The organism is Streptomyces zinciresistens K42, assembly GCF_000225525.1.
Classification (GTDB): Bacteria; Actinomycetota; Actinomycetes; order Streptomycetales; family Streptomycetaceae; genus Streptomyces; species Streptomyces zinciresistens.
Window position 1 is genome coordinate 1 of record NZ_AGBF01000031.1, and the last position, 56,405, is coordinate 56,405.

The following is a 56,405-nucleotide window of genomic DNA, read 5'->3' on the forward strand; positions in this document are numbered from 1 at the left end:
GATGATCCCCCGGGGGCCGGTGTCGCCGACGACGGCGTACAGGACGCGGTCGCCGTACACGACGGCGGCCACCGAGCCGCCCCGGATCCCGGAGGCGGTGTGGTCCCAGACGCCGCTGGGGCCCGGCACGACGATGTAGGGGAGCGTGTCGGAGCGCAGCGCCCGGCCGTCGGACTGCCGGAACGCGGTGTCCGGCAGGAAGTACGGATCGGTGTTCTCGTTGCACTTCGCGGTGCGCTGCCCGTCGCAGTCGATGTCCATGTCGGCCTTCCAGAACACCGCGTCCGGTGTGCCGCAGACCGGGACGGTGGCCGCCGCGGCCCCCGCGTCGGTGCGGTAGGCGCCCTGGGAGATCCGGGTGCAGGACGCCACCCGGGCGAGCAGCCGGGCCGCGCTCACCGAGCCCTCCGGGGCGGGCACCGGGCGGGGGGCTCCGGAGGCGCTCGCGGGGAGCAGCCCGGCGGCGAGCAGTGCGGCACCGGAGGCCGCGGTCAGGGTCAGCGTTCGGATGCGCACGGTGGGGCCCTTCAGTCCGGGACGGGAGTCCTTGGCGGTGTCCTGCGGAACGACCCCTTCACAAGACCCCGTATCCCCGCGCGCGTCACCTCGGGCCCGGGGGCTGATTGCGGTGCGCGGGCCCCGGGAGAAGACTGGACGGGAGGAGGATTCCGTACGGGGCCCGGCAATCCCGGGAGGTGTCATGTTCGTACGTGCCGTCTACGCGACCGGCGATCCCGCGAAGATCGACACGGCCATCAGGGCGATGAACACCGAAGGACGCGACCTGCTGGAGGACCGGCCCGGCTACCGGGGGGCGAGCGTGTTCGCCGACCGGACGCTCGGAAAGCTCCTGGCGGCGAGCTGGTGGGAGTCGGAGCGGGCCCGCCACACCAGCGACGAGGTGCTGAGGGAGCGGCGCGCGGCCATGCTGGAGCCGTTCGCCGGGACCCTGGCCGTGGAGAACTACGAGACCGCGGTGGTGCACCAGGTGCGCAGACCGCAGGCGGGCGCGGGCCTGCGGCTCACCCGGCTGGAGTTCGACCCCAGGGACGCCGACCTGCTCACCGACACCTTCCGGGCGACGGTGCTGCCCCGGCTCGAAGCGCTTCCCGGGCTGGTGCGGGCGACCCTGCTGGTCGACCGGGAGCGCGGGCGCGGCACGGCCGGAGCGGTCTTCGTGGACGGGACGGCGCTGGCGGCGTCCCGCGCGGGGCAGGCGGCGGTCCGGCACGAGGGGGCCGCGAAGGCCCGGGTGGCCGTGACCGGTCTGGAGGAGTTCGAGGTCGTCTTCACCGACGTGGACCCCGGCTGACCGCTCCTCCCGCGCGAAGGCCCGCCCCCCGCCGGGCGGGCCCGCGCGTCCTACTCGACGGTGGCCGGGTGGCCGCCGATGCGCCGGTCCTCGTTGAGCGCGCTGATGGCCGCGAGGTCCTCGTCGTCCAGGCTGAAGTCGAAGACCTCGATGTTCTCCCTGATCCGCGAGGGCGTCACGGACTTCGGGATCACGACGTTGCCGGTCTGCAGGTGCCAGCGCAGCACCACCTGGGCCGGGCTGCGGCCGTGCTTGCGCCCGATGGCCACGATCGCCGGGACCTCCAGCAGGCCCTGGCCCTGGCCGAGCGGCGACCACGCCTCGGTGGCGATGCCCCGCTCGGCGTGGAACGCGCGCGACGCGTGCTGCTGCAGGTGCGGGTGCAGCTCGATCTGGTTGACCGCCGGGACGACCGAGGTCTCGCCGATCAGCCGCTCCAGGTGCTCCGGCAGGAAGTTGGACACGCCGATCGCGCGTACGCGCCCGTCGGCGAGGAGCTTCTCGAACGCCTTGTAGGTGTCGACGTAGCGGTCGCGTCCGGGCACCGGCCAGTGGATGAGGTACAGGTCGACGTAGTCCAGGCCCAGCTTGCCCAGCGACACGTCGAAGGCGCGCAGGGTCGTGTCGTAGCCCTGGTCGCGGTTCCAGAGCTTGGTGGTGACGAAGATGTCCTCACGGGGGACGCCGGAGGCCGCGACGGCCTTGCCGGTGCCCTCCTCGTTGCCGTAGATCGCCGCTGTGTCGATGCTGCGGTACCCGGCCTGCAACGCCGTCGCGACCGCCTGCTCCGCCTCGTCGTCCGGCACCTGCCAGACGCCGAAGCCCAGCTGGGGCATCTCGACGCCGTTGTTCAGGATGATCGGGGGGACCTTGCTGCTCACGAGCTCTTGATCCTTACGGTTGTCGTCAGGTGGGACTCCCATCGTCAACGATCACGGGGCGTCGTGCATTCCTGACCGGCGAATCCGCGGCGGCCGGCCGGGTCAGGCGCGGTAGAGCGCCTCGACCTCATCGGCGTAGGCGTTCTCGATGGCCTTGCGCTTGAGCTTCAGCGACGGCGTGAGCAGACCGTGCTCCTCGGTGAAGGGCTGGGCGAGGATGCGGAACGTGCGGATCGACTCGGCCTGCGAGACCAGGGTGTTGGCGGCGACGACGGCCCGGCGCACCTCGGTCTCCAGATCGGCGTCGCGCACCAGCTCCGCGGGGGAGAGCCGCGGCTTGTCGCGCATCATCAGCCAGTGCTCGACCGACTCCTGGTCGAGGGTGACCAGGGCGGCGATGTACGGGCGGTCGTTGCCGACGACGATGCACTGGGCGACCAGCGGATGGTCGCGGACGCGCTCCTCCAGCACGCCCGGCGAGACGCTCTTGCCACCGGAGGTCACGAGGATCTCCTTCTTGCGGCCGGTGATCGTGAGGTAGCCGTCCTCGTCCAGCGAGCCGAGGTCGCCGGTGGCGAGCCAGCCGTCGTGCAGGGCCGCGTCCGTCGCCTTCGGGTTGTTCAGATAGCCCTGGAAGACGTTGCCGCCGTTCAGCCAGACCTCGCCGTCGTCGGCGATGTGCACGGTCATGCCCGGGATGGGCTGGCCCACCGTGCCGTAGCGGGTGTGGTAGGGCGGGTTGGCGGTGGCCGCCGCGGTGGACTCGGTGAGGCCGTACCCCTCGTAGACGTGGACGCCTGCGCCCGCGAAGAACAGGCCGAGCCGGCGGTCCATGCCCGAGCCGCCCGTCATCGCCTGCCGGATGCGGCCGCCCATCGCGGCGCGCATCTTGCCGTACACCAGCTTGTCGAAGACCTGGTGCTGCATCCGCAGCCCGGCCGACGGGCCGGGGCCGGTGCCCCACGCCTTGGCCTCCATGGCGTCCGCGTACTTCACCGCGACCTCGACCGCCTTCTCGAAGGCGCCCGCCCGGCCCTCCTTCTCGGCCTTGCGGCGCGAGGCGTTGAACACCTTCTCGAAGATGTACGGCACCGCGAGGAAGAACGTCGGCCGGAACGCGGCGAGGTCCGGCAGCAGGGCCGCGGCGTTCATCTGCGGCTGGTGGCCGAAGCGGACCCTGCCGCGGACCGCGGCCACCTGCACCATCCGCCCGAAGACGTGCGCGAGCGGCAGGAACAGCAGGGTCGCCGCCTCGTCGCCCCTGCGGGAGTGGAACACCGGCTCCCAGCGCTCGATGACGGTGTCCGCCTCGAACATGAAGTTGCCGTGCGAGAGGACGCAGCCCTTGGGGCGGCCGGTGGTGCCGGAGGTGTAGATGACGGTCGCCACCGAGTCCGGGGTGACCGCCTCGCGGTGGCGGTGGACCACCTCGTCGTCCAGGTGGCCGCCCGCCTCGTACAGCTCCTGCACCGCGCCCGAGTCCAGCTGCCACAGCTGGTGCAGCCGGGGGAGGCGGTCGATGACGGTCGCGATCGTCATGGCGTGGTCCTCGTGCTCGACGACCGCCGCCGAGCACTCGGCGTCGTACAGCATCCAGAAGCACTGCTCGGCCGAGGACGTGGGATAGACGGGCACCACCTGGGCGCCGATCGTCCACAGGGCGTAGTCGAAGAGCGTCCACTCGTACCGGGTGCGGGACATCAGCGCGACCCGGTCGCCGAACCGGATGCCCCGCGCGAGCAGCCCCTTGGCCAGCGCCAGCACCTCGTCGCGGAACTCGGCGGCGGTCACGTCGCGCCAGCGGCCGTCCTCGCCCTTGCGGCCGAGGACCACGTACGAGGGGTCCTCCCGGGCGTGCTGGAAGACGGTGTCGGCCAGGCCGCCCACCGGCGGCGCCAACGCCAACGGAGGGTTGGTGAATTCGCGCAAACCCCGCTCCCCGCTCCGAATGCCTCGGCTGACGCTCAGCGCGGCGCGGTGAAAGCTACCCCACCCGTCGTGCGGGCGGGAGGGGTCCGCGAACGCGGCGGCGCTCGGGAACCCACTGATCAGCGAAGGAAAATACGCTCACAAGGGGAAGGGCAGGACAGAAAGCTGACGGTTGAGTAAGTTTCGGGACCGTGATCTCCACCGAATCTGTACGTGCGGACCGCCCCCGCCGGCCGGGCCCCGTCACCGCCGGTGCAGCCGGTCGCCGCCCGCGATGATCGCCGCGGCCAGCGCGTCGGCCGCGCCCTGCGCGCCGGTCCGGCGCGGGCCGTGGACCAGCACGAAGTCGACGCGTCCCAGCTCCGGCAGTCCGGCCCGGTCGGGCACGCGCACCAGGCCGGGCGGGATCAGGCCCCGGGAGTGCGCCATGACGCCGAGTCCGGCCCGCGCCGCCGCGATCAGCCCGTTGAGGCTGCCGCTCGTGCACACGATCCGCCACGCGCGGCCCTGCCGCTCCAGCGCCTCCAGCGCCAGCGCCCGGGTGATGCCCGGCGGGGGATAGACGATCAGCGGCACCGGGCGGTCCGGCTCCGGACGCAGCCGCTCCGCGCCGATCCACACCAGCCGGTCGTGCCAGACCAGCGCGCCGCCGGGCTCCTCGGGCCGCCGCTTGGCCAGCACCAGGTCCAGCTTCCCGGCCGCCAGCTGCTCGTGCAGGGTCCCCGAGAGCTCGACCGTCAGCTCCAGGTCGACCTCCGGGTGCTCGTAGCGGAAGCCCTCCAGGATCTCCGGCAGCCGGGTCAGCACGAAGTCCTCGGACGCCCCGAAGCGCAGCCTGCCGCGCAGCCGGGTCCCCGTGAAGAACGCCGACGCCTGCTCGTGCACCGCGAGGATCCTTCGCGCGAAGCCGAGCATCGCCTCGCCGTCCTCCGTCAGCTCCACCGAGTGGGTGTCGCGGACGAACAGGGGCCTGCCGACGGCGCCCTCCAGCCGCCGGACGTGCTGGCTGACGGTGGACTGGCGCAGGCCGAGGCGCCGGGCGGCCCGGGTGAAGCTCAGGGCCTGGGCCACCGCGAGGAACGTGCGCAGCTGCGACGGGTCGTACACGCCGCCACCCTACCGCCGTCATCGCGGAACGTGATGACAGTCAGAGTGGTGTGCCGGATTCCCGATCGCGGGGCCGCGGAGGACGATGGAGAGGGCACGTCCGTGCCGGGTGTCCGACGTACAGCGACGCGACGAACGACGTAGTGGAGCACAGTGAAACGCCTGCGATGGTTCCGAAGGCCGCCGGCCGACCCGTACATCCTGCTGCTGCTCGGGACGGTCGGCCTCGCCGCCCTGTTCCCGGCCCGCGGCACGGCGGCCGGCGTGGCCTCCGGCGCCTCCACGGCCGCGATCGCCTTCCTGTTCTTCCTCTACGGCGCCCGGCTCTCCACCCGTGAGGCGCTGGACGGGCTCAAGCACTGGCGGCTGCACGCCACCGTCCTCGCCTGCACCTTCGTGGTCTTCCCGCTGCTGGGCCTCGCGGCCGGCGGGCTCGTGCCGGGGCTGCTGACCCAGCCTCTCTACCAGGGGCTGCTCTTCCTCACCCTGGTCCCCTCGACCATCCAGTCCTCGATCGCCTTCACCTCGATGGCCCGGGGCAACGTCCCCGCCGCGATCTGCGCCGGCTCCTTCTCCTCCCTCGTCGGCATCCTCCTCACCCCGCTGCTCGCGGCGGCCGTGCTCGGCGGCGGCTCCGCCGGGTTCTCCGCCGACTCCCTGGTGGGAGTCGTGCTCCAGCTGCTCGTGCCGTTCGCCGCCGGGCAGGTGCTGCGCCGCTGGATCGGCGCCTTCGTCACCCGGCACAAGAGGCTCCTCGGCCTCGTCGACCGCGGCTCCATCCTGCTGGTCGTCTACACCGCGTTCGGCAAGGGCGTGGTGCAGGGCATCTGGCAGCAGGTCAGCGCGGTCCGCCTCGCCGGGCTGCTCCTCGTCGAGGCGGTGCTGCTCGCCGTCATGCTCGCCCTGACCTGGTACGGCGCCAGGGCGCTGCGCTTCGACCGGGCGGACCGCGTCGCGATCCAGTTCGCCGGCTCCAAGAAGTCCCTGGCCGCCGGACTGCCCATGGCGAGCGTCCTGTTCGGCGCGCACGCCGCCCTCGCCGTGCTGCCGCTGATGCTCTTCCACCAGATGCAGCTGATGGTGTGCGCGGTCATCGCCAAGCGCCGCAGCCGCGACCCCGAGGCCCTCGCCCAGGACCGGCTCACCGCGCCGGAGCCGCCCGCAGCGTCACGAACCGCGGTCGGTACAGCGACACGTTCCGGCTGAGCTGGGCCGCGGCACCGTCCGGCGCCAGCCAGTTGACGTCGTAGCTCAGCACCAGGCGCCCCGGGCCGCTCAGCGCGGGGTGGGTCTGCGGGTTGTAGGCGGCGACCCGGGCGCCCGGCGGCAGGGCGGGGCTGAACCCCTTCGCCGGCCCGCGCCACGGGCCCTCGGGCGAACAGGCCCAGTACGACGCCACCGTCGTCAGCCCCGCGGGGCCGGCGGCCATCGTGAACAGCACGTACGTCCCCGCCACCCGCGCCACCGAGAAGGCGCTGCCCACCCCGGTGCGCCGGCCGTCCCCGAGCACGGGCCGGGGCCGGGCGGCAGCCGGGCGCACCCACGCCCGGCCGGACCGGTAGCGCCAGGCGCCGGGTTCCGCGAGCCGGCCCACGGGCACGCGCGCGAGGTACGCCCGCGACACCGGCCGGGAGGCCGCCTGGCCGTCGTCGCCCCCGAAGACGTACGTCCAGCCGCCCCTCTCCACCAGCGTGGTGCCGAACAGCACCCGCCGCGACGGGTCGGGCACCAGCCGCTGGTCGAAGACCGGCACGGCCGACTCCACCCGCAGGTCCGGCAGGGCGAGCGTGGCCACCTCGGTGGCCTCCGGCACCCCGAAGATCCAGGGCGGCTGCCCGGCCGAGCGCACCCACAGCACCACCCGCAGGACCCGCTCCCGCGCACCGGGCGAGCGGGGTTCGACCCGGGCCGCCACCGGCCAGCGCCACCGGTTCGGCCCCGGGTCCGCGAACAGCGGGGCGGGCAGCGTGCGTTCCAGGCGCCCGCCGCGCATGACGACGGCCGAGTTGCGCACCATGGGCGCGCTCGCCTCCCGCCAGGTGGCGGACTCGCCGAACGGGTTGGGCGGGGCGTACACCTGGCCGAGGTAGGTGTCCGAGAACAGCCACAGCAGCCGCCCGTCCGGCAGCCGCACCGAGCGCGTGCCGTCACCGCCGGTCCAGTCGTCGGTGCGCGCGGGGTCGTCGCCGTAGCGGGCGAACTCGGCCGTCAGGCCCTTCGCCGCCGACCAGGAGCCGACCGACCGGGGCCCGCACCCGGCGCCGCCCTCCCGTCCGCCGCCGTCGTCCGGGAGGGCGGTGAGCAGCACGGCCCCGAGAACCAGGGCCAGCAGGACGCCGAGGCCGGTTCCCGTGCGCTGCCGTGCTCGTGTCGCGTCGGGCACCCGGGGGACGTTAGCGTCCCGGGCGCACCCGGTCCATGGGCAGCCACAGGACGGTGCCCGCCGCGGCGGCCGACCCCCGGGACGCGGCGGTCAACTCGCCGTCGCCGAGCGCCCTGTTCCACACCCGCACCTCGTCGACCGCGCCGGTGAGGAAGGCCCGGCCGTCCATGCGCTGCCCGACGTGCACGCCGAAGGGCGTGTTGCGGCTGACCGAACCGGCCACGTCCGGTGCGGAGACCGCCCTGCCGTCGAGGAACAGCGTCAGCCGTCCGCCGCCCCGGCGCAGCGCGAGGTGGTGCCACGCCCCGTCGTTCGCGGCGTCGCCCGCCCACACGGACGCGGTGCGCAGCGTCCCGAACCCCTCGCGCGTGGTGATCAGCCCGCGCACCCGGCCGTTCGCCGGCTCGCCGCGCAGCCACACCTGGGGCTGGCCGGTGCCGATGCCGCCCATCCAGAGGAACGGCTGCTCGCCGCCCGCCGCCGTGTAGCGGAAGAACAGGGACGCGGTGAAGTCGCCGGTGCCGAGCGGCAGGCCGGAGCGGTACGGCAGCCGCACCGCGTCGTCGCGCCCGTCGAACTCCAGGGCCCGGCCGAGGACCCCGCCGGCGGTCCCGGCCCCGCCGAGCACCGTCGCGGGGGGCGCCCCGGGGGCGAGGTCCGCGGTGGTGGGGTCGGGGCCCCCGCGCGGGCCGAGCCAGCCCTCGGTGAAACGGGCGAAGCGGATCTCGTCGCGCGCGTCGGCCGTACCGGCCTCGTACAGCAGGCCCACCGTGCCGGGGGCGGCCTGAACCAGGTCCGAGTAGCCCGCCCAGTCCGTGGTGACGACCTTGCCGCGGTCCACGCCGTCCCAGGTGGCGCCGCCGTCGTAGGAACTGCGCACCATCATGGTCCGGCGGCGGTCCGGGTCGGCGGGGGCGGACAGCAGCAGCCGCTCGCCCAGCCGCAGGGTGGCGCCCTGGACCTGGGGCGTGTACAGGTCCGGCAGGTCCTCGAACGGGCCGGTGAAGCTGTCGCCGCCGTCCCGGCTGTACGTCTGGCCGCGGTGCCCGAGGTCCGTGCCGTCCTGCTCCCGGCCGCTGACGAGGAGCGTGCCGTCCGCCCGCTCGGTGAGGGTCACCTCGGACGGCTTCTGGCGGAAGGTGCCGTCGGCGGAGACCGGCCAGGTGTCGGTGGCGCCGGCCCGCCAGGTGGCGCCCCCGTCGTCGCTGACGACGAGCGCGGCGTGGTTGGCGGTGACCCGGCCCCCCGCCCAGGTCTCGGTGTTGACGCCGAAGACCAGCCGTCCGGCGTGCGGGCCCCGGGTGAGCTGGATGCCGTGCACGGGGCCGGTCGCGTACCAGGAGTTCCACTCCGCCGGCAGTGCCTGGTCGCTCAGGTCCCGGGGCGCGGACCAGGTCAGTCCGTCGTCGTCGCTGTACTGGAGGTAGGGGGTGCGGTCGCAGGGGGCGGCGCAGTTCGCGCTGTCCGTGCGGCCCGTGTTGTAGGTCTCGGCGAGCAGGACGCGGCCGGTGCGGCGGTCCACCATCGGGGCGGGGTTGCCGTGGGTGTCGCCGCCGCCGTCGTTGACGACCCGGAGGGGGCCCCAGGTGCGGCCGCCGTCGGTCGAGCGCTTCAGCACGATGTCGATGTCGGCGGCGTCCCCGCAGTTCAGCACCCGGCCCTCGGCGAAGGCCAGCAGGGTGCCGCTCCGGGTCCGCACGATCGCCGGGATGCGGAAGCAGGCGTACCCGGGGTCCTGGGAGGCCCGGAAGAGGACCTGCTGCGTGAAGGGGGCCGCGCCGCCGGCCGGCCGGGACGGCTCGGGAGGGGAGGCCGCGACCGTGGCGAGGGCCGCGGCGGTGGCGGTGAGGGCGGCCGTGAGGCGTGCGCGAACTCCTGACGGCATGGTGCGTTCCGCCCTTGATCGTCCGATGGGATGTCCGGGCATCCGGACATCCCCGTCCGACATGCGCAGGGCAGACGCTAGGCGGCTCGTCCCGTGCCCGACAAGAACCGCGCTCGTGTCACGGCACGGATGGCCTACCGCCCGTCGTACCGGAGGCCGGGGCACGGCCGTACGTCCGTCCGCCGGCCGCCCCCGCCGCCGGGCCGGTCGGGGAACCGCGGGGCCCCGGCACGGCGCAGGGGGCGCTCCCCGCCGGTCGGGGCCCCGCCGCCGTGTCGCGGGGGAGCCGGTCAGCCTCGGGCGGCCGCGGTCCGCAGAGCGATCCGGTGTTCGCCCGCGTACACGTTCATGGAGGCGCCCCGCAGGAAGCCCACCAGGGTCAGCCCCGTCTCGGCGGCCAGGTCGACCGCCAGCGAGGAGGGCGCCGAGACCGCCGCGAGGACGGGTATCCCCGCCATCACGGCCTTCTGCGCCAGTTCGAAGCTGGCGCGCCCCGAGACCAGCAGCACCGACCGGGACAGCGGCAGGTTCCCGTCCTGCAGGGCGCGGCCGACCAGTTTGTCGACCGCGTTGTGCCGGCCCACGTCCTCCCGGACGTCGACGAGTTCGCCGTCCTCGGTGAACAGGGCCGCCGCGTGCAGACCCCCGGTCCGGTCGAAGACCCGCTGGGCCGCGCGGAGCCGGTCGGGGAGGCTCGCGAGGAGTTCGGGGTCGAGCCGGACCGGGGGAGCGTCGGCGATCGGCCAGCGGGCCGTCGTGCGCACCGCGTCCAGACTCGCCTTGCCGCACAGGCCGCAGGACGAGGTCGTGTACACGTTGCGTTCGAGGGTGATGTCGGGGAGGGCCACGCCCGGCGCGGTCCTCACGTCCACCACGTTGTACGTGTTGGAGCCGTCCACCGTGGCGCCCGCGCAGTAGACGATGTTCTGCAGGTCCGTGCGCTCGGCGAGGACGCCCTCGCTCACCAGGAAGCCCGCGGCCAGGGCGAAGTCGTCGCCCGGGGTCCGCATGGTGATCGCGAGCGGCTTGCCGTTGAGGCGGATCTCCAGGGGTTCCTCGGCGACGAGGGTGTCCGGCCGGGTGGAGACGGCTCCGTCCCGGATCCGGATGACCTTGCGTCGTTCCGTGACTCGTCCCATGTCTCGATCAGTCCCGTCAGTCCCGGTTCTGTACGTGCTGGTAGCCGAAGCGGCCCTTGATGCACAGGTTGCCGTGGGTCACCGGGTTGTCGTGCGGAGAGGTGACCTTCACGATCTCATTGTCCTGCACATGGAGGGTGAGGTTGCAGCCCACTCCGCAGTACGCGCACACGGTGGTCGTCCCGGTCTGCGCGGCCTCGTTCCAGGTACCCGCCGCCCGCATGTCGAACTCGGACTTGAAGGACAGCGCGCCCGTCGGGCACACCTCGATGCAGTTGCCGCAGTACACACACGCCGAGTCGGTCAGCGCCGCGTCGTGCTCCACCGCGATGCGGGCGTCGAAGCCCCGCCCGGCGACCGAGATCGCGAAGCTGTTCTGCCACTGGTCGCCGCAGGCGTCCACGCACTTGTAGCAGAGGATGCACTTGCCGTAGTCGCGCACGTACAGCTCGTTGTCGATCCGCGGCTCCTCCTCCACCCGGGCCGCGTCGGGGCCGAACCGGTCCGGCTTCGCCTCGTACTCCTTGATCCACCGGGCGGCTCCGGGGGTCGTGGACAGGTCCACCGAGGAGGCGAGCAGCTCCAGGACCACCTTGCGGCTGTGCCGGGCCCGCTCGGTGCCGGTGCGCACCCGCATGCCCGGCTCGGCCTCGCGCGAGCAGGCCGGGACCAGTGTCCTGGCCCCCTCCACCTCCACGACACACACCCGGCAGGCGTTCTTGGGCCGCAGCGTGTCGCCCTCGCACAGGGTCGGCACGTCCTTGCCGGCCGCCCGGCAGGCGTCGAGGATCGTCGAGCCCTCCGGGGCCCGTACGGACTCCCCGTCCAGGGTGAACTCCAGCAGCCGGCGCGGAATCCCCAGCGGTGTCACGGTCATTCGTACGCCCCCAGACGGTCGATGGCGGATTCCACGGCGTTCCACGCGGTCTGGCCCAGACCGCAGATCGAGGCGTCCCGCATGGTGCGGCCGACCTCCCTGAGCAGGGCGACGTCCCCGGCGGCCGCCGCGCCGGAGCGCTCGGCGATCCGGTGCAGGGCCTCCTCCTGCCGCACCGTCCCGACCCGGCAGGGCACGCACTGCCCGCAGCTCTCGTCGCGGAAGAACTCCGCGATGCGCAGCAGCAGCCGCGGCAGCGGCACGGTGCCGTCGAAGGCCATCACCACACCCGAGCCGAGCGTGGTGCCCGCCTCGCGCGTGCCCTCGAAGGTGAGCGGGATGTCCAGCTCGTCGGCCCGGACGAAGCCGCCCGCCGCCCCGCCCAGCAGCACCGCCCGCAGACCGGCGCGCACCCCGGCCAGCTCCAGCAGCTCGCCCAGCGTCGCGCCGAACGGCAGCTCGTAGACGCCGGGCCGGGCCACGCTCCCGGAGACGCAGAACAGCTTCGGTCCCGTCGAGGCGCCGGTGCCGATCGCCGCGTACGCCGGCGCTCCCATGGTCAGGATCGGCAGCACGTTGACCAGCGTCTCCACGTTGTTCTCGACCGTGGGCTTGCCGAACAGGCCCTTCTCCACAGGGAAGGGCGGCTTGGAGCGCGGCTCGCCCCGGTAGCCCTCGATGGAGTTGAACAGGGCGGTCTCCTCGCCGCAGATGTACGCCCCGGCGCCCCGGCGGATCTCGATGTCGAAGGCGTAGCCCGTGCCGAGGACGTCCTCGCCGAGGAAGCCGCGCGCGCGGGCCTGCGCGAGGGCGTGCTCCAGGCGCCGCTGGGCGCGCGGGTACTCGCCGCGCAGATACAGGTAGCCCTTGTGCGCGCCGGTCGCGTACGCGGCGACGGTCATCGCCTCGACCAGCGCGTAGGGGTCGCCCTCCATGAGCACGCGGTCCTTGAAGGTGCCCGGCTCGGACTCGTCGGCGTTGCAGACGAGGTAGTGCGGACGGTCCGGCTGGGCCGCCGTGGCCTGCCACTTGCGGCCGGTGGGGAAGGCGGCCCCGCCGCGGCCGGCCAGCCCGGAGTCGGTGACCTCGCGGATGACGCCCGCGGGGCCGAGCGCGAAGGCCCGGCGCAGCGCGGTGTAGCCGCCGTGCGCGCGGTAGTCGTCGAGCGAGGCGGGGTCGACGACGCCCACGCGGCGCAGCAGGGTGAGCGAGGGATCGCCGCACTGCGGCACAGCCGCCGCGGCGGACGGTTCCTCGGGCGCCGAGTCCGGGGCGCTCGCGGCGAGCACCGCGTCGCGCACGGTCGCGGGCGCCGCGACCGCCGTGCGCACCGGATCGCCGGCCTTGACGGCGAGTGCCGCCGGGGCCCGTTCGCACAGGCCCAGACAGGGGCTGCGCTGCACCGAGACCCCGCTGCCGGGGCCGAGCCGCTCCTCGGCGCCCGCGCACAGCCCGCCCGCCCCGGCCGCCGCGCACGCGAGGTCCGTGCACACGTGGAGCACGGTCGCCGGGCGCGGCCGGACGGAGAACAGGGCGTAGAAGGTGGCGACGCCGTACGCCTCCGCCGGCGGCACCGTCAGCCGCCGGCACAGGTAGTCGAGGGCGCCCTCGCTGATCCAGCCGATCCGGTCGTTGATCGCGTGCAGCCCCGGCAGCAGCAGGTCGCGGCGGTCCCGGGCCGCGCGACCGCCGCGCGCCCACCGCAGGTCGGCGTCGGAGCGGTCGGCGCCCTCCCAGGACGACCCGGGCGGTCCGAGCAGGCCGTCGACGGCCGCCCTCTCGTCGTCCGTCGGTTTGCTGTCACCGAAGCGCAGGTCCACTTGACGTCACCTCACGATGGTCGCGACGGGGAGCTTCTCGATGCGGATGGCCGACGCCTTGAACTCCGCCGTCCCCGCGATCGGGCAGTTCGCCTCGATCGTCAGCTGGTTGGTGTCCACCTCGTCGGGGAAGTGCATGGTCATGAAGGCGAGGCCGGGCCGCAGCGCGGTGTCCACCCACACGGGCGCGACGACCGCGCCGCGCCGCGAGGTCACCTGGACCTGCTCACCGACGACGACCCCGTAGCGCTCGGCGTCCTCGGGACTGATCTCGACGTACTCGCCGCGGCGCAGCGGGGAGGCGAAACTCCCGCTCTGCACCCCGGTGTTGTAGGAGTCGAGGCGCCGTCCCGTGGTGAGCCGGACGGGGTAGTGCTCGTCGGTGAGGTCGACCGGGGGGTCGTGCTGGACCAGCCCGAACGGCGCCGGCGCACCTCGCCGTTCCGGGTCGCTCTCCCACAACCTGCCGTGCAGGTAGGTCGGTTCGAGCCCGTCGGTGCTGGGGCACGGCCACTGGATGCCCTGGTGCTCCTCCAGACGGTCGTACGTCATCCCGTAGTGGTCCGGCGAGACGGACCTCAGCTCGTTCCAGACGGCCTCGGAGTCGGCGTACTTCCAGTCGTGGCCGAGCCGGCCCGCGAGGTCGCAGAGGATGTCGATGTCCTCGCGGGCCTCGCCGGGCGGGGTGACGGCCCGGCGCACCCGCTGCACCCGGCGCTCGCTGTTGGTGGTGGTGCCCTCGGTCTCGGCCCATCCGGCGGTCGCGGGGAGGACCACGTCGGCCAGCTCCGCCGTCCGCGTCAGGAAGATGTCCTGCACGACGAGGAAGTCCAGCTCCCCCATGCGGCGCACGGCCTGCTCGCTGTCGGCCTCCGACTGCGCGGGGTTCTCGCCGATGCAGTACACGGCCCTCAGTCCGCCGTCCTCCATCGCCTCGAACATCTCGGTGAGGTTGAGCCCGTAGTGGGGCACGATCACCGTGTCCCACGCCGACTCGAACTTCAGCCGGATGCCGGGGTCGAGGAGGTCCTGGAAGCCCGGCAGCCGGTTGGGGATCGCGCCCATGTCGCCGCCGCCCTGCACGTTGTTCTGCCCGCGCAGCGGCTGGAGTCCGCTGCCCCAGCGGCCCACGTGCCCGGTCAGCAGGGACAGGTTGATGAGCGCGCGCACGTTGTCGGTGCCGTTGTGGTGCTCGGTGATGCCGAGGGTCCAGCACAGCTGGGCCCGCTCGGCGCGGGCGTAGGCGTGGGCCAACTGCCGTACGGCGGCAGCCGGTACGCCCGTCACCTTCTCCGCCAGGGACAGCGTCCAGGGCTCGACGAGCGCCTTGTACTCCGCGAAGCCGCTGGTGGCCCGTGCGATGAACGCCTCGTTCGCCAGGCCCGCGTGGATGATCTCGCGCCCGATCGCGTGCGCCATCGGGATGTCGGTGCCGACGTTCAGCCCCATCCAGCTCTCCGCCCACTCCGCGGTGGAGGTGCGGCGCGGGTCGACGGCGTACATCCGGGCGCCGTTCCTGATGCCCTTCAGCACGTGCTGGAAGAAGATGGGGTGCGCGAAGCGGGCGTTGGAGCCCCACATCACGATGACGTCGGTGTCCTCGATCTCCTCGTAGGAGGAGGTGCCGCCGCCCGAGCCGAACGCCGCCGAGAGCCCGGCGACGCTGGGGGCGTGGCAGGTGCGGTTGCAGGAGTCGACGTTGTTGGTGCCCATGACGACCCGGGCGAACTTCTGCGCCACGTAGTTCATCTCGTTGGTGGCGCGGGCGCAGGAGAACATGCCGAACGCGCCCCGGTTGCGGGCCAGGCCCTCGGCCGCGCGGGTCAGCGCCTCCTCCCAGGAGGCCCGCCGGAACGGCTCGTCGCGCGCGTCGCGCACCAGCGGATGGGTCAGCCGGGTGTAGTTCTTCGGTTGCCGCTTCCTCATTCGACGCTCCTCATGCCGCGCTCCTGAGCGCGAGCAGGTCCGAGATGGCGTGCACGGTGCGCAGGGTGGGCACGTCCACGCCGGTGATCTCCGCCAGTTCGACGACCGCCGCGAGCAGGACGTCGAGTTCGAGCGGCTTGCCGCGCTCCAGGTCCTGGAGCGTGGAGGTGCGGTGGTCGCCGACCCGTTCGGCTCCCGCGAGGCGGCGCTCGATGGAGACGCCGACCTCGCAGCCGAGGGCGGTGGCGACCGCGAGCGTCTCGGTCATCATGATCTCGATGACCCTGCGGGTGCCGCCGTGCAGGCACATCTGCCGCATGGTGGCGCGGGCCAGCGCGCTGATCGGGTTGAAGGAGATGTTGCCGAGCAGCTTCAGCCAGATGTCGTTGCGCAGGTCGACCTCGACCGGGCACTTCAGACCGCCGGCGATCATCGCCTCGCTGAGGTCCCGGCAGCGCCGGGAGACGCTGCGGTCGGGTTCCCCGATGGAGAACCGCGTGCCTTCCAAGTGCCGTACGACACCGGGTCCTTCGAGTTCGGTGGCCGCGTAGACCACGCAGCCGACGGCCCGTTCGGGCGCGATCACCGCACTGACCGCGCCGTTCGGGTCCACGCTCTCGACGCGGTGGCCGTCGTGGGGGCCGCCGTGCCGGTGGAAGTACCACCAGGGGATGCCGTTCTGGGCGGCCACGACCGCCGTGCTCCCGTGCAGCAGCGGCTCGATCAGCGGCCCGCACGCCGCGTACGAGTTGGCCTTCAGGCCCAGGAAGACGAAGTCGACCGGGCCGACGTCGGCGGGGTCGTCGGTGGCGTGGGCGCGGGCGGTGAAGTCGCCGCGCGGACTGAGGACCCGCACCCCGTGCTGCCTCATGGCCGCCAGATGCGGTCCACGGGCGATCAGGTGCACGTCGGCGCCCGCGCGGTGCAGCGCGGCTCCGACGTAGGCGCCGATGGCACCGGCGCCAAGGACTGCAACTCTCACTTCGGAACGCTCCGTTCGGTCGAGGGAGTACCGCGGAGGTGGCTGGGAAGCATTGTTGAGCAGGTCGATTCTGGTCGACTGAATATTGTCTACAGTATGGATAGGGGGTCGGCAAGGGGTCGCGCACGGCGTTCGACCGTTCGTCGCGTCCTGCATACCGCTCACCGCATACGGTCGACCCATTGCCTTCTCAACCTCCTCCGCGGTGCCTACCGTTCGGGATCATGAGTCCCCCCGTCGCACCCGCGGGATGGAGCCGCTGGCTGGTTCCGCCCGCTGCACTCTCGGTCCATCTGTCCATCGGCCAGGCCTACGCCTGGAGCGTGTTCAAGCCACCGCTCGAATCGGCGCTCGGCCTCAGCGGCACCCAGAGCGCGCTGCCGTTCCAGCTCGGCATCGTCATGCTCGGCCTCTCGGCGGCGTTCGGCGGCACCCTGGTGGAGCGCAACGGACCGCGCTGGGCGATGACCGTCGCCCTGATCTGCTTCTCGTCCGGGTTCCTGCTCGCCGCGCTGGGCGCGGCAGTCGAGCAGTACTGGCTGATCGTCTTCGGCTACGGATTCGTCGGCGGCATAGGTCTGGGCATCGGCTACATCTCGCCGGTGTCGACCCTGATCAAGTGGTTCCCCGACCGGCCCGGCATGGCCACCGGCATCGCCATCATGGGCTTCGGCGGCGGCGCCCTCATCGCCTCGCCCTGGTCCGCCCAGATGCTGGAGTCCTTCGGCAGCGACAGCTCCGGGATCGCCCTGGCCTTCCTCGTGCACGGCCTGACCTACGCCGTGTTCATGCTCCTCGGCGTGCTGCTGGTCCGGGTGCCGCGCACCGGGAAACCGGCCGGCGCCGACGGGCCCGCCGTCTTCGAGGGCCCCCAGGTGTCGGCCCGCAGCGCGGTGCGCACCCCGCAGTTCTGGTGCCTGTGGGTCGTGCTCTGCATGAACGTCACGGCGGGCATCGGCATCCTGGAGAAGGCCGCGCCGATGATCACGGACTTCTTCGCCACCACCTCCACCCCGGTCTCGGTGTCGGCCGCGGCCGGCTTCGTCGCCCTGCTGTCGGCCGCCAACATGGCGGGCCGCATCGGCTGGTCCTCGACCTCCGACCTGATCGGCCGCAAGAACATCTACCGCGTCTACCTCGGCGTCGGCGCCCTGATGTACGCCCTGATCGCCCTGGCCGGGGACTCCTCCAAGCCGCTGTTCATCCTCTGCGCCCTGGTGATCCTCTCCTTCTACGGCGGCGGCTTCGCGACCGTCCCGGCCTATCTGAAGGACCTCTTCGGGACCTACCAGGTGGGCGCGATCCACGGCCGGCTGCTCACCGCCTGGTCCACGGCCGGCGTCCTCGGGCCGCTGATCGTGAACTGGATCGCCGACCGGCAGGAGGCGGCGGGCAAGGACGGCGCGTCCCTCTACACGCTCTCCATGTTCATCATGATCGGGCTGCTCGTCGTCGGCTTCGTCGCCAACGAGCTGGTGCGGCCCGTGCACCCGCGTCATCACGTCCCCGCCCCGGCGGCGACGGAGAAGGAGGCCGCCGATGTCCAGCGACAGCGGTAGCAGCAGCAGCCCGCCCGCCCGGCGCGGCCTGATCGCCTTCGCCTGGGTGTGGGTGGGCATCCCGCTCGCCTACGGGCTCTACGAACTCGTCCAGAAGGCGACGCAGCTGTTCACCGGGTAGGTGTCCGGCGGGTGCCGGGCGTCCGGCCGCTGAGGGAAGCTGACAACGCGGGCTCCGGTTTCCTGTGGCATCCCGTGCCGTCGTACCCGTGAGTCACTGATCAGACTGGTGAATCCCGCTACCCGCAGTCCGAGGGGATCACCATCGATGAACGGCTCGCGTATCGCCGCAGTCGGCCACTACCAGCCCGCCAGGGTGCTCACCAACGAGGAACTGGCGGGCATGGTCGACACCAGTGACGCGTGGATCACCTCCCGGGTGGGCATCCGCACGCGGCACATCGCAGGCCCCGACGAGCCGGTCGACGAACTCGCCGGGCACGCAGCCGCCAAGGCGCTCGCCGCGGCGGGCATGCTGCCCGCCGACATCGACCTCGTCCTGGTCGCCACCTCCACCGCGGTCGACCGCTCCCCGAACATGGCCGCGCGGGTGGCGGCCCGGCTGGGCATCCCCTCGCCCGCCGTGATGGACCTCAACGTGGTCTGCGCCGGGTTCACCCACGCGCTGGCCACCGCCGACCACGCCGTGCGCGCGGGAGCCGCGACCCGCGCCCTGGTGATCGGCGCGGACAAGATGTCCGAGGTGACCGACTGGAGCGACCGCACCACCTGCGTCCTGGTGGGCGACGGCGCCGGCGCCGCCGTCGTCGAGGCGTCCGCGGAGCCCGGCATCGGTCCGGTGCTGTGGGGGTCGGTGCCCGAGATGGGGCACGCCGTGCGCATCGAGGGCCAGCCCGCGCGGTTCGCGCAGGAGGGCCAGAGCGTCTACCGCTGGGCGACCACCCGGCTCCCCGCGATCGCGCGCCGGGCCTGCGAACGGGCCGGCCTCGCGCCCGCCGACCTCGCGGGCGTGGTGCTGCACCAGGCCAACCTGCGCATCATCGAGCCGCTCGCCGAGAAGATCGGCGCCGTCAACGCCGTCGTGGCCCGCGATGTCACCGAGTCCGGCAACACCTCCGCGGCCAGCATTCCGCTCGCGTTCTCCAAGCTCGTGGAGCAGGGGCGGATCTCCAGCGGCGACCCCGTGCTGCTCTTCGGCTTCGGCGGCAACCTGTCGTACGCCGGTCAGGTCGTGCGCTGCCCCTGACGCCGGACGCCTGCCTGACGGCGGACGCTGCCTGACGCCTGCCTGACGGCGGACGCTGCCTGACGCCTGCCTGACGGCGGACGCTGCCGGACGCCTGCCTGACGGCGGACGCTGCCTGACGGCGGACGCTGCCGGACGCCGGACGCCTGGCGCGTGACGGTGGACGCCGGATGTCTGACGCCGGGCGGCCTGACGGCGGGCGTCCGGGGTGTGATGTGACCGACTCCCCGGCCCCCTGGCCCCTGTGCGCCGTAGACTGTAGACGAAAGACAATCGATACTGGCTTTCGGTGACGGTCGGCTACGGCACGCGGTCGCCCGGTGTCCGCCCAGGAGGGGAACCGATGTTGTCGACAGGACTGCCGCAGGGTGCGGTACCCAAGCTCGAACGGCCCGGCCCGCTGCGCGACCGTGTCTACGAGGCGCTGCTGGAACTCATCACGACGCGCGCGCTCCAACCCGGTCAGCATCTGGTCGAGAGTGAACTGGCCGGTCATCTCGGGGTGTCGCGCCAGCCCGTGCGCGAGGCGCTCCAGCGGCTGAACACCGAGGGATGGGTCGATCTGCGGCCCGCACAGGGCGCGTTCGTGCACGAGCCGACCGAGGAGGAGGCCGACCAGCTCCTCACCGTCCGCACGCTGCTGGAAGCCGAGGCCGCCCGGCTCGCCGCGGCCCGCGCGGACAGCGCCGGCATCACGACCCTCGAACAGCTGTGCGCGCAGGGCGAGGAGGCCGTCGCCGCGGACGACGTGGACACGGCCGTCGCGCTCAACGCACGGTTCCACGCCAAGATCATGGAGCTGGCAGGCAACACGGTCCTCGCCGAACTCGCCGCCCAGGTCGACCGCCGTGTGCGCTGGTACTACACGCCGGTCGCCCGCCAGCGCGGCCACCAGTCCTGGATCGAGCACCGCGGGATGATCGCCGCCATCACCGCTCGTGACGAGCCGCGCGCCACCCGGCTGATGCGGGACCACACCGAGCACACCCGCCGCTCCTACCACGCCCGCCAGCAGGGCTGACGCGCAGCGCGCCACGGGGCTCGCGCGCGGTGTTCAGGACCGCGACGCGCGACGGCCGCCCCGGAACGGCTCAGGGTGGCGTGGTGCCGGTCGTGTCCGCGCGGGGCGTGGCCAGCTGGGTCCAGGTGCCCATCTCGCGCTGTTCGATCCGGGTGACGCTCGCGGCCAGGGCCTGGTCGCGGGTCTCCCGGTCGGCGTACGGCCGCGCACCCGTGTGGTACAGGCGGCGTTCGGCCTCCACCGCCTCGCGGGCCTCGCTGAAGCGGACGTAGTCCTCCTGCCAGTGGAAGACCGAGCGCAGCCCCGTGATCACGACGACGACGGCGCCCAGCACGGCGGGTATCTCGGCGTTGGTGGCCGTCAGCGCCGCCGTGACCGGGATCGCGGCGGAGGCGAGCAGCAGCAGCGTCTCGGACAGCCGGAAGGCGCGGCGGGCCTTCATGGCGGCGGTGCGGTACCAGTCGTACGAGCCGTTCGCCACGCGCAGGGCATAGCCGGCGCCGGGGTGTGCGCCGGGGTCCGGGTCGGCGGCTCCGGGCTCCGGGGCGGCGACGGTGGCGCCCGGGTCGGCGCCGGTCCGTGGTGCGGGGAGTGGTGGGGGTGTGGCCGCCGGCCGGGGTGTGGTGTCCGGCGGCGGGGCCGCCGCGTCCGGCGGGGGAGTGGCGTCCGGAGACGGACCCGCGTCCCGGGAAGGGCTGGGCGCCGGGGTGTCCGCGCGGGTGCTCCGCGACGGGACCGGCTCACCGGCCGAGGATCCCTGAGCCATCCGTGCTCCCCCCACCGCAGTCCTTCGGGCAGGGAGAGCGTAGCCAACACGGCCCCGTTCCAAGCCCCTTGACGTGAATCCGTGGTCCCGCGAAGGGCGCTGCGGGCCGGCGTGGCGGTGACACGCCCCCTCTTTGTCCTGTGAGTGGGAAAAGTTGAGCACAATCTGTGCGCAACTTCTTCCCACTCCCGGCAACCGCTGCTACGTTCCCCTCGAAAGCAGGTCACCCCGGTGGCCGGAATCAGGCGTGACAGGCCGAACGAGGCGGGGAGGGGCTCGTGAGACGGATGACGGCGCGACCCGCGAACGCCCATCAGGCCAGGCTGCTCAAGCTGTTGCGCGACGGCGGCCCCAACTCCCGTGCCCAGCTCGGCGATCAGATCGACCTCTCACGGTCCAAGCTGGCCGTGGAGGTGGACCGGCTGCTGGAGACGGGCCTGGCGGTGGCCGACGGACTCGCCGCCTCGCGCGGCGGACGCCGTTCGCACAACATCCGGCTCAATCCCGAACTGCGCTTCCTCGGCGTCGACATCGGCGCGACCTCGGTCGACGTCGCCGTCACCAACGCCGAACTGGAGATCCTGGGCCATCTGAACCAGCCCATGGACGTCCGCGAGGGACCGGTCGCGGTCTTCGAGCAGGTCCTCTCCATGGCGGCCAAGTTGAGGGCCACCGGCCTCGCGGAGGGATTCGACGGCGCCGGCATCGGCGTCCCGGGTCCGGTCCGCTTCCCCGAGGGCGTCCCGGTGGCCCCGCCCATCATGCCCGGCTGGGACGGGTTCCCCGTACGGGAGGCCCTCAGCCAGGAACTGGGCTGCCCCGTCATGGTCGACAACGACGTGAACCTCATGGCGATGGGGGAGCGGCACGCGGGCGTCGCACGCTCCGTGGGCGACTTCCTCTGCGTCAAGATCGGCACCGGTATCGGCTGCGGCATCGTCGCGGGCGGAGACGTCCACCGCGGTGTCACCGGCAGCGCGGGCGACATCGGGCACATCCAGGCCGTGCCCGAAGGCCGCCCCTGCGCCTGCGGCAACCGGGGCTGTCTGGAGGCCCACTTCAGCGGGGCGGCCCTCGCCCGGGACGCCGTGGAGGCGGCCGAGCAGGGGCTGTCGGAGGAACTCGCCGCCCGGCTGGCCGCCAACGGCACCCTCACCGCCGTCGACGTCGCCGCGGCCGCCGCCGCGGGCGACGCCACCGCCCTCGCCCTGATCCGGGAGGGCGGCAACCGGGTCGGCCAGGTCATCGCCGCACTCGTCAGCTTCTTCAACCCCGGCCTGGTGGTGATCGGCGGCGGGGTGACCGGCCTCGGCCACACCCTGCTCGCCGCGATCCGCACTCAGGTCTACCGCCAGTCGCTGCCCCTGGCGACCGGCAACCTGCCCATCGTCCTGGGCGAGTTGGGCCCCACCGCCGGAGTCATCGGCGCCGCCCGCCTGATCAGCGACCACCTGTTCTCACCCGCGTAGGCACCCGCTCCGCCCTTCCACCCGCGCACGTACCCGGTCCGCTCCCCGTCCGCACAGACATCCGCTCGACCTGGTCGGCCCGCACCGCCCGCCGCTCCGCCCCGGCCTGAAATCGGCCCAAGCGCATCCGCGTTCCGCTCCTCCCGGCAGTCGAGACGGGTCCTCGCGCACCGCCCGCTGCCCCGACCCGCCCTGCCTCGCCCCGCGCTGCCCTGAAACCGGCCCGCACGCCCGCCAGGGGGACCTCATGGCACCAGAACCACCGCTGCTCAGCATGACCACCATCACCAAGTCGTTCCCGGGTGTCCGTGCCCTCGACGGCGTGGACCTCGACGTCCAGGCCGGTGAGGTGCACTGCCTGCTCGGCCAGAACGGCGCGGGCAAGTCGACCCTCATCAAGGTCCTGGCCGGCGCCCACCAGCCCGACACCGGCAGCATCCGCTGGCGCGGCGAGGAGGTCACCCTCCGCTCGCCGATCACCGCGATGCGCCTGGGCATCGCCACGATCTACCAGGAACTCGACCTGGTCGAGCACCTGTCGGTCGCCGAGAACGTCCACCTCGGCCATGAACCCACGGCCGCCGGATTCGTCGTCCGCGGCAGGGCGGCGCGGGAGGCGACGGCCGCGCTGCTCGCACGGCTCGGGCACCCGGAGATCGCTCCGGGCCGGCTGGTGGGGGAACTGTCCGCCGCACAGCGGCAGATCGTCTCCATGGCACGGGCCCTCTCGCACGACGTACGGCTCATCGTGATGGACGAGCCGTCCGCGGCGCTGGACCCGGACGAGGTCGACAACCTCTTCCGGATCGTCGGGGACCTCACCGCGGCCGGCGTCGCCGTCGTCTACATCTCGCACCGCCTGGAGGAGATCCGCCGGATCGGGGACCGGGTGACCGTGCTCAAGGACGGACGGGCCGTCGCGGGCGGACTCCCGGCGAGGACGACACCGACACGGGACGTCGTGGCGATGATGACGGGCCGCACCGTCGAGTACGTCTTCCCCGAACGGCCCGCGCGGGACCCGGCCGCGGGCGCACCGCTGCTGGAGGTGCGAGGGCTGGCCAGGGACGGGGAGTTCGAGCCCCTGGACCTCACCGTGCGCGCCGGGGAGATCGTCGGGCTCGCGGGACTCGTGGGCTCAGGCCGCTCCGAGATCCTGGAGACGGTCTACGGCGCCCGCAGACCCGATGCGGGCCAAGTCGTCGTGGAGGGACGCCCGTTGAAGCCCGGTAGTGTGCGGGCCGCTGTGCGCGCCGGACTCGGGCTCGCCCCCGAGGAACGCAAGGCACAGGCCCTGCTGATGCTGGAGTCCGTCACCCGAAACGTCTCGGTCTCCTCGATGTCCCGCTTCTCGCGCGGCGGCTGGATCGACCGGGCCGCCGAACTCGCGGCGGCCCGCGCCGCCACCCGCGAACTGTCGCTGCGGCCCGACAGCCCGGCCGCCCCGGTGCGCACCCTCTCCGGCGGCAACCAGCAGAAGGCGGTCCTGGCCCGCTGGCTGCTGCGCGGCTGCCGCGTCCTGCTCCTGGACGAACCCACCCGCGGCGTCGACGTCGGCGCGCGGGCCGAACTGTACGCGGTCGTCAGGCGGTTGGCCGACGAAGGGCGCGCCGTGCTGCTGGTCTCCAGTGAGGTCCCCGAAGTCCTGGGCCTCGCCGACCGCGTCCTGGTGCTGCGCGAGGGCCGGGTCGTCCACACGGCACCCGCGCGCGAACTCGACGAACACCGCGTACTCGACCTCGTCATGGAAGGAAGCCCGGCGTCATGACGCAGCACGCCTCCCCGCCCCGGGACAGCACCGGCAAGGTGCCGTCGGCCGGAGCGCCGCCCGTCCGGCGGAGCCTCATCGCCCACGCGGACGTGCGGATCCTCTCCCTGCTCGGCGTCCTCGCCGCGCTGATCCTGATCGGCGGCATCACCAGGCCGGACGAGTTCCTGGACACCCGCAACCTCCAACTCGTCCTCACCCAGGCATCGGTGATCGGCGTCGTCACCGTCGGCATGACGTTCGTCATCATCTCCGGCGGCATCGATCTGTCCGTCGGCGCGATCGTCGCCCTGGCCTCGGTGTGGGCGACCACGGTCGCCACCCAGGAGTACGGCTTCGCCGGCATCCTCTTCACGGCGGTCATCGTCGGAGTGGGCTGCGGACTGGTCAACGGACTGCTCGTCGCCTACGGGGCGATGGTGCCGTTCATCGCCACGCTCGCCATGCTCGCCTCCGCGCGCGGCCTGGCCCTGCAGATCACCGACGGCAGGACGCAGATCGTCACCCTCCCCTCCGTCCTCGACCTCGGCGAGCGCGACGCGTACGTCCTCGGAGTCCCGCCGCTGGTCATGGTGTTCGCGGTCGTGACGATCATCGGCTGGCTCGTTCTCAACCGCACGACGTTCGGCCGGCGCTCGGTCGCCGTCGGCGGCAACGCGGAGGCGGCCCGCCTCGCCGGCATCGACGTCCGGCGCCAGCGCCTCTACCTCTATCTGCTGTCCGGCCTGTGCTGCGGCATCGCCGCCTTCCTGCTGATCGTCCTGTCGGGCTCCGGCCAGAACACCAACGGCAACCTCTACGAACTCGACGCCATCGCGGCCGCGATCATCGGCGGCACCCTGCTCAGCGGGGGCCGCGGCACCATCGTCGGCTCGGTGCTCGGCGTCCTGATCTTCACCACGATCACCAACATCTTCGCCCTGAACAACCTGCAGAGCGACGTCCAGCAGATCGCCAAGGGCGCGATCATCGTCGCCGCCGTGCTGGTCCAGCGCCGTACCGCGAGCACGACCTGAGGAAAGGGTCCACCGCCATGCCAGAACTCACCAGTCGCAGAGGGCTGCTGTTCGGAACCGCCGCCGTGGGCGCCGGTGCCCTCCTTACGGGTTGCACCAGCAACGAGTCGAGCGACGAGCCGGCCGCGAACGGCCAGCCCGCCGCGGCCGACAAGCCCGGCAAGCCGGTCACCATCGGCTTCGCCGGACCGCAGGCGGACCACGGCTGGCTCAACGCGATCAACGACAACGCCGAGCGCCGCGCGAAGAAGTACTCCGACGTCACCCTGGAGATCACCGAGGGCTCCAACGACACCGCCGCGCAGATCGGCCAGATCGAGACGCTGATCAACAAGAAGGTCGACGTCCTGGTGGTGCTGCCCGCCGACGGCAAGGCGCTCACCCAGGTCGGCCTGAAGGCCATGCGCGCCGGCATCCCGGTCGTCAACCTCGACCGGATCTTCAACACCCCTCAGGCGTACCGCTGTTGGATCGGCGGCGACAACTACGGCATGGGCCTCAACGCCGGCCACTACATCGGCCGGAAGCTCAAGGGGAAGTCCGGCGCCCGGGTCGTGGAACTGGCCGGGCTGGACAACCTGGAGCTGACCAAGCAGCGCACCCAGGGCTTCGACGACGCCCTGAAGAACTACCCGAACATCACGAAGGTGGCCCGCCAGGCCGCCGAGTTCACGGTGGAGTCCGGGCAGGCCAAGATGGCTCAACTGCTCCAGGCCCAGTCGTCGTTCGACGCGCTGTGGAACCACGACGACGACCAGGGCGTGGGCGCCCTGCGCGCCATCGAGCAGGCGGGGCGCGACGGCTTCCTGATGGTCGGCGGCGCGGGCGCGCTCTCCGCCTTCCAGGCCATCAAGAAGGACGACGGCGTCCTGAAGGCCACGGTGCTGTACCCGCCGACCATGGCCGCCTCCGCCATCGACCTGGCCCGTGCGCTGGGCCAGGGCAAGGGCGTCGGCGGCCTGGCCGAGTTCGAGATCCCGGCGTCCCTCACGCTCTACTCGGCGGTCGTCGACAAGGAGAACGTCGACCGCTACATGCCCACCGGCTTCAAGTGAGGCGCCCCCGCCCGACGGCGACGTGGGGGCCGGCGGGCGGGACGGGGAGCGTGCGCGGGACCGGCCCGGGGGAGCCGCTGCCGACCGGCGACCGCCGGTTGGCGGTTGGCGGTCGGCAGCGGGCAGCCGGGGGCGGGGTCCGCTGCGCGGGCGCTGCCGGGTGGCTGGGAGGCGGGGGGTGCGCCGATGCGGCACGCACCTGCGTGGGCGCACCGGTGTGGTGCGCACCTGTGGGGGCGCATCTGCGTGGCGCGCTCCCGCACGAGGGGGCGTACGCCTTGCACCGCCGTTGCCGGGCGTACGCCGTGTGCCCGGACGGGCGTACGCCGTGTGCCCGGCCTGGGGCGTGCGCCCGTGCACCTGCTCAAGGGTCTGCGGGTGTACGCCCGTGCACCCGGCCCGGGGTGTAGGCCGGGTACGCGGTCCGGGGCCCGCGCCGCCCACCTGGCACGAGGCGGGCGTACTGCTCCCGCCGGGACCGTCCGGTGCCGCCGGCAGGCCCCGGCGACGCCCCCGGCCCCACCCCCCACCGCGGCACGACGACTAGGAGGACCATCGGATGGGACAGCCGCAGCAGCCCGACCAGGCGGAGGCGGAGGCCGGGAGCACCGGTTCAGCGAGAACCGGTTCCGGAAGCATCGGTTCAGCGAGTACCGGTTCCGGGAGCACCGGCGCCGGGAAGCCGCCGCTGCGCGTCGGCATGGTCGGCTACGCCTTCATGGGCGCCGCCCACTCGCAGGGCTGGCGGACCGCGGGCCGCGTCTTCGACCTGCCCCGCACCCCGGTCATGGCCGCGATCTGCGGACGCGACGGGGCGGCCGTGCGGGCGGCGGCGGACCGGCACGGCTGGGCCGGCGCCGAGACCGACTGGCGTGCCCTGATCGCCCGGGACGACATCGACCTCGTCGACATCTGCACTCCGGGCGACAGCCACGCCGAGATCGCGCTGGCCGCGCTGGCGGCGGGCAAGCACGTCCTGTGCGAGAAGCCCCTCGCCAACAGTGTGGAGGAGGCCGAGGCGATGACGGTCGCGGCCGAGGAGGCATACGGGCGCGGGCAGTTGGCGATGGTCGGCTTCAACTACCGCCGCCTTCCCGCCGTCGCGCTCGCCCGCGCCATGGTCGCGGAGGGCCGCCTCGGCACCCTGCGCCATGTCCGGGTGACGTACCTTCAGGACTGGCTCGTGGACCCGCACTTCCCGCTCACCTGGCGGCTGCGCAGGGAGGCCGCCGGCTCCGGGTCACTCGGTGACCTGGGCGCCCACATCGTCGACCTGGCCCAGTACCTGGCCGGGGACCGGCTGACCGGGGTGTCCGCGATGACGGAGACCTTCGTCGGCGAACGGCCCCTGCCCGGCCAGTCGGCGCGGGGGCTGTCCGCCGTCCCGGCCGAGGCCGCCACCGGCACGGTCACCGTGGACGACGCCGCGCTGTTCACCGGCCGCCTAGGCCGCGGCGCGCTGGCCTCCTTCGAGGCCACCCGCTACGCCACCGGCCGCAAGAACGCCCTGCGCCTCGAACTCAACGGCGAGCACGGCTCGCTCGCCTTCGACCTGGAACGGCTCAACGAACTCTCCTACCACGACGGCCGGGAGCCGGGCGCGCGCGCGGGCTTCCGCCGCATCCTGGTCACCGAGCCCGACCACCCCTACCTGGACGCCTGGTGGCCGCCCGGCCACGGTCTCGGCTACGAGCACAGCTTCGTCCACCAGGCCCGCGACCTGGTGCACGCCGTCGCGGAGGGCCGGCGTCCCGAGCCCTCCTTCGCCGACGGTCTCCAGGTGCAGCGGGTGCTCGCCGCCGTGGAGGAGAGCGCCGGGAAGAACTCCGTGCACACCCCGATCGCGGTCTGAGGAGGCTGACGCGCAATGCCCCGTACGTTCACGCTGTTCACCGGCCAGTGGGCCGACCTGCCACTGGAGGAAGTCTGCCGCCTGGCACGTGACTTCGGCTACGACGGACTCGAACTCGCCTGCTGGGGAGACCACTTCGAGGTCGACAAGGCGCTCACGGACCCCTCCTACATCGACTCCCGCAAGGCCCTGCTCGACAAGTACGGCCTCAAGTGCTGGGCGATTTCCAACCACTTGGTCGGCCAGGCCGTCTGCGACGCCCTCATCGACGAACGTCACCGCGCCATCCTGCCGGCCGTGATCTGGGGCGACGGGGACCCGGAGGGGGTGCGCCGGCGGTCCGCGGAGCGCATCAAGGACACCGCGCGCGCCGCGGCCGCGTTCGGCGTGGACACGGTGATCGGCTTCACCGGCTCCGCCATCTGGCACCTGGTCGCCATGTTCCCGCCCGCGCCCGAGTCGATGATCGAGCGCGGCTACGAGGACTTCGCCGAGCGCTGGAACCCGATCCTCGACGTCTTCGACGAGCAGGGCGTGCGCTTCGCCCACGAGGTCCACCCGAGCGAGATCGCCTACGACTACTGGACCACCGTCCGCGCCCTCGAAGCGGTCGGCCACCGGCCCGCCTTCGGGCTGAACTTCGACCCGTCCCACTTCGTCTGGCAGGACCTCGACCCGGTCGGCTTCCTGTGGGACTTCCGCGACCGCATCTACCACGTCGACTGCAAGGAGGCCCGCAAGCGCCTCGACGGACGCAACGGCCGTCTCGGCTCCCATCTGCCGTGGGGCGATCCGCGCCGCGGCTGGGACTTCGTGTCGGCCGGGCACGGCGACGTCCCCTGGGAGGACGTCTTCCGGATGCTGCGGTCGATCGGCTACGCCGGCCCGGTCTCCGTCGAGTGGGAGGACGCCGGGATGGACCGGCTCCAGGGCGCCCCCGAGGCCCTGGCCCGGCTGAAGGCATACGACTTCGAGCCGCCCGGCGCGTCCTTCGACGCCGCGTTCAGCAGCTGAGCATCGCTCCTCGGGCTGGTCGGGGACGGGCACCGGACGGCACCGCCGGTCCCCCTCCGGCCTGCCCGGACCCTGCTTTGTCCTGAAGTGGGGGAAAGTTCGGCCGAGTCCGGCGCAAGGGGTGTTCGACCCGGACGGACGCGGTTACCTTCCTTGAAGTGTCCAGGACACAAGCGCCCCGGGGGTGACGGCGCACACCCCGGCGCCCCCACCACACGTCCCGCGCACCCGCCCCGTACGGCCCATTCCGCCCCCGGAGGGACCCCGTGCACCGACGAACCGGACTCCGCCCCAGCCGCACCCCCACACCCCCGGACCCCGCACCCGCCGCCGCCCCGCCCAGCGCCGCCCGTACCCCCGGCGAGCACTCCACCCGTCCGGCCGACATCCGGACCGTCGTCGACGGCGACGGCGGCGGCAAGGGTGAGAGGACCGGCGTCAACGGCGAAAGAGCGGGTGTCAACGGAGTGGGAACCGCAGGCGACTTCGGCGACCGCGACCGCGCTCACACGGCCCTCCGCCGGAGCCCGACCGACGGCGACCCCGGCCCGCAGGACCGCGGCGCCGACACCCGAGCCCCCTTCCACGAGGTCCAGTTGAAGGAACCGCCCTTCCAGGGCCACTGAACGGCGGTGGGCGGGGGACGCCGGACCCCCGCCCACCGTCTCGTCCTCCCCCCGGAGTCCGCGTACGACCAGGAGGCTGCCCATGTCCGCGTCCCTCTCCCGACCGCGTACGGGGGTGTGGCTGATCGGAGCGAGAGGCTCCGTCGCCACCACCGTCGTCACCGGGTGCGCCGCCGTCACCGCGGGACTGCATCCGCCCACCGGCATGGTCACCGAGACCCCGCTGTTCGCGGGCAGCGCGCTGCCCGCACTGTCCGACCTGGTCTTCGGCGGCCACGACACGCTCGACTGCCCGCTGCCCAAACGGGCCGAGGCCCTCACGGCGGGCGGCGTCCTGCCACCGGGTGTCGCGAGCGCCGTCGCCGCCGAACTCGCCGCCGCAGACCGGGAGATCAGGCACGGCGGGCCCACTTCCGGCGACACCCGCGGCGAGGCCGAACTGGTCACGGACTTCGCCGACGACATCCGCGACTTCACCCACCGCCACCGGCTGGAGCGGACGGTGGTGATCAACGTCGCCTCCACCGAACCCGCCTCCGGGGGACCGGGCGCCCCGCTCCCCGCCAGTACGCTGTACGCCCTCGCCGCCCTGCGCGCCGGCTGCCCCTACGTCAACTTCACCCCCTCCGAGGGCATGCACCACCCCGCCGCCGCCCGTGCCGCCGAGCGGACCTCCCTGCCCCATGCCGGACGCGACGGCAAGACCGGGCAGACCCTGCTGCGGGCCGTGCTCGGCCCGATGTTCGCGCAGCGGGCGCTGACCGTACGGGCCTGGTCCGGCACCAACCTGCTCGGCGGCGGCGACGGCGCCGCGCTCGCCGACCCGGCCGCCGCCGCGGCCAAGAACGCGGGCAAGGAACGCGTCCTCGCCGACACCCTCGGCACCGTCCCCGAGGGCGAGGTGCACATCGACGACGTCCCGGCCCTCGGCGACTGGAAGACCGCCTGGGACCACATCGCCTTCGACGGCTTCCTCGGCACCCGCATGATCCTCCAGACCATCTGGCAGGGCTGCGACTCCGCACTCGCCGCACCCCTCGTGCTGGACCTGGCCCGCCTCGCCGCCCGTGCCCACCAGGCCGGCCTGACCGGCCCGCTCGGCGACCTCGGCTTCTACTTCAAGGACCCGGTGGGGGCCGGACCGGCGAGCCTGGCCGAGCAGTACACCGCGCTGACGGCCCTGGGACAGCGGCTGCGCCCCCCGGCCGGCGGCGAGCGCGCGCCGGGGGAGCGGCAATGAACCGGGGCCGCGCCTGGGCCGAACTCCTGCGGCTGCCCGCGCTGTTCACCGTCCCCGGCGACGCCCTCAGCGGCGCGGTCGCCGCCGGTGGCCGGCCCACCCCCCGCACCCTGCTCGCCATCGGCTCCTCCCTCTGCCTCTACGAGGCCGGCATGGCCCTCAACGACTGGGCCGACCGCGCGGAGGACGCCGCCGAACGCCCCCACCGCCCCCTGCCCTCCGGACGCGTCCACCCCTCCGCCGCGCTCGCCGCCGCAGGCGCCCTGACCGCGGCCGGACTCGGTCTCGCCGCCTGCGCGGGCCGCCCGGCGCTGGCGGTGGCGGGCCCGCTGGCCGCCACCGTCTGGGCGTACGACCTCGGCCTGAAGCACACGCCCGCCGGCCCCGTGGCGATGGCCGCCGCCCGCGGACTCGACCACCTCCTCGGCGCCGCCACCACCGGCGGTCCCCGGGCGGCCCTGTCCTCCGCGGCTCTCCTCGGCACCCACACCCTCGCGGTGACGGCCGTCTCCCGCCGGGAGACCCGCGGCGGCAGCTCCCTGCCACCCCTCGCCGCCCTCGCCGCCACGGTCCTCCTCGCCCTCCTCGCCTCCCGCCAGGCCCCCGGCCCGGACACGCCCCCGGCCCCCGGCCCCGCCGACGCCCCAGCCGCCCCGGATCGCGGGAACCCGCCGCGCGACCGGCTCCGTTCCCCCTCTCCGCGCGCACGCTCCACCGACCCGCTCGACCGCGCCGCACGCCCGGCCGGCCCATCCGGAGACCGGACACCGCGCCCGGCCCGTACCGGCCCTCCACCGGCCCGCGCCGTGGGATCGACCGGCGCCAACGGGGCAGGGGCGCGGCACCCGGCCCGTACCGCTTCGCCACCGGGCCGCGCTTTGGGGTCGGCTGGTGGCGGGGTGCGGCGCCTGAGCCCCATCGGTCCTCTCCTGGGCCGTGTTCTGATGGGCCGTCTCCTGCGGCCGGTCGGCGCCCCCGCGGACGGGCTGCGGCGCCCGGACCGGGCAGGGGCTCCACCCGGCCGTGCCCCGGGGCCGACCGGTGCCCCCGGCGGCGGGACGTCGCGCCCGGCCCGTACCGCCTCCCTCCCCGGTCGTGCCCCGCGCACCAGCCCGGCGGAGACGGGCAGCCGGCCCCACGACCGGCCAGGTCCCTCCCCCGACTCCGTGCTGCGCGCCGCCTTCGCCACCCTCTACGCGGTCACCGCCGGGCGCCCCTACGCGCACGCCGCGCTCAACCCCTCACCCCCACTGACCCAGCGAGCGGTCGGCGGCGGCATCCGCGCCACCATCCCGCTCCAGGCGGCGCTCGCGGCCCGCGCCGGAGCCGGACCCACCGCCCTCGCCATCGCCGCGCTCGCCCCGCTCGGACGGAAGTACGCCAGGAAGGTGAGCATCACATGAACCTCCGGCCCCACCCGGCGCGGGACCCCGGCGCACCGCCCGCCCACCACACCCCACTCCGCTACGGCTACGGCACCAACGGCCTCGCCGACCTCCGCCTCGACGACGTCCTCGCCCTGCTCGCCGACCTCGGCTACGACGGCCTCGGCCTGACGCTCGACCACATGCATCTCGACCCCCTCGCCCCGGACCTGGCCGCCCGCACCCGACGGCTCGCCCGGCGACTGGACGAACTCGGCCTGCGCGTCACCGTCGAGACGGGCGCCCGCTACGTGCTCGACCCCCGCCGCAAACACGGCCCCTCCCTGCTCGACACCGACCCCGCCGGCCGCGCCCGCCGCGTCGACCTGCTGATCCGCGCCGTCCGGGTCGCCGCCGACCTGGACGCGCACGCCGTGCACTGCTTCAGCGGGATCACGCCGGCGGGCACCGACCCCGACTCGGCCTGGCACCGCCTCGCCGAGGCACTCGCCCCGGTCCTGGACGCCGCCACCGCCTCCGGCGTCCCGCTCGCCGTCGAACCCGAGCCGGGCCACCTCGTGTCCACCCTCGCCGACTTCCACCGGCTGCGCCGCGCCCTCGGGGACCCCGACCACCTCGGGCTGACCCTGGACATCGGCCACTGCCAGTGCCTCGAACCCCTCCCTCCCGCCGACTGCGTCCGCGCCGCCGGCCCCTGGCTGCGACACGTCCAGATCGAGGACATGCGCCGCGGCGTCCATGAGCACCTCCCCTTCGGCGACGGCGAGATCGACTTCCCACCCGTGCTCGCCGCCCTCGCCGCCACCGGATACCGGGGCCTGACCGTCGTCGAGCTGCCCCGCCACTCCCACGCCGGCCCCCACCACGCCGCGCTGTCCCTCCCCTTCCTCCGCCACGCCGAGTCCACCGCCTTCAGCCCCCCTCTCCCCGCCCCCGCACCCGGGGACCCCTCCTCCGCCCCGGAAGGGAGCACCCCATGACCGGCCCCCGCGTCGGTCCGGCCGCCCCGACCCCGAACACCGGCCACCACCCACCCACCGGCACCCGCTCCGACACGGACCCGCGTACGGCCGCCCCGCCCGCCCGCGACGGCGCCCGCACGGACACCGGCACCCACCCGACCACCGGCACCCGCACCGACCCGGAGCCGAACGCGGCCACCACCCCACCCCCCGCCACCGACAGCTCCCTCCTCGCCCGGACTCCGCCCGCCGACCTCATCGGTCACCTCACCGCCCGCCTGGACGCCACCGCCCGCGCCTGGCTGCACCGGGCCCTGGACGAGGCCGCCGACCTCCCCGGCACCCAAGGACCCTTCTCTGCCTGGGAGTTGCGCGTCGCCGAAGCCGGACGGCGCTGTGGAGCGCGGTACGCCGACGCCGCCCGCGTCCTCGTCCTGCACGCCGCCCGCCCCGATCCGGAGGCCCTCGCCCGCGTCTACCACCAGGGCACGGCCGCCGAACGGCGAGCCGTCCTGTACGTCCTGCCCCACCTCGACCCCGGCCCGCAGGCCCTGCCGCTCGTCGAGGACGCCCTGCGCACGAACGACACCCGGCTCCTCGCCGCCGCCGTCGGCTCCTACGCAGCCCGGCACCTCGACGCCCACCAGTGGCGCCACGCCGTCCTGAAGTGCCTGTTCACCGGCGTCTCCGTCGACGCCGTGGCAGATCTGGAGCGCCGCGCACGCGACGACGCCGAACTGGCCCGCATGCTGCGCGACCACGCCGCCGAACGCACCGCGGCCGGCCGCCCCGTCCCCGCAGACCTGCACCGCGTCCTGACCCTGGCCGACCCCACGGCCACCCCACCCGCACCCGCCGCACCCGCCCGATCCGGCGGTCGCGGAAGCGACGGCAAGGAGTCCTGATGCGCCTCTTCGACCCCCACATCCACATGACGTCCCGCACCACCGACGACTACGAGGCCATGTACGCCGCGGGCGTCCGGGCCGTCGTCGAACCCTCCTTCTGGCTCGGCCAGCCCCGCACCTCGCCCGCCTCCTTCCTCGACTACTTCGACTCCCTCCTCGGCTGGGAGCCCTTCCGCGCCGCCCAGTACGGCATCGCCCACCACTGCACGCTCGCCCTCAACCCCAAGGAGGCGAACGACCCGCGCTGCGCCCCCGTCCTCGGCGAACTGCCCCGCTATCTCGTCAAGGACCAGGTCGTCGCCGTCGGCGAGATCGGCTACGACTCGATGACCCCCGCCGAGGACACCGCCCTCGCCGCCCAGCTCCAGCTCGCCGCCGACCACGAACTGCCCGCGCTGGTGCACACTCCGCACCGCGACAAGCTCGCCGGCCTGCGCCGCACCCTGGACGTCGTCCGGGAGTCCGCGCTGGCACCGGACCGCGTCCTGGTCGACCACCTCAACGAGACGACCGTCGAGGAGGCCAAGGACAGCGGCTGCTGGCTCGGCTTCTCCGTCTACCCCGACACCAAGATGGACGAGCCGCGGATGGTCGCGATCCTGCGCGCGTACGGGCCCGAGCGGGTCCTCGTGAACTCGGCCGCCGACTGGGGCAGGAGCGACCCCCTGAAGACCCGCAAGGTCGCCGACCTGATGCTGGCCGAGGGCTTCGACGCGGACGACGTGGACCGGGTGCTGTGGCGCAACCCCGTCGCTTTCTACGGACTCAGCGGACGGCTCACCCTGGACGTCGCCACCCCCGACGCCACCCACGAGGGCAACTCCATCCTCCGGGGCGCCCCCGCGGAGTCCGGGGCCCCGGCCGTCCCGCCGCCCGGCCGGGACCGCTCGGCCGCGGGGGCGTGAGCCATGCGCTTCCGGCACCCCGACGGCTCCACCGTCCACCTCGCCTACTGCACCAACGTCCACCCGGCCGAGACCCTCGACGGCGTCCTCGCCCAGCTCCGCGACCACTGCGAACCCGTCCGCCGACGCCTCGGCCGCGACCGCCTCGGCATCGGTCTGTGGCTCGCCCGGGACGCCGCCCACACGCTCGTCACCGACCCCTCCGCCCTGCGCCGGCTGCGCGCCGCACTCGACCGGCGCGGCCTGGAGGTCGTCACCCTCAACGGCTTCCCCTACGAGGGCTTCGGCGCCGAAGAGGTCAAGTACCGCGTGTACAAGCCCGACTGGGCCGACCCCGAGCGGCTGGAGCACACCACGGCCCTCGCCCGGGTCCTCGCCGCCCTCCTCCCCGACGACGTCACCCGCGGCAGCATCTCCACGCTCCCCCTGGCCTGGCGCACCGCCCACGACGCGCCGCGCGCCGAGGCCGCCCGCACCGCCCTGCGCACCCTCGCCGAACGCCTCGACGCGCTGGAGGAACTCACCGGACGCGACATCCGCGTCGGCCTGGAACCCGAACCCGGCTGCGTCGTCGAGACCACCCGCGACGCCATCGCCCCGCTCACCGCCGTCGCCCATCGCCGCATCGGCGTCTGCGTCGACACCTGCCACCTCGCCACCTCCTTCGAAGATCCGCACACCGCCCTGGACGCCCTGACCGAAGCCGGCGTCCCTGTCGTCAAGTCCCAGCTGTCGGCGGCCCTGCACGCCGAACACCCCCACCTCCCCGAGGTCCGCGCGGCCCTCGCCGCCTTCGACGAGCCCCGCTTCCTGCACCAGACCCGCACCGACACCGCCGCCGGGCTGCGCGGGACCGACGACCTCGGCCCCGCCCTCCGCGGCGACACCCTCCCCGACGCCGCGCCCTGGCGCGCCCACTTCCACGTCCCGCTGCACGCGGCCCCCGCCGCGCCCCTCACCTCCACACTCCCGGTGCTCAAGGCCGCCCTGAGCCGCCTCGTCGCCGGCCCGCGGCCGCTCACCCACCACCTAGAGGTCGAGACATACACCTGGCAGGCCCTGCCCGAAGGACTGCGGCCCCGCGCCCGCAGCCGACTCGCCGACGGCATCGCCGCCGAACTCACCCTGGCCCGCGACCTGCTGACCGACCTCGGCCTGAAGGAGCTGCCATGAACGAGCGCCCCGACCCGGCCGCCCCCGGGCCCCGTCCCACCCCGCTCCTCGTACTCGACGTCGTCGGCCTCACCCCCCGCCTCCTCGATCACATGCCGCACCTCAAGAAGCTCGCCCGGTCCGGCTCCCAGGCAGCCCTCGGTACCGTCCTGCGCGCCGTCACCTGCGCCGCTCAGTCCACCTTCCTCACCGGCACCCACCCCCGCGAGCACGGCATCGTCGGCAACGGCTGGTACTTCCGCGACCTGGGCGACGTACTCCTGTGGCGCCAGCACAACGGCCTGGTCGGCGGCGACAAGCTGTGGGACGCCGCCCGGCGCGCCCACCCCGGCTACACCGTCGCCAACATCTGCTGGTGGTACGCCATGGGCGCCGACACCGACTACACCGTCACCCCCCGTCCGATCTACTACTCCGACGGCCGCAAGGAACCCGACTGCTACACCCGGCCGCCCGCCCTGCACGACGAACTCACCGACAGGCTCGGCACCTTCCCCCTCTTCCACTTCTGGGGACCGGGCGCCGACCTCGTCTCCAGCCGCTGGATCATCGACGCGACCCGCCACATCATCGGCACCCGGCGCCCCGACCTCGCGCTGTGCTACCTCCCTCATCTCGACTACGACCTCCAGCGCTTCGGCCCCGACGACCCCCGCTCCCTGAAGGCCGCCGCCGACCTGGACACGGCGATGGCTCCGCTCCTGGACCAGGCGAGGGCCGAGGGCCGCACGGTGGTCGCGCTGTCCGAGTACGGCATCACCCGGGTCCACCGGCCCGTCGACATCAACCGGGCCCTGCGCCGCGCCGGACTCCTCGACGTGCACACGCAGGACGGCATGGAGTACCTGGACCCGATGGCCTCACGCGCCTTCGCCGTCGCCGACCACCAGATCGCCCATGTCTACGTGCGCCGGCCCGAGGACCTCGACGCGACCCGCGCAGCTCTGGAAGAGCTGCCCGGCATCGGACAACTCCTCGACGACGAGGGCAAGAAGGCCCACCACCTCGACCATCCGCGCTCCGGCGAACTCGTCGCCGTGGCGGAGCCGGACGCCTGGTTCACGTACTACTACTGGCTCGACGACGACCGCGCGCCCGACTTCGCGCGCCTCGTCGAGATCCACCGCAAACCCGGCTACGACCCGGTCGAGCTGTTCATGGACCCCCTCGACCCCTACGTCAAGGTCAGGGCCGCGGCCGCGCTCGCCCGCAAGAAGCTCGGACTGCGCTACCGGATGGCGGTCGTGCCCCTGGATCCGTCGCCTATTCGCGGCAGCCACGGCCGCCTTCCCGCGAGCGACGACGAAGGTCCGCTCCTCATCTGCTCCACCCCCCGCGTCGTCGGCGACCGTGTCGCGGCCACCGATGTGAAGTCGCTCCTGCTCCAGCTCGCCGGTCTCGGCTGAGGGCCCTGATCGGTCCCTGCCTCCGACTGGTCCCCAGTGAAGCACTCACCACTGACAACGGCCCTCCCCGACGAGGAGTTCCCGGCATGAGGAGGCCCTCCCCGCCATCGGGGAGGGCCTCCTCATGGATGCCGCGACCAGGCTGTCGCCGGGCTGTGGTCAGCGCGCCGTCAGACCGCGGGCACGGGCCGCGCCGCCCGTCCCGGCCGGCGCGGCGGCAGCGCGAACGCCGCCGCCAGGATCGAGACCCCGCCGGCCAGGGCCCAGGCGCCGTCATAGCCCCGGGCGACGACCACCGTCGAGCCGAGCCCGCCGCCGAACAGGCCGCTGATCAGCTTGCCGCTGCAGACGAGGCCGTAGTTCGTGGCGTCGTGGTTCTCCCCGAAGCAGTCCGGGGTGAGCGCCGCGAACAGCGGGTGGCACGCGCCGCCGCCGAACCCGCAGAGGAACGCGAAGAACAGGAACAGCCGCTCGCTCCCGAGGTCCCCCGCCCAGATCACGCCGACTGCGCCAGACCCGGCACGACGATCACGAGGACCAGGGGACGGTGTGCGGCGTCGGACGGTGCGGACGAGCCGTTCTCCGCTGCGTACGGATCTGCCGTCATCTCAGGCCATGTCCTCGCCGAGAGGCTGCGGGTTGGGGGAGATGCGGTTGCCCCGCTTGTCGCGTCCCGGCGGGGTCAGGAACAGCGCCACGCATCCGGCGAACAGCGAGATCGAGCCGGCCAGCAGGAAGGCACCGGAGTGGCCCCAGGCGCCGACCACCAGGGCGCCCATGCCCGCGCCCAGACCCGAGACGAGCTTGGCGCTGTAGACCATGCCGTAGTTGGAGGCGTTGTTGTTCTCGCCGAAGTAGTCGGCGGTGAGCGCGGCGAACATGGGGAAGATCGCGCCGCCGCCGAAGCCGGAGATCGAGGAGAAGATCAGGAACAGCGGAAGGTTCTTGATGTCGGCCGACCACAGGATGCCGTACTGGGACAGACCGAGGATCACACAGACCACGATCAGGCACCGCTTGCGGCCGTACAGGTCGGAGAGCCAGCCGATGACACCGCGGCCGGTGCCGTTGACGATCGCCTTCAGGGACATGGCCGTGGCCACGATCCCGCCCGCGAACCCGGCGCTGTCACCTATCTCCACCTGGAAGGCGATGCCGAAGATGTTCACGCCGGACGTACAGGCCAGACAGAACCACATCAGCCCCACCCGGCCGGTCTTCCACGCCTCCTTGGGGGTGTACTGCTTGACGGCCGGCGGGTTCATGCGCAGCGAGCGGGCCGCGCGCGGGTCGGCCGGCGGGTTCAGCGGGTCGATGGCCTCGGGCCACCAGTTCTTCGGCGGGTCCTTGAAGAAGGAGCCGGAGAACGCCACGAGGCTCGCGAGCAGGACGCCCACCGAGACCAGGACCCAGCGGTAGTTGGTCAGGTCCATGTAGCCGGTGAACAGGAAGACGAAGGGCACCGAGCCGTAGGCGAAACCGCCGTTGACGAAGCCGGTCTTGCCGCCCTTGCGCTCCGGGTACCACTTGCCGACCATGTTGACGCAGGTGGCGTACACCATGCCGGCGCCCATGCCGCTGAACATGCTGAACCCGATGTAGGCGAAGACGACGTTCGGTGCGAAGGCCAGCGACAGGTAGCCCATGAACGTGCCCGTCGCCCCCAGCATCATCGCCCAGCGGGCCGGCAGCCGGCCGCTCTCGCGCAGCTTGCCGGCGGGGAAGGCGACGGCGGCCTGGAAGAACACCCAGACGGTCATCATCCAGAAGATGTGCAGGCTGTTCCAGTTGTGCGCCGCGGCCAAGGTCTCCTCGGCGGAGGCGAAGGCGTACTCGGCGGAGGAGATGCCCATCATGCCCACCCAGGGCAGGATCACCATCCACTTGCGCTTGCGCCCCATGATGTCGATGTCGGACTCGCCGATGCGGTAGACGCGTCCGTTCTTGTCGGTCACCTCGCGATAGCCGACCGCCCGTGGAACGTCGGTGGTTGTCACAGTGCTTGCACCCCTTGCGTCGAAAGTTCTGGCCAGCGCCCCCTGTCCAATGCCTTTCGTGCGCCGCGGGTCCCGGGGCCGGCCGACGCGCACCGTCGGCCGGCCCCCGCCGGCTCACCTCATGAACCGCCCCCCAACAACCCCGCCGCGCGCGCCCACCGGTACTTGGCGCCCAGCACGGCCACCGGCTTCTCGGTCGTGTACGGGTACGCCACCACCCCGCGCTCGTACAGGTACTGACAGGCCGCCTCGACCTCCACGTCACCGGCGAGCGAGGCGACGACGGGCTTCTCGATCCCGCGCTCGCGGAACTCGGCCACCACGCGCGCGGTGAGCTCCGCGAAGACCATCGGGGGAGTGACGATGGTGTGCCAGTAGCCGAGGACCAGCGCGTGGACGCGCGGGTCCTCCAGCCCGAGCCGGATCGTCGCCTCGTACGTCGACGGCGGCTCCCCGCCCGTGATGTCCACCGGGTTGCCCGCCGCCCCGAAGGGCGGGATGAACTTCCGGAACGCCTCGTCCAGGTCCGGCGGGATCTCCATCAGGGACAGGCCGTTGTCGGTCACCGCGTCCGACAGCAGCACCCCGCTCCCGCCCGCCCCGGTGATGATCACGACGTTGTCGCCGCGCGGTGCGGGCAGCACCGGCAACGCGCGCGCGTACTCCAGCATCTCGTTCAGTCCGGGCGCCCGGATGACGCCGGCCTGCTTCAGGATGTCCTCGTACACGGCGTCGTCGCCGGCCAGGGCACCGGTGTGCGAGCCGGCCGCCTTCGCGCCAGCCGCGGTACGGCCCGCCTTGAGGACGACGACCGGCTTCTTCGGCACGGTCGCGCGCGCGGCCTCCACGAAGGCCCGCCCGTCCTTCAGGTCCTCCAGGTGCATCGCGATGCACTCGGTGTGCGGGTCCTCGCCGAACCAGGTCAGCAGGTCGTCCTCGTCCAGGTCCGACTTGTTGCCGAGGCCGACGATCGCCGACACGCCCGTCTTGGTGGTCCGGGCGAAGCCGAGTATGGCCATGCCGATGCCGCCCGACTGCGAGGTCAGCGCCACACCGCCCTTGACGTCGTACGGCGTGCAGAACGTGGCGCACAGGTCCTGCCACGTCGAGTAGTAGCCGTAGATGTTCGGCCCGAGCAGCCGGACGCCGTGCCGCTCGGCGATCTCCACGATCTCGTCCTGGAGCGCGTGCTCGCCGGTCTCCGCGAAGCCGGAGGGGATGAGGACGGCGTTGGGGATCTTCTTGCGCCCCACCTCCTCCAGCGCCGAGGCCACGAACTTGGCCGGAATGGCGAAGACCGCCACATCTACCTCACCCGGAACGTCCGTGACACTCTTGTACGCCTTGCGGCCCAGAATGTCATCGGCCTTGGGGTTCACCGGATGGATGTCCCCCGCGAACCCTCCGTCGATGAGGTTGCGCATGACCGAATTGCCGATCTTGCCCCGCTCGTTGGACGCGCCGATGACGGCGACCGACGCCGGCTGCATCAGCCGGCGCATCGAGGTGAGGATCTCCTCGCGCGTGTAGCGGCGCCGCGCGCGTGCCGGTGCCTCGGAGAGGATCACCCGGATGTCGGCGGCGACGGCGCCGTCCTCGGTGGCGATCACCGGGTTGAGGTCCACCTCGGCGATCTCGGGGAAGTCCGCGACCAGCTGGGAGACCCGGCGGATCTGCTCGGCCAGCGCCCAGCGGTCCACGGCCGCGGCGCCGCGGACACCGCGCAGGATCTCCGCCGCCCGGATCGAGTCCAGCATGGACAGCGCCTCGTCGGCGGAGACGGGCGCCAGCCGGAAGGTGACGTCCTTGAGCACCTCGACGAGCACACCGCCCAGCCCGAAGGCGACGACCTTGCCGAACGTGGGGTCGGTGACCGCGCCGATGATCACCTCCTGCCCCCGGGGGAGCAGTTCCTGCACCTGGACACCCGCGACACGGGCGTCCGCGTCGTACGCGCGCGCGTTCTCGACGATCCGGTGGAAGGCGGCGCGTACGTCGGCCGCGCCCTCCACGCCGACGATCACTCCGCCCGCGTCGGTCTTGTGCAGGATGTCCGGCGAGACGATCTTCATCACCACGGGCCCGCCGAAGCGCGCCGCGAAGGCGACCGCCTCGTCGACGTCCGTGGCCAGCTCCTCGCCCGGTACGGCGATGCCGTACGCGTCGGCGATCACCTTGCCCTCGGGTGCGGTCAGCGCCGTGCGTCCCTGCGCCCGCACCGAGTCGAGGAGGGTCCGCACCCGCAGGGCGCGGTCTTCGGCCATCACGTCAGATCACTCCGTTCGACTTGAGCAGGCGCAGTTCCTCGTCGCCGAGGCCGAGCTCACCCACGTAGACCTCTTCGTTGTGCTGGCCGAGCAGGGGTGAACTGCTGACCGTGACGGGGGAGTCGGAGAGCTTGAGCGGGCTGCCGACGGTGACGAACTCGCCGCGCTCCGGATGCGGCACGGTCACGACCATCTCGTTGTCGACCAGCGAGGAGTCCTCGATGATCTCCCTGGTGGACAGGATCGGCCCGCAGGGGATGTTGTGGGCGTTCAGCCGCTCCAGCACCTCCCACTTGGGCAGGGTCGAGGACCACTCCTCGATCAGCTGGAACATCTTGTTCAGCTGGGGCAGCCGGGCCTCGGGCGTCGCCCACTCGGGGTCGTCGGCCAGCTCGGGCCGGCCGATGAGCTCGCTGATCGGCCGCCAGCCGACGGGCTGCACGATGACGTACACGTAGTCGTTGGGGCCGCCCGGCGCGCACTTGACGGCCCAGCCCGGCTGACCTCCGCCGGACGCGTTTCCGGACCGGGGAACCTCCGTGCCGAAGTCCTCGTTGGGATATTCACGGAGCGGGCCATGGGCCAGCCGCTGCTGATCGCGCAGCTTCACCCGGCAGAGGTTGAGCACAGCATGCTGCATGGCCACGTTGACCCGCTGACCGCGCCCGGTGTTCTCGCGCTGGAACAGCGCCGCGAGAATCCCCGCCACGGCGTGGACCCCCGTGCCCGAGTCCCCGATCTGGGCCCCCGTCGCCATCGGCGGCCCGTCCTCGAAACCGGTGGTCGACATCGACCCGCCCATGGCCTGCGCGACGACCTCGTACGCCTTGAAGTCGGTGTACGGGCCCTCGCCGAACCCCTTGATGGAGGCATAGACGATCCGTGGATTGATCTCCTGGACGCGGTCCCAGGTGAAGCCCATCCGGTCCACCGCGCCCGGCCCGAAGTTCTCGACCATGACGTCGGAGCGCCGGATCAGCTCGGTGAGGATCTCCTTGCCGCGCTCGGTCTTGGTGTTGAGGGTGATGCTCCGCTTGTTGCAGTTGAGCATCGTGAAGTAGAGGGAGTCGACGTCCGGGAGGTCGCGCAACTGCTTGCGCGTGATGTCACCGGTCGGCGCCTCCAGCTTCACGACGTCCGCGCCGAGCCAGGCGAGCAGCTGGGTCGCCGAGGGCCCGGACTGGACGTGGGTCATGTCGAGGACGCGAATGCCCTCAAGTGCCCTTGCGGTCATGGGCGTTCACCTCACTTGTACATGGTCTGGTTCATGGTTCCGGGGGCGTACGCGTCCGGGTCGACCCAGACGTTGATCAGCGACGGCTTGCCGGACTCGCGGGCGCGCCGCAGCGCGGGGCCGATGTCGGCGGGGTCGCGGACCTCCTCGCCGTGACCGCCGAGCATCTGCGCGAACTTGTCGTAGTGGACGTCGCCGAGGGTGTTGCCGACCCGCTCGCGCTCCAGGCCGTACTTCTGGGCCTGGCCGTAGCGGATCTGGTTCATCGAGGAGTTGTTGCCGACGATGCCGACGAAGGGGAGGTCGTAGCGGACGAGCGTCTCGAAGTCCCAGCCGGTCAGGGAGAACGCGCCGTCGCCGAAGAGCGCGACGACCTCCTTGTCGGGCCGTGCCTGCTTGGCCGCGAGCACGAAGGGGACACCCACGCCGAGCGTGCCGAGCGGGCCCGGGTCCATCCAGTGGCCCGGTGACTTGGGCTGCACGACCTGGCCGGAGAAGGTGACGATGTCGCCGCCGTCGCCGATGTAGATCGAGTCCTCGGTGAGGAAGTCGTTGATCTCGCTGACCAGCCGGTAGGGATGGATCGGCGAGGCGTCCGACCTCAGGCTCGGCAGCCGCTTCTCCAGCGCGGTCTGCTCGGCCGCGCGCAGCTCGTCGAGCCACTCCTTGCGCCGGGACGCGCCGCCGTCGATGCGGCCCGAGGCCGCCTCGGTCACCGACTTCAGCACCAGTCCGGCGTCCCCGACGACACCGAGGTCGATGTCGCGGTTCTTGCCGACGGTGCGGTAGTCGAGGTCGATCTGCACGACCGTGGCGTCCGGCGACAGCCGCTTGCCGTAGCCCATGCGGAAGTCGAAGGGCGTACCGACGATGACGATGACGTCGGCGTGGGAGAAGGCGTAGCGGCGCGACAGCTGGAAGTGGTGCGGGTCGCCCGGCGGCAGGGTTCCGCGGCCGGCCCCGTTCATGTACGCGGGGATGTTCAGGGCGCGCACCAGCTCGATGGCCGCCTCGGTGCCGCGGGTCGTCCACACCTGGCTGCCGAGCAGGATGGCCGGCTTCTCGGCGTGGACCAGCAGGTCGGCGAGCTTCTCGATCGCCTCGGGGTCGCCGGCCGAGCGGGTGGAGGCGCGGTAGGCCCCCTCCCTCGGCACCCGTGCCCTGTCCACCGGCACCTTGGCGTCGAGGACGTCGCGCGGGATCTCCAGGAAGGAGGGCCCGGGAGCGCCGTGGTAGCACTCGCGGAAGGCCATGGAGACCATGTCCGCCGCGCGCGCCGTGTCCGGCACGGCCGCCGCGAACTTGGTGATGGGCGTCATCATGTCGACGTGCGGCAGGTCCTGGAGGGACCCCATCTTGTGCTGGGTGAGGGCGCCCTGGCCGCCGATGAGCAGCATCGGCGACTCGGCGCGGAAGGCGTTGGCGACGCCGGTGACGGCGTCGGTGGTGCCGGGGCCTGCGGTGACGACGGCGCAGCCGGGCTTGCCGGTGATGCGGGCGTAGCCGTCGGCGGCGTGGGCGGCGACCTGCTCGTGACGGACGTCGACGACCTCGATGCCCTCGTCGACGCAGCCGTCGTAGATGTCGATGATGTGGCCGCCGCACAGGGTGTAGATGCGGTCGACCCCCTCGGCCTTCAGCGCCTTGGCAACGAGATGACCACCGGAAATGACGTCCTGGGTGTCGTCGGGCATGGCGAAGTCCTGTCCCTTCGTAGGGGGTGGAACGGCTCTCGCGGTACATTGCATACAGTCGACGAATACTGTATGAACCTTGTTATCCCGCATCCGGTGGGTGGTGTCCAGGGGGCGTGCGGCACTTTCGAGTCAGGAGCCGGAATGGACCTTTTCGAGCACCAGGCAAGGGAACTCTTCGAGGAACACGGCATCGCGGTACCGCGGGCGGAGGTGACCGACTCGCCCAAGGAGGCCCGCGAGATCGCCCGCCGGCTCGGCGGCCGTGTCGTGGTCAAGGCGCAGGTCAAGACCGGGGGACGGGGCAAGGCGGGCGGGGTGAAGCTCGCCGCGGACCCGGCCGCCGCCGAGATCACCGCCCGCCAGATCCTCGGCATGGACATCAAGGGCCACACCGTCGGCAAGGTCATGCTGGCCCAACCCGTCGACATCGAGAGCGAGTTCTACGTGTCCTACGTGCTCGACCGGGCGGCCGGCGGGTTCCTCGCCATCGCCTCGGCCGAGGGCGGCATGGACATCGAGGAGGTCGCCGCCACCCGCCCCGAGGCCGTGGCCCGCGTCCCCGTCGACCCGGCCGAGGGCGTCACCTCCGCCAAGGCCGGCCAGATCGCCGAGGCCGCAGGACTGCCGCCGCAGACCGTCGACGTCCTCGTACGGCTGTGGGAGGTCTTGGTCCGCGAGGACGCCCTCCTCGTCGAGGTCAACCCCCTCGTGCGCACCGCCCGGGGACAGATCCTCGCCCTCGACGGCAAGGTCACCCTCGACGACAACGCCCGTTTCCGGCAGGCCCGCTGGGGCGTCGACGGCGTCGACCACGACGACCCGCTGGAGGCCGCGGCCGCCGCCAAGGGCCTCAACTACGTCAAGCTCGACGGCGAGGTCGGCATCATCGGCAACGGCGCCGGCCTCGTGATGTCGACCCTCGACGTCGTCGCCGGCTGCGGCGCCCGCCCCGCGAACTTCCTCGACATCGGCGGCGGCGCCTCCGCCCGGATCATGGCCGACGGCCTCTCCGTCATCCTCTCCGACCCCGCCGTGAAGTCCGTCCTCGTCAACGTCTTCGGCGGCATCACCGCCTGCGACGCGGTCGCCGACGGCATCGTGCAGGCCCTGGACAGCGTGCAGTTGACCAAGCCGCTCGTCGTACGCCTCGACGGCAACAACGCCGCCCGCGGCCGCACCATCCTCGACGAGCGCGCCCACCCCCTGGTCCAGCAGGCCACCACCATGGACGGCGCCGCCCAGCGGGCCGCCCGACTCGCCGCAGCAACCGCCTGAGGAGACGAGACGACATGGCGATCTACCTCACCAAGGAGAGCAAGGTCCTCGTCCAGGGCATGACCGGCGGCGAGGGCATGAAGCACACCCGGCGCATGCTCGCCGCCGGCACGAACGTCGTCGGCGGGGTCAATCCGCGCAAGGCCGGGCAGAGCGTCGACTTCGACGACCGGGCCGTCCCCGTCTTCGGCTCCGTCGCCGACGGCATGCGCGCCACCGGCGCCGACGCCACCGTCGTCTTCGTGCCGCCCGCCTTCGCCAAGGCGGCCGTCACCGAGGCCGCCGACGCAGGCATCGCCCTCGCCGTCGTGATCACCGAGGGCATCCCCGTGCACGACTCCGTCGCCTTCACCGCCCACGCCCGCACCCGCGGCACCCGCGTCGTCGGCCCCAACTGCCCCGGCCTGATCACCCCCGGCCAGTCCAACGCGGGCATCATCCCGCCCGACATCACCAAGCCCGGCCGCATCGGCCTGGTCTCCAAGTCCGGCACGCTCACCTACCAACTGATGTACGAGCTGCGGGACATCGGCTTCTCCACCTGTGTCGGCATCGGCGGCGACCCCGTCGTCGGCACCACCCACATCGACTGCCTCGCCGCCTTCCAGGACGACCCCGACACCGAACTCGTCGTCCTCATCGGGGAGATCGGCGGCGACGCCGAGGAACGCGCCGCCGCCTACGTCCGCGACCACGTCACCAAGCCCGTCGTCGGCTACATCGCCGGGTTCACCGCCCCCGAGGGCAAGACGATGGGACACGCCGGCGCCATCGTGTCCGGCTCCTCGGGCACCGCCGCCGCCAAGAAGGAGGCCCTGGAGGCGGTGGGCGTACGGGTCGGCGGCACCCCCACCGAGACCGCGCGCCTGGTGCTCGACCACCTGGGCGCCGGGGTGTGACACCGCCCCCGGCCGCCCCGGGACACCTCCGGACGCCGCACCCCGCCGGCGTCCGCCGTGGACCGTGAACTGCCGCCCGCCACCGGGCCCTTCCCCCGAAGGGCCCGCGCGAGCCCCTGATCCTCTCGACCGTGCACCGAGAGCGGAGACCGAGATGGCAACCACCCTCACCCTCAAGTCCGGCACCGCCTGGGCCGACGCCTGGCAGCGCTGCCTGACCGCCGCCCCGGAGGCGTTCCGGGACGACCGCGTCCTCAACCTGTGGCACGCCGGCTGGCGGGCCGACGGCCGCGCCCTGCCCGCCACCAGCCCCGTCGACGGCGGCCCCGTCGCCGGCCCGCCGCGCCTGGACGCGGCCACCGCCCACCGGGCCGTCCGCGCCTCGCTCGACCAGCACCGCGCGTGGCGTCACCTCCCGCTCGCCGAGCGCCGGGCCCGCGTCGCCGCCACCCTGGACGCGCTGGCCCAGCACCGCGAGCTGCTCGCCCTCCTGCTCGTCTGGGAGATCGGCAAGCCCTGGCGGCTCGCCCTCGCGGACGTCGACCGGGCCGTCGACGGCGTGCGCTGGTACGTCGACGGCATCGAGCCGATGGTCCGGGACCGGGCCCCGCTGGAGGGCCCGGTCTCCAACGTCGCGAGCTGGAACTACCCGATGAGCGTGCTCGTCCACGCCATGCTGGTCCAGGCACTCGCGGGCAACGCCGTCATCGCCAAGACCCCCACCGACGGCGGCGTGGCCTGCCTGACCCTGGCCTGCGCGCTGGCCGCCCGCGAGGGAATCCCCCTCACCCTGGTCAGCGGCAGCGGAGGCGAACTCTCCGAGGCGCTGGTGCGGGCCCCCGAGATCGGCTGCGTCTCCTTCGTCGGGGGCCGCGACACCGGCGCCGCCGTCGCCACGGCCGTCGCCGACCTCGGCAAGCGGCACGTCCTCGAACAGGAGGGACTCAACACCTGGGGCATCTGGAACTACACGGACTGGGACGCGCTGACAGCCGTGGTCCCCAAGCTCTTCGACTACGGCAAGCAGCGCTGCACCGCCTACCCGCGCTTCGTCGTCCAGCGCGAGCTGTTCGACGCGTTCCTGACCGCCTACCTGCCCGCCGTGCGCTCCCTGCGGATCGGCCACCCCCTGGCGGTCGAGAAGCGGGACGACCCCCACCCGGCGCTGGACTTCGGGCCGGTGATCAACGCCGCCAAGGCCAAGGAGCTCCACGACCAGGTCGCCGAGGCCGTCGACCGCGGCGCCGTGCCGCTGTACCGCGGGCAGTGGTCCGACGCCCGCTTCCTGCCCGGCCAGGACACCGCGGCGTACGTCCAGCCCGTGACCCTGCTGAACCCGCCGCCCTCCTCACCGCTGCACCACGCGGAGCCCTTCGGCCCGGTCGACACCATCGTCCTGGTCGACACCGAGGCGGAACTGCTCGCGGCGATGAACGCCTCCAACGGCGCGCTCGTCGCCACCCTGTCCACCGACGACCCGGCGACCTTCGCACGCCTCGCCCCGCAGATCCGCGCGTTCAAGGTCGGCCGGGGCACACCGCGCTCGCGCGGCGACCGCGACGAGCTGTTCGGCGGCTTCGGGGCGTCCTGGCGGGGTGCGTTCGTCGGCGGCGAGCTGCTGGTGCGCGCGGTGACCCGCGGACCGCAGGGGGAGCGGCTGCCCGGGAACTTCCCGGACTACCAGCTGCTCCCCTGACCAGGGGGAGGCAGGGCGTCGGCCGGCCGCGGCGGTCAGCCGATGCCCTGCCGGTCCGGGCGCAGCGCGAAGGCCCGGTCCGCGGCGTGGGGAGCGCTCTCCTCGACGGCCAGGCGCAGCAGCGCGCGGTGCCGCAGCAGGGGCTCGCCGCGCCCCGCGTGCGTGAGCAGCAGCAGGTCGTCGAGGCCGGCCAGCATCCGGCGCGTGACCTGCGGGCTCCCCGCCGCGCACCCGCGCACCTCGCTGAACCCGAGATCCACCAGCTCGGTCCAGCCCGGCACGGGCTGCACCAGCCGCACGGCGCCCGCCCGGTCCCGGTGCAGGGCGGCGTCCAGCGGATGCCGGGCGAGCGCCGCCAGGAACTCCACGATGCGGTCCACCGCCTGCACGGCCGTCGTCGGATCGTTGATCGCGGGGGACAGGGCCCGCAGCGCGATGTCGCACAACTGCCGCAGCCCGAAGCCGAGATCCTGGTGGTACGTCCGCTCCACCCCGACCGAGGTGGCGCCGCGCAGCGCGCCCGCGGGCGGCGCCGCGCCGCCGTGGACCGCCAGCAGGGGAGTGCCGGGCACCACGAAGTCACCGATCCGCGGGATCAGCCGCAGCACGACGCCGTGCTTGCGGGCCACCCGCACCAGCCGGGCGATGTGCACGTCGCGCAGCACCCCGGCCCGCCCCTCGTGCGCCACCCATGCCGTCGCGGAGCCGAGCCCCGGCGGCCGCGCCCCCTCGGCCGGGGCGGGCATCGAGGCGATCACCCGGAACGACTCCGCCGCGATCCGCGCGATCACATGGCTGATCCGCATCAGCCGCAGGGTGGCGTTCACGTACAGCACGAAGAGCAGCAGACTCAGCGCCACCATGCCGAGCGTGAGCACCGACTGCACCAGGGGCACCGTCGTCACGGTCCGCGGGTCGTCGGTGGTGTCGTACGCGGTCAGGACGAGCAGCGTCAGCACGAAGGTCGCCAGGAAGACCGCGAAGGTCGCCTTGGTGATCCGGCTGCGCACGAAGAGCCGCACCACGCGCGGGGTGAACTGGCCGCTCGCCATCTGCACCGCCACCAGCGAGATGCTGAAGACCACGCCGATGAACGTCATCATCGCCGAGCCGACCGCGCTCACCACGGCCTTCGCGTCCTGCGCGAACCGCAGCAGCTCGTCGAGCGTCGCGTAGTCGCCGTCCTCCCGCAGCGCGTCCACGAGAGCGGTGTCCAGCGCCTGCGCCGCGAGCCACACCACGATGACCCCGGCCATCGCGGCGGTCGGCGCGAACCAGAACGTGTCCCGCAGATGCTCCCGAAGAGGCGACAGCGCACGCGGACGACGGCCCGCCGCACGGCTCTGCGTAACCCAGACGTCACTCATGGTGCGACCTTAGGCGCCGGGGAGCGCACGCCGCCGGACCCCCGCCCGAGGGGAGGAAACGCAGGTGAAAGGCGCCGCCAAAGCTTGGTATTGTTGTCCCTGTCGCCACGGGGAACACCCCCGTCAAGGCGGCGGACACCTGGTCCGGGTGGCGGAATGGCAGACGCGCTAGCTTGAGGTGCTAGTGCCCTTTATCGGGCGTGGGGGTTCAAGTCCCCCCTCGGACACCAGACGGGACGTTCACGAGATCGTCCCGAAGCGTTCACGAATTACCGGTCGAGTCATGTGGCTCACCGGTATTTCGTCGTTTCTGGGGCCTCGGGCCTCTGGCGCGCGTACGGTCAGCCGCATGCGCCGCGACCTCAAGCCGCAGAACGTCAGGGTGAGCGCCGGTGGGCCGGTGAAGACCCTCGACTTCGGTCTTGTGCAGGACCTTTCCGACACCGACCCGCGGCTCATCATGACGGGCGAAGCGCTCGGCAACGCGTCCTGCGCAACCGCGTCCTGTCCTGCGGTGTGGCCGTGCGGTCAGGTCCAGTGTGTGAGGTCCCCGACGAAGTCCGCGTACGAGCGGTTGCCCCCGCGCGGGGAGGGGATCAGCCGGTGCTCCAGCGCCTTGCGGGCGACTGCGGGGCCGTCGCTCTCCCGGAAGACCGGTTGGCCGAGCCCCCGCTTGAGCTCGTCCTTGGCGTCCTTGAGACGGCCGGTGTCCTTGTCGAGCAGCCGGTCGGGGACCTTCCAGCGCGGACGGACGTGGGGGAAGGCGTCGGGGAAGAGCAGCAGCCAGCCCTCGCTCTCCCAGGCGGCGAGCGCGAGCGCCGTCCGGAACCCCTGGCACTGGCGGCCGAACTCGTCGGTGAGCGCCTTGCGGATACGGGCGTAGTGAGCGTCGGTGTAACCGTCCAGGTCCTCGTGGACGACGAACCCGAGCAGATCGGAGCGCTGCTGGCGTGCCTTGGCCCGTGCCTTGCCGGTCAGTGCCTTCACCGCGGCGGCGAGGTCGGGGCCGGACTTCCTGCGCAGCCGTACCGGGTCGTTGATGCGGACCAGTTTGGCCGCGTCGCTCAGGTCGGGCCGGTGCGCGCGTATCAGCGCGGCCATGATCTCGCAGTCGTTCTGGTCCTCGCCCGCCAGCACGATGACGCCCCGTCCCTGCTCTCGGGACGCGCGTCCGCCGCCCTGCCGCCCCTTCGGAGTCACAGCTCGCCCCCCGTGAGGTCGCCGCCCAGCACCCCGGAGAACCACAGCTCGCCGAGTGGCTGCTCACCGGATTCCTCGACGATCTCCCTCACCTCGTCGACGGTGAGCGCCGGAATGATCGACGCCCCGCCTTCGTCACGATCACACACGACGAACTCCTCCGGGTGCAGCCGGTTGACGAGCGCGGGCGAGTGGGTGGCCACGATGAACTGTGTCCGCTCCGCGGCCTCGCGCAGCCGCTGCACGACGAGCTCCAGGGCCTGCGGATGCAGCCCGTGGTCGATCTCCTCGATGCAGGTGAACGCCGGCGGGTTGGGGTCGTACAGCAGGGCGAGCAGCCCGAGGAGGCGGACCGTCCCGTAGGAGGCGTCGGCGAGCGGGGTCAGACGGCGCAGACCGCGCTCGCGCAGGACGACGGTCAGTTGGTCGGTCGACCCGCCGACCTCCTCGAACTCGATGTCCTCCAACTGCGGAAGCACCGTACGGGCGTCGGCGACCAGGTCGTCCCAGATCTCCTCGCGGCCGCTGAGGTGGATCAGGAACCCGGCCAGGTTCTCGGCGTGCGGCGAGAGGACGGCGAAGTCGGCGCCGCGCAGACGGGTCGGCTGGCGGGCCGCCTCCACGTCCACGTCGAAGACCCGGAACGACGACAGCCGGTCCGCGACCCGCGTCACCTCGTCCCCGCCGTCGGAGGGGCCGAGCCGGGGAAGCGTCGACAGTCCGCTGCTCAGCCTCCGGATGCCGAAGCTGCCGCTGTCCTTGCTCTGGCCCGCCCTCACGTCGAGGATGCGCGCCTCCTCCCCCGTGATCTTGATGCGCCGGCCGCGCCCTTGCCTGCGTTTGAACGCAAAGCTCTCTTCGCGGGAGAGGGAGTAGTAGGGCGAGCGTTCGCCGGTCTGTTTCGACCGCAGGGAGCGGCGCCGGATGGTGAGGTCGTACTCGTCCGGTGCGTTGAGGGTGGAGTTGGTCGTCCAGGTCGCCTTGAGGTGGATGCGCATGGATGTCGGCGGTCTGGTTCCGCCCCAGAAGGCCACCTCGTCGAACCCGCCGCGCGTGTCGAGTGCCGGCTGGAGGTCGGTGCGGATGATGTCGGCGAGGAAGTCGAATACCTGCAGCACGTTGGACTTGCCCGCCCCGTTCGGGCCCACTAACACAGTCAGCGGACCGAGCGGCACGGTCACGTCGCGCAGGCTGCGGAAGTTCTCGACGTGCAGTTCGAGGAGACGGCCAGGCATGGGGCGAACCTATCGGGTCGGTGATCGCGGTGCGGGGGAGTGGGCCGAGTGCGCCGCCCGCGCCGCGGTGTTCCCGGTGCTCTCCCTCCTGTCCGTGCGCGGTCCGGACGGTGGCGCGGGCCAGGGTGCGGTCCGGGACGGGGCGACCTGGTACGGAAGCAGACTAGGCCGGGTCACTGACAGCGCGTCGCTCCGACCGCTCGGCGCGGTGCTCACCACCGCCCGCTCTGTCTTGCCGGGGCCGGAGCGGCGGTCGGTGACGACCTGGCCCTCGGTCAGGGCAGCGACGAGGAGAAGGCCGCGACCGGACTCGGACTCGGCGTCAGGGGAAGTGGGAGAGGTGACGGCGGGCCGGCGTTCCGCGTGGGTGTCGGAGATATCCAGGCGTGGCGTCCGCGGGGGCGAGCGAGGGGAGAGCGGGGTGCGGGGGGTGGGCATGGGCCCGGCGTCGCGACTGTGCCGGGCCCAGCACCAGGAGCGACGCTTGCACGGCAGCGCGCCGCACATGCGGCGGTGGACCCCTGTGCGTGTCGGCGTGGTGCCGACTCGCCGGTGAACACCGGTTCCAGCTGCGCTGAGCGGTCTCCGCGGCGGAAGGCCGCCTCGCACCCTGCCCCGGGTCAGACTCGGCAGCAGTGATCCCGGAGTTCGGCGATGACGGCCTTCTCGCGCGCGTTGACGTCGCCGTCCACAGCGGCCACCTGGTCGGCCGCGTCGAGCACGTCGCTCAGGTCTCCCTGCTCGGCGTCCATGCGCCGCCAGACCTCGGTGGGGTCGATGTCGACCAGGTTGGCGAGTTGTTCGTCGACGACCTGGTGTCGCTCCCGGACCACCCTCACCAAGTGCCGCATCAGCAGCGCCTCGTCGTCGGCGATCTTGGGGTTCGCCCTGATGACGAGCCACGCGACCCACAGCATCAGTTGCGGGTGCTGACTTCGCTTGCTCAGGTTCTCGGCGAGTTCGATTATCCGCGCCTCGTTCCGGAAGACGGCCTGGGCGTGCCGCCCGGCGAGGAGCGTGGTGTAGCGGTTCAGCAGCACGGCGAGGGGGACGCCGACCAAAGGGATGCCGATCTTGATGACGTTGCGCTGAAGAAGATGCTTCCCTACGACAGGGAGCGCCCTCCCGGCGGCGAGTGCCGATCCTGAGTAGAAGCGCTTGACCAAGGGTCGCACCAGGGCCGGTACCGCCTTGACCACCGTCTTGTTGGCCGCTTCCCCGCTCTTGATCGTGAATGCCACGCGGATGAGCTTCCACAGATCTTCGGGGTCGTGCACATCGAGCGGGACCCGGTAGAGCACGGAGACGTCGTAGGCCAGGCGGAGTTGGAGCTGGGTGATGAAGGCGACGTCGACCATCATGGTCGCCACGGCCGCGGGGACGGTCGCCGGTGAGGCGCCCCCGAGGCTTCCGAGGGTGGCGACGACGGTCGCGGTGTAGGCCCCTGCGGAGAGCCCGCCCTCAAGGGCGGCGTACCGAGCCGCCATCTTGATCCGCTGATCCACGATGGCATCCGCGGGGACACCCTCATAACGCTCCTGGAAGTACTGCCAGTCGACCTTCTCGGTGTAGGAGTTCATGGCATGAGCGGCGAGCTTGGTGAACCAGTTCCCCGACTTGATGTCGTCCGCGCTCAGACCCTTGATGAAGTTCTTGAGCTCGGCCTGTTCCTTCTCGACGGCCTTCCGGTCGGCGGCGTCGCCCTCGTCGGTGTCGACAGGGTCCGTCGGAGCGTCGGTCATGGCGAGTTCCCCCCAGGCGGTTCAGCGAAAGAGCCAGGTTGCGAGGCTTGGACACCCCCGCTGATGTCTCGACACGGCTGATCAGTGAAGAGCGCATCGACCGACTGCTGTCATATCACGTTGACCTGCACCTTATCTGGTCATCGTGCAATTTGTGGCAGAGCTTCGACCTTGGCCATGACTGTCTCCACCGCGGCCAACCGCCTTGCGCTCAAAGGCGATTCGGGGCTGAGCAGTTCCGATGTGAGACTGGGCTCGCTCGCGTACGGGTTGCCCGACCCGGGCGCGCACCGTGTACAGGCCGGTGCTGTACGCCGCGGAGGGCGCCGGTATGTGGTGCGGGGGTGCGACTGCTCCGTTGCTCCTGCGCCGCGCCGGGTGGGGCCGGCGGTCCCCGCCCGGAGAGTCCAGTGTGCTGGCTCGGGCCGGACGGCCCCGACGTTGTCGGGAAGGATCATTTACGGCCGGACGGCCGGACACCAACTGGGAGGCGGAACCCAGCAGTCCGGTCCGCCTCCCCCGGCGCCCAAGGGTGCCCGGCACCCGCGTCCTAAGGGAACGACACCACCGTCGAAGGCACCGTCGACGTTCCCGATGTCGGGGACCCCGTGTCGTTGATGACGCGCTCGTACTGTCCGTTGCCGCCGAGCGAGACCACGAGGAGGTTGTGGAAGCGCACCCCGGAGCGGACCGGGGCGGCGAAGCCGTGGTGCTGGACGATCGAGGGATCGACGTTGTAGTAGCAGTAGCTGCCCAGGCCCCAGCCCTCGTGCGAGGTCACGGCGTCGCCGACCCGGTAGGCGGCGTAGCCCTTGACGGAGCCGTTCTGGACGGCGGCCTGGTTGGGGGCGTCGTACGCCTTCTCGTTCTGGAAGAAGATCGTGCGGCCGCGCTGGCCGAACCACTGCACGTCGTACTTGTTGAAGTGCTCCACGAACAGGCCGGTCGCGAGGACGTCGTCGCCGTTGACGACGACGCCGTAGTCGGCGCGGTTGGTCTCCCAGCCGACGCCCTCGCCGTGGTCGGCCCGCCACACCCAGGTGTGGTCGATGATCGTGTGGCGGCTGTTGATCACCATGCTGGTGGTGGCCTTGCCGGCGCCCGCGCCGCCGATGCGCACGAACACGTCCTGGACCGTGGTCGGGTTGGCGGAGTGGTCGCGGGAGGAGCCCTGCGGTCCGACCTCCACCAGGGTCGCGGAGTTGACCGGCCCCGCGTCGACCAGGAACCCGGCCAGCCGCACGCCGTCGACGTCGGCCACCCGCACGGCCGTCGCGCCGTTGTCCGGGATCAGGGTGGCGTAGCCGAGGCCGAGCACGACGGTGTTGGCGCGGTTCACCCGGATCGGCTGGTCCAGGCGGTAGATGCCCGGCGTGATCAGCAGGTGCAGCCCCTGCTCCAGCGCCTGGTTGAGGGTGGCCGCCGACACCCCGGGCCTGGCGACGTAGAACTGCGACAGCGGCAGCGAGGTCCCCCTCGGTGTGCCGTTGCCCCAGGTCACCCCGCGGGCGTTGGTCCGCTTCTCCGGCAGGAAGACCCGGTACTCGCTGCCCTGGAGGTACAGGAAGGGCTTCTCCCGGGAGACGGGCGTGGTGTCGAGCGTGGTGTAAGGCGGGTTGGGGAAGCTCTGCGCGGGAGCGCCCTGGACGCCGGAGAACACCATGTTCCAGACGCCGTTGAGCCAGCCGCCGATCGCGCTGTCGCGGGTGTACCACTGCTGCTGCGAGTACGGCCCGACCTGGCCCTCGATCCGGCTGTCGGCGATGTAGCCGCCGCTGGCCCAGCCGTAGCCGTTGGGCGCGAGGTTCAGCCCGCCGCGCACGTGCATCCGGCGGAAGGGGGCCGCCTGCGCGACCGCCCAGCGGTTGGTGCCGTTGACCGGGACCAGCGCCAGGTTCTCCGCCGAGCGCCAGAAGTTCTGCGTGGCGTTGCCGTTGAACCAGCCGGCGTCGACCGTGACGTCGCCGTTGATGGTGGTGTCGTCGGGGGACAGGCCGAGGCCCGCGATCGAGGTGTAGAAGCCGAGCTGGGCGTTGAGGCCGTTGTAGGTGCCCGGCTTGAAGAGCAGGGCGTAGCGCCCGGTGCCGAACTGGGCGGACTCCTGCTGGCGGAAGACCTGGTCGAGGCGGGCCTGGATGCCGGGGGTCGAGGGGTCGAAGACGATGACGTTGGGGCCGAGGTCGCCCCCGCCGGGCAGGGCGCGCGGCTGCTTGCGGGCCGACG

44 protein-coding genes, 1 tRNA gene and 1 pseudogene are annotated in these 56,405 nt (G+C 72.7%); 24 read left to right on the plus strand and 22 right to left on the minus strand.

Going from position 1 to position 56,405, the window contains the following annotated elements; translation table 11 throughout:
* The coding region (locus tag SZN_RS12680) for a glycoside hydrolase family 75 protein (protein ID WP_007494910.1) at positions 1-516 on the minus strand (516 nt) is incomplete at its 3' end.
* A 184-nt stretch (positions 517-700) separates the two neighbouring features.
* Between SZN_RS12680 and SZN_RS12685 the strand changes: the two genes are divergently transcribed.
* Positions 701-1,312 (plus strand): hypothetical protein, encoded by a 612-nt coding sequence (locus SZN_RS12685; RefSeq protein WP_007494912.1) that lies wholly within the window; start codon positions 701-703, stop codon positions 1,310-1,312.
* A 50-nt stretch (positions 1,313-1,362) separates the two neighbouring features.
* Here the strand turns inward: SZN_RS12685 and SZN_RS12690 are convergent, their stop codons facing one another.
* The 3 genes from SZN_RS12690 to SZN_RS12700 all read right to left on the minus strand — a co-directional run bounded on the left by SZN_RS12690 (position 1,363) and on the right by SZN_RS12700 (position 5,229).
* Positions 1,363-2,193 (minus strand): aldo/keto reductase, encoded by an 831-nt coding sequence (locus SZN_RS12690; RefSeq protein ID WP_007494914.1) that lies wholly within the window; start codon positions 2,191-2,193, stop codon positions 1,363-1,365.
* A gap of 102 nt (positions 2,194-2,295) precedes the next feature.
* The gene (locus SZN_RS12695; protein WP_043730294.1) at positions 2,296-4,122 is read right to left on the minus strand and encodes an AMP-dependent synthetase/ligase; all 1,827 of its coding nucleotides are present in this window, start codon (positions 4,120-4,122) and stop codon (positions 2,296-2,298) included.
* Between the two features lie 243 nt (positions 4,123-4,365).
* Positions 4,366-5,229 (minus strand): LysR substrate-binding domain-containing protein, encoded by an 864-nt coding sequence (locus SZN_RS12700; RefSeq protein ID WP_007494916.1) that lies wholly within the window; start codon positions 5,227-5,229, stop codon positions 4,366-4,368.
* A gap of 153 nt (positions 5,230-5,382) precedes the next feature.
* Here SZN_RS12700 and SZN_RS12705 point away from each other — a divergent pair, with 153 nt between their 5' ends.
* Positions 5,383-6,435: a bile acid:sodium symporter family protein gene (locus SZN_RS12705; RefSeq protein WP_007494917.1), complete on the plus strand. Its 1,053-nt coding sequence runs from the start codon at positions 5,383-5,385 to the stop codon at positions 6,433-6,435.
* Here SZN_RS12705 and SZN_RS12710 read toward each other — a convergent pair.
* From SZN_RS12710 to SZN_RS12740, 7 genes are all read right to left on the minus strand, one after another.
* Positions 6,371-7,612, minus strand: a complete 1,242-nt coding sequence (locus SZN_RS12710; protein WP_043730295.1) for a DUF4185 domain-containing protein — start codon at positions 7,610-7,612, stop codon at positions 6,371-6,373. The two genes, SZN_RS12705 and SZN_RS12710, sit on opposite strands and share 65 nt — an antisense overlap.
* A gap of 10 nt (positions 7,613-7,622) precedes the next feature.
* Complete coding sequence (locus SZN_RS12715) at positions 7,623-9,497, minus strand: sialidase family protein (RefSeq protein ID WP_007494919.1); 1,875 nt, start codon at positions 9,495-9,497, stop codon at positions 7,623-7,625.
* 290 nt (positions 9,498-9,787) lie between these two features.
* The gene (gene fdhD, locus SZN_RS12720; RefSeq protein WP_007494920.1) at positions 9,788-10,636 is read right to left on the minus strand and encodes a formate dehydrogenase accessory sulfurtransferase FdhD; all 849 of its coding nucleotides are present in this window, start codon (positions 10,634-10,636) and stop codon (positions 9,788-9,790) included.
* A gap of 16 nt (positions 10,637-10,652) precedes the next feature.
* On the minus strand, positions 10,653-11,513 hold the full coding sequence (locus SZN_RS12725) for a 2Fe-2S iron-sulfur cluster-binding protein (protein WP_007494921.1): 861 nt from the start codon (positions 11,511-11,513) through the stop codon (positions 10,653-10,655).
* A complete protein-coding gene (locus SZN_RS12730; RefSeq protein WP_007494922.1) occupies positions 11,510-13,333 on the minus strand; it encodes an NADH-ubiquinone oxidoreductase-F iron-sulfur binding region domain-containing protein in 1,824 nt (607 codons plus the stop codon). The genes SZN_RS12725 and SZN_RS12730 overlap by 4 nt, the downstream gene beginning before the upstream one ends.
* Before the next feature lie 6 nt (positions 13,334-13,339).
* Positions 13,340-15,259: a molybdopterin oxidoreductase family protein gene (locus SZN_RS12735; RefSeq protein ID WP_007494924.1), complete on the minus strand. Its 1,920-nt coding sequence runs from the start codon at positions 15,257-15,259 to the stop codon at positions 13,340-13,342.
* 10 nt (positions 15,260-15,269) lie between these two features.
* Complete coding sequence (locus SZN_RS12740; RefSeq protein WP_007494927.1) at positions 15,270-16,241, minus strand: 2-dehydropantoate 2-reductase; 972 nt, start codon at positions 16,239-16,241, stop codon at positions 15,270-15,272.
* 224 nt (positions 16,242-16,465) lie between these two features.
* On the opposite strand from SZN_RS12740, the gene SZN_RS12745 reads away from it, so the two are divergent.
* The 4 genes from SZN_RS12745 (at position 16,466) to SZN_RS12755 (ending at position 20,028) form a co-directional block, all read left to right on the plus strand.
* Complete coding sequence (locus SZN_RS12745; protein ID WP_007494929.1) at positions 16,466-17,800, plus strand: OFA family MFS transporter; 1,335 nt, start codon at positions 16,466-16,468, stop codon at positions 17,798-17,800.
* Positions 17,781-17,921, plus strand: a complete 141-nt coding sequence (locus SZN_RS41360; protein WP_007494931.1) for an MFS transporter small subunit — start codon at positions 17,781-17,783, stop codon at positions 17,919-17,921. Before SZN_RS12745 ends, SZN_RS41360 begins: the two co-directional genes overlap by 20 nt.
* 147 nt (positions 17,922-18,068) lie before the next feature.
* Positions 18,069-19,007, plus strand: coding sequence for a beta-ketoacyl-ACP synthase III (locus SZN_RS12750; RefSeq protein ID WP_007494933.1), 939 nt, complete (start codon positions 18,069-18,071; stop codon positions 19,005-19,007).
* Between the two features lie 343 nt (positions 19,008-19,350).
* The gene (locus tag SZN_RS12755; RefSeq protein WP_007494935.1) at positions 19,351-20,028 is read left to right on the plus strand and encodes a GntR family transcriptional regulator; all 678 of its coding nucleotides are present in this window, start codon (positions 19,351-19,353) and stop codon (positions 20,026-20,028) included.
* Positions 20,029-20,098: 70 nt separating this feature from the next.
* Here the strand turns inward: SZN_RS12755 and SZN_RS42495 are convergent, their stop codons facing one another.
* Positions 20,099-20,509: a DUF4231 domain-containing protein gene (locus SZN_RS42495; protein WP_244313340.1), complete on the minus strand. Its 411-nt coding sequence runs from the start codon at positions 20,507-20,509 to the stop codon at positions 20,099-20,101.
* 572 nt (positions 20,510-21,081) lie between these two features.
* Here SZN_RS42495 and SZN_RS12765 point away from each other — a divergent pair.
* The 14 genes from SZN_RS12765 to SZN_RS12830 all read left to right on the plus strand — a co-directional run bounded on the left by SZN_RS12765 (position 21,082) and on the right by SZN_RS12830 (position 37,573).
* Positions 21,082-22,263: an ROK family protein gene (locus tag SZN_RS12765; RefSeq protein WP_007494938.1), complete on the plus strand. Its 1,182-nt coding sequence runs from the start codon at positions 21,082-21,084 to the stop codon at positions 22,261-22,263.
* A gap of 247 nt (positions 22,264-22,510) precedes the next feature.
* Positions 22,511-24,031, plus strand: a complete 1,521-nt coding sequence (locus SZN_RS12770; RefSeq protein WP_043730299.1) for a sugar ABC transporter ATP-binding protein — start codon at positions 22,511-22,513, stop codon at positions 24,029-24,031.
* Entirely contained in the window at positions 24,028-25,047 is a 1,020-nt protein-coding gene (locus SZN_RS12775; protein WP_007494941.1) for an ABC transporter permease, read from the plus strand. The genes SZN_RS12770 and SZN_RS12775 overlap by 4 nt, the downstream gene beginning before the upstream one ends.
* A 17-nt stretch (positions 25,048-25,064) precedes the next feature.
* On the plus strand, positions 25,065-26,102 hold the full coding sequence (locus SZN_RS12780; protein ID WP_007494943.1) for a substrate-binding domain-containing protein: 1,038 nt from the start codon (positions 25,065-25,067) through the stop codon (positions 26,100-26,102).
* Positions 26,103-26,661: 559 nt separating this feature from the next.
* Complete coding sequence (locus SZN_RS12785; protein WP_007494945.1) at positions 26,662-27,954, plus strand: Gfo/Idh/MocA family protein; 1,293 nt, start codon at positions 26,662-26,664, stop codon at positions 27,952-27,954.
* Between the two features lie 15 nt (positions 27,955-27,969).
* A complete protein-coding gene (locus SZN_RS12790) occupies positions 27,970-28,968 on the plus strand; it encodes a sugar phosphate isomerase/epimerase family protein (RefSeq protein ID WP_007494947.1) in 999 nt (332 codons plus the stop codon).
* A gap of 266 nt (positions 28,969-29,234) precedes the next feature.
* Positions 29,235-29,594, plus strand: a complete 360-nt coding sequence (locus SZN_RS12795) for a hypothetical protein (protein ID WP_007494949.1) — start codon at positions 29,235-29,237, stop codon at positions 29,592-29,594.
* An 82-nt stretch (positions 29,595-29,676) separates the two neighbouring features.
* Positions 29,677-30,834, plus strand: a complete 1,158-nt coding sequence (locus SZN_RS12800; protein WP_007494952.1) for an inositol-3-phosphate synthase — start codon at positions 29,677-29,679, stop codon at positions 30,832-30,834.
* Entirely contained in the window at positions 30,831-32,237 is a 1,407-nt protein-coding gene (locus tag SZN_RS37655) for an SCO3242 family prenyltransferase (RefSeq protein ID WP_007494954.1), read from the plus strand. The genes SZN_RS12800 and SZN_RS37655 overlap by 4 nt, the downstream gene beginning before the upstream one ends.
* On the plus strand, positions 32,234-33,199 hold the full coding sequence (locus SZN_RS12810; protein ID WP_007494956.1) for a sugar phosphate isomerase/epimerase family protein: 966 nt from the start codon (positions 32,234-32,236) through the stop codon (positions 33,197-33,199). The genes SZN_RS37655 and SZN_RS12810 overlap by 4 nt, the downstream gene beginning before the upstream one ends.
* Positions 33,196-34,086: an EboA domain-containing protein gene (locus tag SZN_RS12815; RefSeq protein WP_007494958.1), complete on the plus strand. Its 891-nt coding sequence runs from the start codon at positions 33,196-33,198 to the stop codon at positions 34,084-34,086. The genes SZN_RS12810 and SZN_RS12815 overlap by 4 nt, the downstream gene beginning before the upstream one ends.
* The gene (locus tag SZN_RS12820) at positions 34,086-34,994 is read left to right on the plus strand and encodes a TatD family hydrolase (protein ID WP_007494961.1); all 909 of its coding nucleotides are present in this window, start codon (positions 34,086-34,088) and stop codon (positions 34,992-34,994) included. The genes SZN_RS12815 and SZN_RS12820 overlap by 1 nt, the downstream gene beginning before the upstream one ends.
* Before the next feature lie 3 nt (positions 34,995-34,997).
* Positions 34,998-36,167 (plus strand): metabolite traffic protein EboE, encoded by a 1,170-nt coding sequence (gene eboE, locus SZN_RS12825; protein ID WP_007494963.1) that lies wholly within the window; start codon positions 34,998-35,000, stop codon positions 36,165-36,167.
* Complete coding sequence (locus SZN_RS12830; RefSeq protein ID WP_007494966.1) at positions 36,164-37,573, plus strand: alkaline phosphatase family protein; 1,410 nt, start codon at positions 36,164-36,166, stop codon at positions 37,571-37,573. Before eboE ends, SZN_RS12830 begins: the two co-directional genes overlap by 4 nt.
* A 170-nt stretch (positions 37,574-37,743) precedes the next feature.
* Here the strand turns inward: SZN_RS12830 and SZN_RS12835 are convergent.
* The 5 genes and pseudogenes from SZN_RS12835 to SZN_RS12855 all read right to left on the minus strand — a co-directional run.
* Positions 37,744-38,114, minus strand: a pseudogene (locus SZN_RS12835) (MFS transporter); the annotation flags it as partial.
* A gap of 67 nt (positions 38,115-38,181) precedes the next feature.
* Positions 38,182-39,570 carry an OFA family MFS transporter gene (locus SZN_RS12840; protein WP_043730304.1) on the minus strand — a complete coding sequence of 463 codons (1,389 nt, stop codon included), beginning with the start codon at positions 39,568-39,570 and terminating at the stop codon, positions 38,182-38,184.
* 119 nt (positions 39,571-39,689) lie between these two features.
* Positions 39,690-41,834, minus strand: coding sequence for an acetate--CoA ligase family protein (locus SZN_RS12845; protein WP_007494975.1), 2,145 nt, complete (start codon positions 41,832-41,834; stop codon positions 39,690-39,692).
* A gap of 4 nt (positions 41,835-41,838) precedes the next feature.
* Complete coding sequence (frc, locus tag SZN_RS12850; RefSeq protein WP_043730308.1) at positions 41,839-43,071, minus strand: formyl-CoA transferase; 1,233 nt, start codon at positions 43,069-43,071, stop codon at positions 41,839-41,841.
* An 11-nt stretch (positions 43,072-43,082) separates the two neighbouring features.
* A complete protein-coding gene (locus SZN_RS12855; protein ID WP_007494979.1) occupies positions 43,083-44,765 on the minus strand; it encodes a thiamine pyrophosphate-binding protein in 1,683 nt (560 codons plus the stop codon).
* 144 nt (positions 44,766-44,909) lie between these two features.
* On the opposite strand from SZN_RS12855, the gene sucC reads away from it, so the two are divergent.
* The 3 genes from sucC to SZN_RS12870 all read left to right on the plus strand — a co-directional run bounded on the left by sucC (position 44,910) and on the right by SZN_RS12870 (position 48,638).
* Positions 44,910-46,043 (plus strand): ADP-forming succinate--CoA ligase subunit beta, encoded by a 1,134-nt coding sequence (gene sucC / locus SZN_RS12860; protein ID WP_007494981.1) that lies wholly within the window; start codon positions 44,910-44,912, stop codon positions 46,041-46,043.
* Positions 46,044-46,057: 14 nt separating this feature from the next.
* Positions 46,058-46,942 (plus strand): succinate--CoA ligase subunit alpha, encoded by an 885-nt coding sequence (gene sucD, locus SZN_RS12865; RefSeq protein WP_007494983.1) that lies wholly within the window; start codon positions 46,058-46,060, stop codon positions 46,940-46,942.
* Positions 46,943-47,096: 154 nt separating this feature from the next.
* Entirely contained in the window at positions 47,097-48,638 is a 1,542-nt protein-coding gene (locus SZN_RS12870; RefSeq protein WP_007494985.1) for an aldehyde dehydrogenase family protein, read from the plus strand.
* Positions 48,639-48,673: 35 nt separating this feature from the next.
* On the opposite strand, the gene SZN_RS12875 is transcribed toward SZN_RS12870, so the two are convergent.
* Positions 48,674-50,005: a DUF2254 domain-containing protein gene (locus SZN_RS12875; protein WP_007494987.1), complete on the minus strand. Its 1,332-nt coding sequence runs from the start codon at positions 50,003-50,005 to the stop codon at positions 48,674-48,676.
* 142 nt (positions 50,006-50,147) lie between these two features.
* Here SZN_RS12875 and SZN_RS12880 point away from each other — a divergent pair.
* Positions 50,148-50,235, plus strand: a tRNA-Leu gene (locus SZN_RS12880).
* Positions 50,236-50,533: 298 nt separating this feature from the next.
* Here the strand turns inward: SZN_RS12880 and SZN_RS12885 are convergent.
* The 4 genes from SZN_RS12885 to SZN_RS12905 form a co-directional block, all read right to left on the minus strand.
* Complete coding sequence (locus SZN_RS12885; protein WP_244313341.1) at positions 50,534-51,205, minus strand: hypothetical protein; 672 nt, start codon at positions 51,203-51,205, stop codon at positions 50,534-50,536.
* Positions 51,202-52,440 (minus strand): AAA family ATPase, encoded by a 1,239-nt coding sequence (locus SZN_RS12890; protein ID WP_007494991.1) that lies wholly within the window; start codon positions 52,438-52,440, stop codon positions 51,202-51,204. The genes SZN_RS12885 and SZN_RS12890 overlap by 4 nt, the downstream gene beginning before the upstream one ends.
* A gap of 620 nt (positions 52,441-53,060) precedes the next feature.
* Positions 53,061-54,182, minus strand: coding sequence for a hypothetical protein (locus tag SZN_RS12900; RefSeq protein WP_007494993.1), 1,122 nt, complete (start codon positions 54,180-54,182; stop codon positions 53,061-53,063).
* 550 nt (positions 54,183-54,732) lie between these two features.
* On the minus strand, positions 54,733-56,405 hold a 1,673-nt coding region (locus SZN_RS12905), incomplete at its 5' end, for a hypothetical protein (RefSeq protein WP_007494996.1).

What these genes read in the sequence shown, in the direction of transcription:
- SZN_RS12685 (WP_007494912.1), top strand. Translation starts at nt 701, where the DNA reads ATGTTCGTACGTGCCGTCTACGCGACCGGCGATCCCGCGAAGATCGAC.
- SZN_RS12715 (WP_007494919.1), bottom strand. Translation starts at nt 9,497, where the DNA reads ATGCCGTCAGGAGTTCGCGCACGCCTCACGGCCGCCCTCACCGCCACC.
- fdhD (WP_007494920.1), bottom strand. Translation starts at nt 10,636, where the DNA reads ATGGGACGAGTCACGGAACGACGCAAGGTCATCCGGATCCGGGACGGA.
- SZN_RS12725 (WP_007494921.1), bottom strand. Translation starts at nt 11,513, where the DNA reads ATGACCGTGACACCGCTGGGGATTCCGCGCCGGCTGCTGGAGTTCACC.
- SZN_RS12735 (WP_007494924.1), bottom strand. Translation starts at nt 15,259, where the DNA reads ATGAGGAAGCGGCAACCGAAGAACTACACCCGGCTGACCCATCCGCTG.
- SZN_RS12745 (WP_007494929.1), top strand. Translation starts at nt 16,466, where the DNA reads ATGAGTCCCCCCGTCGCACCCGCGGGATGGAGCCGCTGGCTGGTTCCG.
- SZN_RS41360 (WP_007494931.1), top strand. Translation starts at nt 17,781, where the DNA reads ATGTCCAGCGACAGCGGTAGCAGCAGCAGCCCGCCCGCCCGGCGCGGC.
- SZN_RS12750 (WP_007494933.1), top strand. Translation starts at nt 18,069, where the DNA reads ATGAACGGCTCGCGTATCGCCGCAGTCGGCCACTACCAGCCCGCCAGG.
- SZN_RS12755 (WP_007494935.1), top strand. Translation starts at nt 19,351, where the DNA reads ATGTTGTCGACAGGACTGCCGCAGGGTGCGGTACCCAAGCTCGAACGG.
- SZN_RS12765 (WP_007494938.1), top strand. Translation starts at nt 21,082, where the DNA reads ATGACGGCGCGACCCGCGAACGCCCATCAGGCCAGGCTGCTCAAGCTG.
- SZN_RS12770 (WP_043730299.1), top strand. Translation starts at nt 22,511, where the DNA reads ATGGCACCAGAACCACCGCTGCTCAGCATGACCACCATCACCAAGTCG.
- SZN_RS12775 (WP_007494941.1), top strand. Translation starts at nt 24,028, where the DNA reads ATGACGCAGCACGCCTCCCCGCCCCGGGACAGCACCGGCAAGGTGCCG.
- SZN_RS12780 (WP_007494943.1), top strand. Translation starts at nt 25,065, where the DNA reads ATGCCAGAACTCACCAGTCGCAGAGGGCTGCTGTTCGGAACCGCCGCC.
- SZN_RS12785 (WP_007494945.1), top strand. Translation starts at nt 26,662, where the DNA reads ATGGGACAGCCGCAGCAGCCCGACCAGGCGGAGGCGGAGGCCGGGAGC.
- SZN_RS12790 (WP_007494947.1), top strand. Translation starts at nt 27,970, where the DNA reads ATGCCCCGTACGTTCACGCTGTTCACCGGCCAGTGGGCCGACCTGCCA.
- SZN_RS12800 (WP_007494952.1), top strand. Translation starts at nt 29,677, where the DNA reads ATGTCCGCGTCCCTCTCCCGACCGCGTACGGGGGTGTGGCTGATCGGA.
- SZN_RS37655 (WP_007494954.1), top strand. Translation starts at nt 30,831, where the DNA reads ATGAACCGGGGCCGCGCCTGGGCCGAACTCCTGCGGCTGCCCGCGCTG.
- SZN_RS12810 (WP_007494956.1), top strand. Translation starts at nt 32,234, where the DNA reads ATGAACCTCCGGCCCCACCCGGCGCGGGACCCCGGCGCACCGCCCGCC.
- SZN_RS12815 (WP_007494958.1), top strand. Translation starts at nt 33,196, where the DNA reads ATGACCGGCCCCCGCGTCGGTCCGGCCGCCCCGACCCCGAACACCGGC.
- SZN_RS12820 (WP_007494961.1), top strand. Translation starts at nt 34,086, where the DNA reads ATGCGCCTCTTCGACCCCCACATCCACATGACGTCCCGCACCACCGAC.
- eboE (WP_007494963.1), top strand. Translation starts at nt 34,998, where the DNA reads ATGCGCTTCCGGCACCCCGACGGCTCCACCGTCCACCTCGCCTACTGC.
- SZN_RS12830 (WP_007494966.1), top strand. Translation starts at nt 36,164, where the DNA reads ATGAACGAGCGCCCCGACCCGGCCGCCCCCGGGCCCCGTCCCACCCCG.
- SZN_RS12845 (WP_007494975.1), bottom strand. Translation starts at nt 41,834, where the DNA reads ATGGCCGAAGACCGCGCCCTGCGGGTGCGGACCCTCCTCGACTCGGTG.
- frc (WP_043730308.1), bottom strand. Translation starts at nt 43,071, where the DNA reads ATGACCGCAAGGGCACTTGAGGGCATTCGCGTCCTCGACATGACCCAC.
- SZN_RS12855 (WP_007494979.1), bottom strand. Translation starts at nt 44,765, where the DNA reads ATGCCCGACGACACCCAGGACGTCATTTCCGGTGGTCATCTCGTTGCC.
- sucC (WP_007494981.1), top strand. Translation starts at nt 44,910, where the DNA reads ATGGACCTTTTCGAGCACCAGGCAAGGGAACTCTTCGAGGAACACGGC.
- sucD (WP_007494983.1), top strand. Translation starts at nt 46,058, where the DNA reads ATGGCGATCTACCTCACCAAGGAGAGCAAGGTCCTCGTCCAGGGCATG.
- SZN_RS12870 (WP_007494985.1), top strand. Translation starts at nt 47,097, where the DNA reads ATGGCAACCACCCTCACCCTCAAGTCCGGCACCGCCTGGGCCGACGCC.
- SZN_RS12875 (WP_007494987.1), bottom strand. Translation starts at nt 50,005, where the DNA reads ATGAGTGACGTCTGGGTTACGCAGAGCCGTGCGGCGGGCCGTCGTCCG.
- SZN_RS12890 (WP_007494991.1), bottom strand. Translation starts at nt 52,440, where the DNA reads ATGCCTGGCCGTCTCCTCGAACTGCACGTCGAGAACTTCCGCAGCCTG.
- SZN_RS12900 (WP_007494993.1), bottom strand. Translation starts at nt 54,182, where the DNA reads ATGACCGACGCTCCGACGGACCCTGTCGACACCGACGAGGGCGACGCC.